The following is a 57,671-nucleotide window of genomic DNA, read 5'->3' on the forward strand; positions in this document are numbered from 1 at the left end:
AGAACTCGGGCGGGCGTTTCCCGGTGTGAAAGTTGTTCTGTCCGGGGGCAGTGATGTGGTCAAGGAACTGCCACACGGGCCCGCGTTGGTGGTCTCGACAGTGGGTGCGGAGCCGGTGATGACCGGCGGCTACGGCGCCGCGCTCTTGCTCGACGGCTGGGCACTGCTCGGCCGGCCCGATCTTCGCGCCGCCGAGGAAACACTCAGACGCTGGATGTCGGCTGCTGCCATGGTGATTCCGCTGTCCGAAGGCGGTGAAGTTGTGGTTGTCGCAGACTCGGGTATCCCGACGGTGCAGGCGTTGGTCCGATGGGATCCAGTGGGGCACGCACAGTCTCAATTCGAGGAGCGAGACGAGGTCGGCTTTCCTCCGGCCGTTCACATGGCTGCGATCGATGGTGGATCCGCGGCAATTGCGGAGTTGGTGGATTCAGCTGATCTGCCGGCAAGTGCTGTACTGCTCGGACCAGTGGAACTGCCTGCGGGGGAGAGGCTTCCGTATTCCGGTGAGGACGAGAGCGGTGTCGCGCCGGAGCGAATGCTGGTCCGCGTTCCACGCAAGGACGGTCGCGGCCTTGCGGACGCTCTGGCACATGCGAGGGCCGCGCGCAGTGCGCGGAAGTCTTCGGGTCCGGTCCGCATTCAGATCGACCCACGCCGCATCGGCTGAGTTTCGAGTTGTCGGAGGAATCCTTGCGCTACCCGATATGACGATATATCGTCGAACTATCAACGATAGTGATGGAGGTTCGACGATGGATGCAAGTTTCCCGAACGAGGGGATGTTCGGCCGGCGCGGTTTCTTCGGCGGTTTCGGCCGTGAGCAACGGCCACCATTTGTGATGTGGGTCCCGACGGACGACGGCGCGTCGGGCGATGGTCCCGGCGATCGAGACGGTGGACGACGCGGTCGACCGCACGAGCGGCCGGGCTTCGGTGACATGCCACGCAGAGGCCACCGGCGGGGGCGTTTCGGTCCAGACGGCGGACCCGGCCCCGGCTTCGGTCCGGGCGCTCAGTTCGGTCGCGGGCGAGGACGTGGCGGACGAGGTCGTCGAGGAGATGTGCGCGCTGCGATTCTGCTGTTGATCGCGGAAGAGCCGATGCACGGCTACGAATTGATTCAGCAGATCGTCGAGCGCAGCGGCGGCGTCTGGAAGCCGAGTCCGGGCTCCATTTATCCCGCGCTGTCCCAACTCGAGGACGAAGGACTGGTGATCATCGAAAAGGTTGCCGGCCGCAAGACCGCCAAGCTGACAGAAGAAGGCGTCGCGTACGTCGAGGAACATCGCGCCGATCTCGGGGCGCCGTGGGATGACGTTCGTCTCAGCGTAGGGGAGCCGGAGCAGGACCTTCGAGAACTGATCGGCCAGCTGATGGGCGCGGCCGGTCAAGTGGCTGCTGTAGGCACACCAGCGCAGGTCAAGGCCGCAGCCGACGTGCTTGTCGAGGCGCGCAAATCGCTCTACCGAGTGCTTGCCGGTGATGACGCCGATGAAGGCGGCAATTGAAACGTCGGATACCTACTGTTCGGTAGGGTATGCGCCTCGAAGTTTCTGGTGTTACGGTCAGCTCCCTCGTAGGATCAGAGCAGGAGCAGGAACAATGTCTGGCGTCAAACGGTCTGTGGGACTGACATTTTCGGTAGCAGTGGCGCTGCTGATCGGAGCACCGCCGGCTATATCGGGTGCCGCACCGACGCTTCCGTCTGCGAGTGCCGACGCGATGGACGTTCCTCTCGACGTCGGTCCGGGTCAGGCGACCCGTTCCGTTGCTACGGCATATGCGCATGCTCATCCAGCATCCGCACCTGCCGGATCGAACGATTTCGGCTGTGAGCCTTCCGCCACGCATCCCCGACCGGTTGTACTCGCCCACGGAACCGACACCGAGGCGTACGCGGATTGGGCGGCCCTGTCGCCGGCACTGGCAGCTGACGGCTACTGCGTCTTCGCCCTCAATTACGGCGGTGCGATCAAAGAAGTAGACGGGGACGTCGCACACGAGACCTACGGCGTCGGCGACATAGTCGGTAGTGCCACCGCGTTCGGTTCTTTCGTCGATCAGGTGCTGACCGCGACCGGAGCGGACAAGGTCGACGTGATCGGCTACTCCCAAGGCGCGACGGTGACGCGGTACTACGTCAACAAGATGGGCGGCGACGCCTACGTCGATCATTGGGTCGGTTTGGCTTCGCCGACCTACGGTGGGGTGATGTTCGGGTTGGTTCCCATTGTCCGTGCGATCCCCGGCGGAGAAGACTTTGTCGAAGACGTCTTTTCGCGAGCTGTCCGCGAGCAGATGCAAGGGTCGGATATGTTGAACGCCCTCAACGCCGGAGGCGACACCGTTCCCGGAGTGCGCTACACGACCATCGGGTCCACTGTCGACGAGATGATCCAGCCGTCCTCGAACATCGCGCTCCGCGATGCCGGTGCAGAAAACATCGTCCTCCAGGATCTGTGCCCGTCGAACCTGACCGGCCATTTCCGCATGCCGTACGACCCATACGTGATCGACGTCATCCGGACGGTCCTCGACCCCGATGCCGAGCGGCACGCTTCGTGCAGCGTGGTGCCGCTCGGCACGGATATTCCGCAAGTGGTCATCGACGCAAATTCGTGAGCTGCAACTTCGTGAGCTGCAACTTCGTGAGCTGCTAACTCGTGAGCACCGAGATCACGTGGGTCGGGATGTTTACTCGGCGAGCTTGGCAGTGGCCTGCGCCCACAGGAAGAACTTGTTCGTTCCGAGGTCGCGGACGGTCTTGATGTTGAACGCTGCCTTCAAATGTTCTGCGTCCGAATCGCTTACGCCGTTGAGTGCCGCGACCGGGGCGTCCGCCAATTCTTCGACGGACTTTCCTGCGTAGGCCTTGTCGAACTTACTGTCGATGCCTGCCATCTAAGTTCCTCCGTGTGATCGGTGTATCCCGTATCAGCCTCCGCCGAGTGGCGACGACAGAAACAGTCAATACCGAGGACCGGTGAATGTGCAGGGTTCTGATCAAAGAAATTGCTGAGAAAGTGGTTCGGTGTGGCGCGAGGTAGGTCGTAGCTCTCGCAGTCCTTAGACTGACAGTTCCACCCACCGACACATCCGGGAGCATTTTCGTGAGTTGCAGTCCACCGCGTTCGACAGGCCGATCGGCTGATCAGAGTCCGAAGAGCCCAACGAAACGGGAGAGCTGACATGCGCGTCGTGTTCGCCGGAACACCCGAACCCGCGGTTCCTTCACTGCGTCGGCTCATCGAATCCGCCAACCACGAAGTGGTAGCTGTCGTCACGCGTCCGGACGCTGTGGCGGGCCGCGGTCGAAAAGTCACCCGATCGCCGATCGGTCTGCTTGCCGACGAGCACGGCATCCCGGTGCTGACGCCGGCCAAGGCGTCCGATCCCGACTTCGCGGCCGAACTCGCCCGCCTCGAACCGGACTGTGCACCCGTCGTCGCCTACGGAAACCTGTTGCCACAGAACGTCCTCGACATTCCGAAATACGGTTGGGTCAATCTGCATTTCTCGTTGCTTCCCGCGTGGCGCGGCGCCGCGCCGGTGCAGGCCGCGATCAGTGCCGGTGACGAGGTGACGGGTGCGAGCGCGTTCCGTTTGGAAGCCGGCATGGATACCGGCCCCGTGTACGGAGTGATGACCGAGCGGATTCGCGACACCGATACGGCAGGCGACCTGCTCGGGCGTCTGGCGGAAAACGGCGCTGCCCTGCTCGAATCGGTACTCGACGGCCTGGAGGCCGGAGAGATCAACGCGGTTCCGCAGTCTGACGACGGCGTCTCGTACGCCCCCAAGGTGACGGTGGACGCGGCCCGCGTGCGATGGGAACTGCCCGCTCGCACGGTGGACCGGCACATCCGAGCCGTCACACCCGCACCCGGGGCCTGGACGATGATCGGTGATCTTCGAGTCAAGGTCGGCCCGGTCACCGTTACGGACGAGACCCTGGCAGTCGGTGAGATCTCGGTACGCAAGGATGGTCTGTACATCGGTACCGCGACCACCGCGGTGCGACTCGGGCAGATTCAGCCCCCGGGCAAGAAATTGATGTCGGCAGGGGACTGGGCACGCGGTGCCCGACTCGACGCGGAGGTACGAGCACAGTGACCGAATCACGACGACCGGCACGGCGGACACAGGGTCCCGGAGCCAAGAACGGCGGCGGCGCCAAGAACACCAAGCCGAAGCAGGCCAAGCGGCCTGATCCGGCAACCGCCGGGCTCGATCAACCGCGTCTGGCGGCGCGTGACGTCCTGCGCGCGGTCCGTGAGCGTGACGCGTACGCGAACCTGGTTCTGCCAGGGCTCCTGCGTGACCGCAAACTCGACGCACGCGACGCTGCGCTGGCAACCGAACTGGCGTACGGCGCGGCACGTGCTCAGGGACTGCTGGATGCGGTGATCGCCCATGCAGCGGGTCGGCCGATCGAAGAGATCGACGGAACGCTGCTCGATGTACTCCGACTCGGCTCGTACCAATTGCTGCGCACTCGTGTCGCACCGCACGCTGCCGTCGCAACCTCGGTCGATCTGGTCCGCGCCGAAAACGGCCAGGGCCGAGCAGGATTCGTCAATGCGGTCCTGCGCCGTGTTTCCGAACGCACCCAGGAGGAGTGGGTCGAGCTGCTGGCCCCGAAGGACCCGGTCGGCCGGCTCGCCTTCGAGCACGCTCACCCCCTGTGGATCGCGCAGGTATTTGCCGACTCGCTCGGCGCTGCTGCCGGTGAACTCGAAGACGTCCTGATCGCCGACGACGCCCGCCCTGCAGTACACCTCGTCGCCCGCCCCGGCGAGATCTCCGCCGAGGAGCTAGCACTGGTGACCGGCGGCGAGATCGGGCCGTACTCGCCGTACGCCGTGCATCTCGACGGCGGTGACCCCGGACAGCTCGAGGCGGTCCGCCAAGGCTTGGCGGGCGTGCAGGACGAGGGCAGTCAGCTGGTGGCCCGCGCCCTCAGCATTGCTCCTCTCGAAGGTGAAGACTCCGGACGCTGGCTCGATCTCTGCGCAGGTCCGGGCGGTAAGGCAGCGCTTCTCGGCGCTCTCGCCGGTATCGAAGGCGGGCGACTCGACGCCGTCGAGCCCGTCGAACATCGCGCCGAACTGATCCGCAAGACCACTCGCGAACTTCCCGTCGACGTACACGTGGCGGACGGCCGCGAATCCGGGCTCGAACCCGGATACGACCGCATCCTCGTCGACGCTCCCTGCACCGGGTTGGGTGCGCTGCGTCGGCGCCCGGAGGCACGTTGGCGTCGCCAGCCGTCCGATGTGGCTCCGCTCGTGAAGTTGCAGCGCGAATTGCTCGCTGCCGCAATCGAACTGGTTCGCCCCGGCGGAGTGGTGCTGTACTCCACGTGCTCGCCGCACTTGTCGGAAACGCTGGCAGTGGTCGCCGATGCAGTGCGACGTCACGGCGTCGTGGAACTCGACACCAAGGAATTGGTGCCAGGTGTCCCGGACGTCGGAGACGGATCGTCGGTTCAGTTGTGGCCGCATCGACACGGCACGGACGCTATGTTCATGGCCGCTTTGCGCAAGCCGCTGGCCTGATCGGATGACTTCTGGGCATCGGTAGTCGTATGGTGCCTACATGGTTACGTGGGAACAGGTTGTAGTACTGGGTTCGGCTCTTCCCTCCGTGGAAGAGTCGACCTCGTACAACACCCCGGCACTCAAGGTGGCAGGTAAGACTTTTGCACGGCTCCGCACCGAAGCGGAGGGCGCTTTGGTCGTGATGTGCGGTCTGGACGAGAAGGAGGCGCTACTCGCCAGTGGCGAGTCGGCTTTCTTCACCACCGATCACTATCACGGGCACGGCTCGATCCTGGTGCACCTCGAACTGATCGACGAGGTGCAGTTGGGTGAGATGCTCGAAGACGCGTGGCGGATCAAGGCACCGGCCAAGGTGCGAAAGCTCCACACCGTCGTCAAGAACTGATCTGATTGCACCGGCTCCGATGTGCATGCACGGTCGGCAATGAGACACAGCTAAACTCGGCGTCGTGGCTTCCCCGATGATTGCACCGTCCATTCTGTCCGCAGATTTTGCTCGACTCGCTGATGAAGCGACTGCCGTGTCCGGCTCCGACTGGCTTCACGTCGACGTGATGGACGCGCATTTCGTTCCCAATCTCACGCTGGGTCTGCCGGTGGTCGAGAGTCTGCTGAAGGCGACGGATATTCCGCTCGACTGCCATCTCATGATCGAGAATCCGGAGCGCTGGGCGCCGCCGTACGCCGAGGCCGGTGCGTACAACGTCACGTTTCACGCCGAGGCCACCGACGATCCGCGTTCGGTTGCCCGCGATATTCGTGCAGCTGGTGCCAAGGCGGGGCTGAGCATCAAGCCTGGAACCCCGATCGACGACTACCTGGAAATCCTCGAGGACTTCGACACCCTCTTGATCATGAGCGTCGAACCCGGATTCGGTGGTCAGTCCTTCATGCCTCAGGTGCTCGACAAGGCACGCGCAGTTCGAAAGCTCGTCGACTCGGGTGAGCTGACGCTCCTTGTCGAAATCGACGGCGGCATCAACGCTTCCACGATCGAGCAGGCCGCTGAAGCAGGGATCGACTGCTTCGTCGCCGGTTCGGCGGTGTACGGAGCGAGTGATCCCGGTGAGGCGGTGCGCAAGCTGCGCGCGCAGGCCGCCTCGGCGTCGCCGCACCTGACGCTGTCGGTCTGAGCCGCTCGATGGCAAAGGGTGGACAGGCGTCGACGGCTGATCTCGACGCCGCGATGCAGATCGCGCTGGCCGCAGCTGATTCCGCGCGCGGATTCACCAGCCCCAACCCACCGGTCGGCGCGGTCATCCTCGCTGCCGACGGAACCATCGCGGGCGTCGGTATGACGCAACCGCCCGGTGGACCGCACGCCGAGGTTGTAGCTCTCGACGAGGCCGGCGATGCGGCACGTGGCGGTACGGCCGTGGTGACACTGGAACCGTGCAATCACGGACTGCGAGCACCCGAGGTGGAAGCTGGTCCACTGCGGGCCTGGCTGCACAAACAGCGCACCGGTCGCCCGCACATCACGTGGAAGTACGCGGCCAGTCTGGACGGACGCAGCGCCGCCGAGGACGGAACGAGTCAGTGGATCACCGGTCCGCAGGCGAGGGCGCGCGTGCATGCGCAGCGAGCGCAGATCGATGCGATCGTGGTCGGTACCGGCACCGTGTTTGCCGACGATCCGTGGCTGACCGCACGTCAGCCCACCGGTGAGCTCGCGGCGCACCAGCCCGTTCGCGTCGTCGTCGGAAAGCGTGAAATACCCTCGACGGCAAGCATTCTCGACGACACCGCACCGACTCTGGTGCTCAACACCGACAACATCGACGAAGTAGTCGAGGCGTTGGGGGAGTACACGGACGTACTTCTCGAGGGTGGGCCCCGTCTGGCCGGAGCATTCCTTGCCGCCGGATATGTCGACGTCATAGAGGCATACATCGCTCCGATCCTGCTCGGCGCGGGCGCCTCCGCGCTCGTCGATGCCGGAGTGCACACCATCACCGACGCCCACCGATTCCGTTTGGAGTCCGCGGTAACGATCGGCCCCGATATTTTGTTGAGTCTGGTTCCGGAGAGTTCTGCTCCGGGGAACGAGGAGTAGGGCGCGTGTTCACAGGAATTGTGGAAGAACTCGGCGAAATTGTCGCCAAGGAAGAACTGGTCGATGCTGCACGTTTCACGGTGCGCGGGCCACTGGTCACCTCCGACGCCGGCCACGGTGATTCAATCGCGGTCAACGGAGTGTGCCTGACGGTGGTCGACGTGCTTGCCGACGGTTCGTTCACCGCAGATGTCATGCAGGAAACCCTGAACCGCTCGAGCCTGGCGAAATTGGATGTCGGCTCTCGCGTCAACCTCGAGCGTGCCGCGGCGCTGAACAGCCGACTCGGCGGCCACCTGGTTCAAGGGCATGTCGATGGAACAGGCCACGTCATTTCCCGCTCGCCGTCCGAGAACTGGGAGGTAGTGCGGATCGCACTGCCCGACTCCATTTCCCGTTACGTCGTGGAGAAGGGTTCGATCACCGTCGACGGAGTCTCGCTGACGGTCTCCGCGCTGGGCGGAGACCGCGGGTTCGAGTACTTCGAGATCTCGCTGATCCCGACAACGCTCGAGTTGACGACGCTCGGAACCGCTGTGGTCGGTACGCCGGTCAACCTCGAGGTGGACGTGATCGCGAAGTACGTCGAGCGGCTTCACTCTGCCGGTCGGTAGGACCAGGCTGATCGGACCCGTCCGATTGGTCGTAGGGTTGTCAGTGCATCCGTCGGATGCACTTGTTGTATTCGATGATGTGAAAAGTCAAGACTTTGGAGTGCGAGCACGTGACCAGGTTCGACAGTATCGAGCGCGCAGTAGCAGATATCGCTGCAGGTAAAGCTGTTGTCGTCGTGGACGACGAGGATCGCGAGAACGAGGGCGACCTCATCTTCGCCGCCGAGAAAGCCACCCCGGAACTGGTGGCGTTCATGGTCCGGTACACATCCGGCTACCTGTGCGTGCCGCTCGACGGTGACGATTGCGATCGGCTGGGCCTGCCCCCGATGTACGCCACCAACCAGGACAAGCACGGCACGGCGTACACCGTCACCGTCGACGCCCGTGAGGGAATCGGTACCGGCATCTCGGCGTCGGACCGCGCTGCGACGATGCGTCTGCTCGCCAACCCCGAATCCGGTGCCAACGATTTCACTCGCCCCGGTCACGTCGTTCCGCTCCGCGCGAAGGAAGGCGGAGTACTGCGTCGTCCTGGCCACACGGAAGCTGCAGTCGACCTCGCCCGCATGGCGGACCTGCGTCCTGCCGGCGTCATCTGCGAAATCGTCAGCCAGAAGGACGAAGGCGCGATGGCTCAGACCGACGAGTTGCGAGTCTTCGCCGACGAACACAACCTTGCTCTGATCTCGATCGCCGACCTCATCGCGTGGCGTCGCAAGCACGAGAAGCACGTGCTGCGTATCGCCGAGGCCCGCATCCCCACCCGCCACGGTGAGTTCACCGCTGTCGGCTACACGAGCATCTACGACGAGGTCGAGCACGTTGCGCTGGTGCGCGGCGACATCGCAGGCCCCGACGGCGACGGTAGCGACGTACTCGTCCGCGTTCACTCCGAGTGCCTCACCGGCGACGTCTTCGGTTCGCTGCGGTGCGATTGCGGCCCGCAGCTCGACGCCGCACTGGACATGGTCGCCCAGGAAGGCCGCGGCGTTGTTCTGTACATGCGCGGACACGAGGGTCGTGGCATCGGCCTCATGCACAAGCTGCAGGCCTACCAGCTCCAGGACGCCGGTTCCGACACCGTCGACGCCAATCTCGAACTCGGCCTACCGGCGGACGCCCGTGACTACGGCATCGGTGCCCAGATCCTCGTCGATCTGGGGATCTCGTCGATGCGTCTGCTGACCAACAACCCGGCCAAGCGTGTGGGTCTGGACGGCTACGGCCTGCAGATCACCGATCGTGTTCCGATGCCGCTGCGCGCGAATGCGGAGAACCTCACCTACCTGCGCACCAAGCGCGATCGGATGGGGCACGATCTGATCGGACTGGACGAGTACGAGGCGAACCAGAACACCGCACAGCCGGGAACCGCACTGTGAGCGGCGAAGGTCAGCCGCAGCTCGCGATCGCCGAGGCCAAGGATCTGAAGCTGGCGATCGTTGCCGGGCAGTGGCACGCGACGATCTCCGAGGCCCTGATCGCCGGCGCGCAGCGCGTCGCGCAGGAAGCACAGATCAAGGACGTGACACTGGTCCGTGTCGCCGGCGCGATCGAACTGCCGGTCGTTGCGCAGGCATTGGCGCGCACGCACGACGCCGTCGTCGCTCTCGGTGTTGTCATCCGCGGCGGCACGCCGCACTTCGAGTACGTGTGCGATGCGGTCACCGCGGGCCTCACACGCGTCTCGCTCGACGAAAGCACCCCCGTGGGGAACGGTGTCCTGACCACCGACACCGAGCAGCAGGCTCTTGACCGTTCGGGTCTGCCGGGTAGCGTCGAGGACAAGGGCGCACAGGCCTGCGCCGCCGCACTGGACACCGCAGTGACCCTGCGCCATCTCCGAGCACCATGGACCGAGGATTCGTTTCGATGAGTACACCCGGCGACAACGAGAACTGGGAACTGATTGCGTCACCGCGTAAGTCGACGCGATACGCGATCGGAGTTGCCGTCCTCCTGGTGATCGTTCACGTCACTCTGGCACTCCTGCTTCGCCAGGGGTCCACCGGCGTGTACTTCCGTGCCGCGGACCAGATCGCGATGGCAGGCATCGGCACCATTCTGGCTCTCGGTGTGCTGATGTTGACGCGGCCCCGGGTCAAGGTGGGCAAGCAGGGTATTGCCGTACGAAACATCCTGGGCGAGAAGATCGTCGACTGGGATCTGTTCGAGGGACTCTCGTTCCCCGACGGTGCCGCCTGGGCACGCATCGAATTGCCCGACGACGAGTACATGGCAGTGATGGCGATCCAGTCCAATGACCGCGAGTACGCCGTCGACACGGTCGGTAAGTTCCGCGAACTGGCCGACCGCTACGCACCGGTCGCGCACAAGAGCAACTGACGTCTTCCGACCGGTTCGGTGCCCGCATCCTGCGCGTTTCCGAGTCGGTCGGTGGCGGCGACTAACCTGAAACCGTGCCGGATCCCTCGACTTACCGCCCCGCTACCGGAACCATTCCGGCTGCGCCGGGCGTCTACAAATTTCGCGATCCGCATGGTCGGGTCATTTACGTCGGAAAGGCGAAAAGCCTCCGTTCACGTTTGAACTCGTACTTCGCGGACGTCACGACACTTCATCCCCGTACTCGGCAGATGGTGACCACCGCCGGCAGCGTCGAGTGGACCGTCGTCAGTACCGAAGTCGAAGCGCTTCAGCTCGAGTACAACTGGATCAAGGAATTCGATCCGCGGTTCAACGTCCGGTACCGCGACGACAAGACGTATCCGGTTCTCGCCGTGACGCTCAACGAAGAGTTCCCGCGCTTGTTCGTCTACCGCGGTCCGCGGCGCAAGGGTGTCCGGTACTTCGGTCCCTACTCCCATGCCTGGGCGATCCGCGAAACTCTCGATCTGCTGCTACGAGTCTTTCCCGCACGAACGTGCTCGTCCGGAGTCTTCAAACGGCACAACCAGATCGGTCGTCCGTGTCTGCTCGGCTACATCGACAAGTGCTCGGCGCCCTGCGTCGGGCGAGTCAGCGCCGAGGAGCATCGTCAGATCGTCGAAGATTTCTGCGACTTCCTCGCCGGCCGCACGGACAAGTTGGTCAAAGATCTCGAAAAGCGCATGCAGCAGGCTTCCGAGGATCTCGACTTCGAGACCGCAGCCCGTCTGCGTGACGATATCGGGGCTTTGCGCAAGGCGCTCGAGAAGCAGGCCGTCGTACTCGGTGACGGCACCGACGCCGATCTCGTCGCCTTTGCCACCGATGATCTCGAAGCCGCCGTTCAGGTGTTCCACGTGCGGGGCGGACGCGTGCGGGGTCAGCGTGGATGGGTCGTGGAGAAGGCAGGCGACGCCATCGACTGGGCCGCACTCGACGCCGAGTCCGACCTGCCGATCCTGGTCGAGCAGTTCCTCACCCAGTTCTACGGTGAGCAGGCGGCCCTCGACCCGGGAGCGGGTTCCGAGGCCGGGATCAGCGCAGTTCCCAAGGAAGTTCTGGTGCCGGTTCTGCCGGCAAACGCGACCGAGATCCAGGCGTGGCTGAGCAAGCTTCGGGGATCGCAAGTGCAACTGCGGGTTCCGCAACGCGGCGACAAGAAAGACCTCGCCGAAACAGTCCAGCGAAACGCGAAAGAGGCTCTGGCGCAGCACAAGCTCAAGCGCGCCGGCGATTTCACTTCGCGTTCCGCGGCGCTGCAGGGCATCCAGGAAGCACTGGACCTGGACTCGGCTCCGCTACGAATCGAATGCATCGACATCAGTCACGTCCAGGGAACCGACGTCGTGGCGTCACTGGTCGTGTTCGAGGACGGGCTCCCGCGTAAGTCGGACTACCGCCATTACGCGATCAAGGAAGCTGCCGGCGACGGTCATTCCGACGACGTCGCGAGTATCGCGGAGATCACGCGTCGGCGGTTCCTGCGCCACAACCGCGACCTGGGCGTCCTCGCGGCGTCGGCGTCGACCATGGACTCGGACGGTGGTGATCTGGCTCCCGAAGCGGCGATCGACCCGGCGACGGGCCGGCCTCGGCGGTTCGCGTATCCGCCCAATCTGTTTGTCGTGGACGGCGGCGCCCCTCAGGTCACGGCGGCAGCGGCGGTCCTCGACGAACTGGGGGTGACCGACGTCGCGGTAGTCGGGTTGGCCAAAAGACTCGAAGAGGTATGGGTACCGGGGGAAGAAGATCCGGTCATCCTCCCTCGGACGAGCGAGTCGTTGTACCTACTGCAGCGCATCCGAGACGAAGCCCACCGCTTCGCGATCACGTTCCATCGCAGCAAACGCTCGAGGCGGATGACGGCTTCGGCTCTGGATTCGGTCAAGGGGCTCGGTGAAACTCGTCGAACCGCTCTGGTGGCTCACTTCGGTTCCGTGGCGAAGCTGAAAACGGCAACGGTCGAGGAGATCATGCAGGTCCCCGGTATCGGTGAGACCACCGCCACAGCAGTTCTGGCCGCACTCGGCACGGATTCGGCTGCAGCCGACGCGGGTGCTGAAGCTCGAGCGCTGCCAGCCGCGGTAGGGGATGATGAGCTGGACACGGAATCCGAATCGTCTGTTACGTCTGCTGACGCGCCCAGCGCCGAATCCGGTAGCGGTGACGAAGGCTCCGAGTCGCGAGAATTGTCCATGCCGACGACGGGGCCGAGTGCACAGTGACTACCGACAGCGCCAAAGACAGTCGAACGATGGATTTCCTGCTGGTGACGGGATTGTCCGGAGCAGGTTTGAGTACCGCTGCCAAGGTGCTCGAAGACCTCGGCTGGTATGTCGCGGACAATTTGCCACCTGAGCTCATTTCCCGAATGGTCGGTCTGAGCCTGACCTCCGACCCGCCGGTCGATCGTCTCGCCGTCGTGATCGACGTGCGGAGTCGACTCTTCACCGGCGATCTCGGGTGGGTGCTCACCGAACTCGAGGCGGAACCGATCCATACTCGGGTGCTGTACCTCGAAGCGTCGGACGACGTGTTGATCCGACGGTTCGAACAGGTGCGCCGCAGTCATCCGTTGCAGAACGACGGCATCGACGGCACGTTGTCCGAAGGGATCGCAGCCGAGCGTCGGCAGTTGGCCGTGGTGAAGGCGGCCGCCGATCTGGTCATCGACACGTCGGCGCTGAAGGCGCATCAGCTGCGTCAGAAGATCGAAACGGCGTTCGGGAACGATGCCAACCGCACGATGAAGGTGACGGTCCAGTCGTTCGGATTCAAGTACGGCCTGCCGATGGACGCCGATCTCGTCTGTGACGTTCGTTTCCTGCCCAATCCCCACTGGATCCCTGAACTTCGCCCGCACACCGGTCAGGATGCCGACGTCCGCGACTACGTGTTGTCCCGCGAGGGCGCGGAAGACTATCTCGACACCTACCGACATCTGGTGGATTTGACGATCGCCGGATATCGACGAGAAGGAAAGCGCTACATGACAATTGCGGTCGGGTGCACCGGCGGTAAGCACCGAAGCGTGGCCATGTCCGAAGCTCTCGCGAGGCGTTTGGGTTCCGAGGACGACATCTCGGTCAGCATCGTGCACCGGGATCTGGGGCGCGAATGAGTGAACCGACACATCGCTCGCGGGAGACAACCGAGGGGCCGGCCATCGTCGCGCTCGGCGGCGGGCACGGATTGTTCGCCACGCTCCAGGCCGTCAGACGCTTGACGGTCGACGTCACCGCCGTGGTCACGGTCGCCGACGACGGTGGTTCGTCGGGCCGGCTGCGCGCCGAACTCGGCGTCATCCCGCCTGGAGACCTCCGGATGGCGCTGGCAGCTCTCGCGTCGGACGAACCCGAGATAGTCGACTGGACTCGGACCATTCAGCATCGCTTCGGCGGTGTCGGCGCACTTGCCGGGCACTCGGTGGGCAATCTCATCCTGGCCGGACTGACCGAGGTGCTCGGCGATCCGGTCGTCGCGCTCGACGAGATGGCGCGACTGCTGCGAATCCGTGGCCGTGTGCTGCCGATGTCGCCGATCGCGCTCGAGATCGAAGCCGACGTTCAGGGACTCGAAGAGGACCCCCGCGTCAGCCGCTGCATTCGTGGACAGGTTGCCGTCGCGACCACCCCGGGCAAGGTTCGGCGTGTGAGACTGCTCCCGTCCAATCCGCCCGCGTGCCCCGATGCCGTGACTGCGATCGATCGTGCCGATCTCGTGGTTCTCGGCCCGGGATCGTGGTTCTCGAGCGTGATCCCACACGTCCTGGTACCCGAACTCGTCGAATCACTGTCGTCGACGAACGCTCGAAAGGTGCTGGTGCTCAATCTCGCACCCGAGCCGGGGGAGACCGCCGGATTCTCCGCAGAGCGTCACCTGCACGTACTCTCCCAACACGTGCCCGATTTCCGGGTCGACTACGTGGTGGTCGACTCGGCGTCGGTACCGGCCGGGCGTGAACGTGAACATCTGCAGCGTGCGGCGGATCAATTTTCAGCCGAAGTCAGGTACGCGGATGTCGCGGACACCTCACCGGGCGCAGCGCATGTACACGATCCGGCAAAACTGGCCGATGTACTGGCTGAACTGTCGAGCAGTGCGGCAGTAGGGGATTCGACACAGTCTTCCCTGCAAGAACAGCAATCCGAAGAACAGAGGGAGAACGCTTCGTGGCAATGACAGCGGAGGTCAAGGACGAACTGAGCCGGTTAGTGGTGACTCAGGTCAGCTGCCGCAAGGCAGAGGTCTCCGCGTTGCTGCGCTTTGCCGGTGGGCTCCACATCGTCGGCGGCCGGGTGGTCGTCGAAGCAGAGGTGGATCTGGGCTCCACGGCGCGACGTCTGCGCCGGGAGATATTCGACCTGTTCACCTACAGTGCCGACGTGCACGTACTCAGCGCGGGCGGGCTTCGAAAATCCGCTCGTTACATCGTGCGTGTAGCGAAGGAGGGTGAGGCCCTCGCGCGCCAGACGGGACTGCTCGATCTTCGCGGGCGCCCGGTTCGCGGCTTGCCTGCGCAAGTCGTCGGCGGAAGTGTCGGCGACGCCGAAGCAGCGTGGCGCGGTGCGTTCCTCGCGCACGGTTCCCTGACCGAACCCGGCCGTTCGTCGGCGCTCGAAGTGAGCTGCCCGGGCCAGGACACACGTCTGGTGTGGGAGGAGAGGCGGATGCGACGCGAGGTCCGCGCCACCGCCAATCGTCTCGCCAATTTCGACGACGCAAACCTGCGACGCTCTGCTCGCGCTGCCGTTGCGGCTGCTGCGCGCGTCGAGCGTGCGTTGGAGATCCTCGGTGAGGACGTGCCCGATCACCTCGCGGCGGCGGGTGCACTGCGCGTCGAGCATCGGCAGGCGTCCCTCGAAGAACTCGGCCAGTTGGCCGACCCGCCGATGACCAAGGACGCCGTTGCCGGACGTATCCGTCGCCTGCTGTCCATGGCTGATCGCAAGGCCAAGGAAACGGGCATACCCGACACCGAATCCGCAGTGAATGTGGAGCTACTCGAAGAGGGGTGACCTGCCCTCCGTCAGGGTGGGCTGCGCACGTTCGGGCCACGCGCATTAGGGTATGAGTCACATCGACCGATGAACCCCACGTCCGCGTCGTGCACACACGGATTCGGAGTATGCGTGGGTCAAGTTGCACACCAGAATCATGGTCAAAGGAGCGAATTGTGACTGTCCGGGTTGGCGTAAACGGTTTCGGCCGTATCGGACGTAACTTCTTCAGGGCGGTGGATGCGCAGAAGGCGCTCGGAACCACCGATATCGAGATCGTGGCAGTCAACGACCTGACTGACAACGCGACGCTCGCTCACCTGCTGAAGTACGACTCCATCCTCGGCCGTTTGCCGTACGACGTGTCGCTCGACGGTGACGACACGATCGTCGTCGGCGATCAGCGCATCAAGGCCCTCGCACACCGTGGCCCGTTGAACGAACTTCCCTGGGGCGAGCTGGGCGTCGACGTCGTCGTCGAGTCCACCGGCATCTTCACCGACGCCGCAAAGGCCAAGGGACACCTCGAAGCCGGCGCCAAGAAGGTCATCATCTCGGCTCCGGCCAAGGGTGAAGACATCACCATCGTGATGGGCGTCAACGACGACAAGTACGACGGCAGCCAGAACATCATCTCCAACGCGTCGTGCACCACCAACTGCCTCGGCCCCATCGCCAAGGTTCTCGACGACGAGTTCGGCATCGTCAAGGGTCTGATGACCACGATCCACGCGTACACCCAGGATCAGAACCTGCAGGACGCTCCGCACGCAGACCTCCGTCGCGCCCGCGCAGCTGCCCTCAACATCGTTCCCACCGGTACCGGTGCAGCCAAGGCAATCGGCCTGGTTCTCCCGCAGCTGCTCGGCAAGCTCGACGGCTACGCACTGCGCGTGCCGATCCCCACGGGCTCGGTCACCGACCTCACCGCGAACCTGAAGAAGTCGGCCACCGCCGACGAGATCAACGCTGCGATGAAGGCTGCTGCCGAAGGACCCCTCAAGGGCATCCTGAAGTACACCGACGCACCGATCGTCTCCTCGGACATCGTCACCGACCCGCACTCGTCGATCTTCGACTCGGGTCTGACGAAGGTCATCGACGACCAGGTCAAGATCGTCTCCTGGTACGACAACGAGTGGGGCTACTCCAACCGCCTCGCCGACCTCATCGGCCTCGTCGCCAAGTCTCTCTGAGCGGAGTTTCGATAACAGTGGCAGTTCAGACGCTGAAGGATCTGCTGGACGCTGGGGTCGAAGGGCGCACCGTACTGGTGCGTTCCGACCTCAACGTCCCGTTGGATGGCGGAGAAATCACGGACCCGGGTCGCATCGTCGCGTCCGCTCCCACCCTGCGGGCACTTGCCGAGGGTGGAGCGAAGGTCATCGTGACCGCGCACCTCGGGCGCCCCGACGGTCAGCCCGATCCCAAGTTCTCCCTCGCACCGGTTGCCGCGAAGTTGGCCGAAATCCTCGGTCGCAACGTGCAACTCGCCGGTGACGTCGTGGGACAGGACGCGCTGGCTCGTTCCGAAGGACTCACCGACGGTGACGTCCTGATGCTCGAGAACATCCGTTTCGACCCTCGCGAGACCAGCAAGGACGAAGCCGAGCGGGTCAAGCTCGCCAAGGCTCTCGTCGAGCTGGTCGGTGACGACGGCGCATTCGTCTCCGACGGATTCGGTGTTGTTCACCGTAAGCAGGCGTCGGTCTTCGACGTCGCGAAGCTGCTCCCGCATTACGCCGGATACCTGGTCGGCGCCGAGGTCGAGGTGCTCGCCAAGCTCACTCAGGACGCAGCGCGTCCGTACGCGGTGGTGCTCGGTGGCTCCAAGGTCTCGGACAAGCTGGCCGTCATCGAGGCACTGGCGCCGAAGGTCGACACTCTGGTGATCGGCGGCGGAATGTTCTACACGTTCCTCGCGGCTCAGGGTGTGTCCGTGGGCAATTCGCTGTGTGAAGAGTCCATGATCGAGACCTGCAAGGATCTCCTCGACCGGTACGCCGACGTCATCCACATCCCTCAGGATGTTGTCGTCGCGGACTCCTTCTCGGCCGATGCCGAGTCGAAGATCGTTCCGTTCGACAAGATTCCCGACGGCTGGATGGGTCTGGACATCGGACCGGAGTCGGTCAAGCGCTTTGCCGCGATCCTGACCGGCGCCAAGACGGTGTTCTGGAACGGCCCGATGGGCGTGTTCGAGTTCCCGAAGTTCGAGGCAGGCACCCGCGGTGTCGCCGAGGCAATCGTGGAGGCAACCGAGAAGGGCGCCTTCAGCGTCGTCGGCGGCGGCGACTCCGCAGCAGCCGTTCGTCAGCTCGGTATCCCGGACGAGGGCTTCTCGCACATTTCCACCGGTGGTGGCGCTTCCCTCGAGTACCTCGAGGGCAAAGAGCTGCCTGGCATCGCAGTACTGGAAGGCTGATCCGACATGGCACGTAAGCCGTTGATCGCCGGCAACTGGAAGATGAATCTGAACCACCTCGAGGCTATCGCCCTGGTGCAGAAGATCGCTTTCTCCTTGCCTGCGAAGTACTTCGACAAAGTGGACGTCACGGTCATCCCGCCGTTCACAGACATCCGAAGCGTCCAGACGCTGATCGAGGGCGACAAGCTCCTCCTCACGTACGGCGCGCAAGATGTCTCGGCTCATGACTCGGGTGCGTTCACGGGCGAGATCAGCGGCTCCATGCTGGCCAAGCTCGGTTGCACCTTCGTCGTGGTCGGTCACTCCGAGCGTCGCACCCTTCACGGTGAGACCAACGAGACCGTCCTCGCGAAGACGAAGGCTGCTCTCAAGAACGGCCTCACGCCGATCGTGTGCATCGGCGAAGGCCTCGAGATCCGCGAAGCGGGCGAGCATGTCGCCTACAACGTCGACCAGCTCAAGGGTTCGTTGGCGGGCCTGAGCGCGGAGGAGATCTCCAAGATCGTCATTGCGTACGAACCTGTCTGGGCCATCGGCACCGGCCGTGTCGCTTCTGCCGCCGATGCACAGGAAGTGTGTGCTGCGGTACGAGCAACAGTGGCCGAACTTGCCGACGCCGAGGTCGCGGCCGGCGTTCGCGTTCTGTACGGCGGTAGCGTCAGCTCGAAGAACGTCGGAGAGATCGTCGGCCAGACCGACGTCGACGGCGCTCTTGTCGGCGGCGCGTCACTCAAGGCTGACGAGTTCGCGACACTGTCTGCGATCGCTGCAGGCGGTCCACTCCCGTGATGATCGGGTAGTGAGCTGAAACTGCTCGAGACTAAGACTGCGGGTGTGTGACCGAGTAGGTCACACACCCGCAGTTTTTTGTTCGCGAGTCAGCTCACCAGTTTGGTTTCCAGAGCGCCGACGAGTTCGGGAGCAAGCTCCAACCCGGCGGTCAGATAGTTCTCGACGGTCCGGTAGTGGTGCTCGACCTGCTCGAAGGCAGCGCCCAGGTAACTCGCGTCGACGGAAAGCAGCAACCGGATCACCTCGCCCTTGTCTGCATCTGTGGCAGCGGCGATCTTCGCGACTGTTGCATCGATGTACTCGGCCGAGTACGTGTTCGTGAGCAGGTAGTCCGCCGTGATCGTTTCGCGCGGTACACCAGCGAGTGTCTGCAGTAGTGCTGCCGCCCAACCTGTTCGGTCCTTGCCCGCCGTGCAGTGGAAGAGTTGCGGCCCCTCGGTGGTCGCCAGGGCGGCGAACAACTGCGAAAATCCGTTCCGAGTGACGGGGTCTGCGACAAAGCTGCGATTGATGTTCTGCATGAAAGCTGTTGCAGCGTCCGCTGTTCGGAGAGCCATCGCTTCGGCGTGGATGTTTCCGGACAGGATGGGAATGTGGGCGTACATCGCCGGCGCCGGCACGATGTCGGGAGTTTCGTTCGCCTCGGTTTCGGAGCGCACGTCATAGACGGCGGTCAGCCCCAGCGATTCCACGATTGCAAGATCCTCGGGCGAGGGCGTCAGTACGTTTGCACGGTAGAAGACTCCGCGGCTCATCGCCTGTCCGCTGGTCGTGACGTACCCGGGGCCGGCCACGTCGCGGAAGTTGTGAATCGAAGCCAGACGCGGTGTGTCAGGCAGGGGTGTGTCGGGCAGGGCAGTGTTGGGCAGGGCAGTGTCGGAAAGCATGGAGCCGGCCTTTCGGAGGTAGAGTCGCGTCAACTGAAAAACTACTGAATCGGTATCTCGACAGTGTGATCGATGCCACTGACCAAGAATCGTGCCTGGCCGGGTGCAAAGTCATGTGCGAGGCGGGTATGTGGTCAGGCTATCTGCGCGCGCCTGTATGGTGTTATCGGTTGTAGTTGTCCCTATTGGATTGGTGGACGTAGACAGACATGAAACTGTTCCTGGATATCCTGCTGGTCATCACCAGCTTGCTCCTCATCGCCTTGGTGCTCCTGCATCGCGGTAAGGGCGGCGGTTTGTCGAGTCTGTTCGGTGGCGGTGTCCAGTCCAGCCTGTCCGGATCGACTGTTGTCGAGAAGAACCTCGACCGGTTGACGGTCTTCACCGCGTTGATCTGGCTCATTTCGATCGTCGGCATCGGCCTGGAGATCAAGTTCGCCTGATTCTCGGCTCATGACTTACAGCCGGTAGTTTTTCACACACGAATTTCAGACACGGAACCCCGCCTATCGAGCGGGGTTCTTTGTTTCGGTCGATAATTGTGTGATGACTGAAACCGCGTCGCATCGAGAAACACCGCGAGAGGCCACCGAGCCGCTGCGCGAAGACATCCGGCTTCTCGGCGGAATACTCGGACAAATAGTGCGAGAGCAAGCCGGCGACAATGTGTTCGATCTGGTCGAGCGAGCCCGTGTCGAGTCGTTCCGAGTCCGTCGTTCGGAGATCGATCGCGCCGAACTGGTGTCGCTGTTCGCCGAAATCAGTACGGACGACGCCATTCCCGTCATCCGGGCGTTCAGTCACTTCGCACTGCTCGCCAACCTGGCCGAGGACATCCATCGCGAGCGTCGACGGGCCATCCACGTCAATGCGGGGGAACCGCCCCGCGACAGCACTCTCGCGGCCACGTACACCAAACTTGATGCAGCCGATATCGATTCGGCCACCGTCGAAGAAGCGCTGCGGGGCGCCCTGGTCTCACCCGTCATCACCGCTCACCCGACGGAGACTCGACGCCGTACGGTGTTCGAGACGCAGAGTCGGATCACCGAGTTGATGCGATACCGCGAGCGCACGGCGCTGAGCGTCGCAGAAACCGCTGATGTCGATCTGCAATTGCGCCGTCAGATCCTGACCCTGTGGCAGACGGCACTGATCCGGCTCAGCCGCCTCCGTATCCAGGATGAAATCGAGGTAGGCCTGCGCTACTACGACGCAGCGTTGTTCGAGGTGATTCCGAAGATCAACGCCGAGGTTCGCAAAGCTCTGCGCACGCGTTGGCCGGACGCCGGGCTTCTGCCGGAACCGATCCTGAGGCCGGGTTCGTGGATCGGCGGTGACCGAGACGGCAATCCGTACGTGACCGGCGAAATTGTCCAGCGCGCCACGTCGCGCGCTGCGGCGACTGCTCTCGAGCATCACCTTGAGGAACTCGAACATCTCGAGCGTGAACTTTCGATGTCGGCGCGGCTGGTGTCCGTCACGCCCGAACTCGATCTGCTGGCGTCTACCTCCGGCGACGATTCTGCCTTCAGGGCCGACGAGCCGTACCGTCGCGCGATTCGCGGTATCCGCGGGCGCTTGAGCGCCACAGCACTGACGGTACTGGGGGAGTTGCCCGCCCACGGCTCCGACGACGGACTCGTGGCGTACACCGACCCGGCACAGTTGCAGCGGGATCTCGGAATCATCGACACCTCGTTGCGTCGTTTCGGTGACGAGACCATCGCCGACGATCGACTCGATCGGCTCCGAGAAGCGGTGGAGGTGTTCGGCTTTCACCTGTCCGGTCTGGACATGCGGCAGAACTCCGAGGTACACGAAAGCGTCGTCGCAGAACTTCTGGCGTGGGCCGGAGTTCACCCGGACTACGCGTCCTTGCCGGAAGCCGATCGAGTCGAATTGCTGTCGGCCGAGTTGACGACGCGGCGACCACTGACTTCGCCGGACGCCGAGTTCAGCGAATTGACCACCAAGGAACTGGCCATCATGGCGGCCGGTGCCAAGGCAGTGCGGGTTCTCGGAGCGGGTGCGGTACCCAACTACATCATCAGCATGTGTACCTCGGTCAGTGACATGCTCGAGGCTGCAGTGCTGCTCAAAGAGGTCGGGGTGCTCGATCCGGGCGTCGGTAGCGAGCCCTCGTGCCCGATCGGCATCGTGCCGTTGTTCGAGACGATCGAGGATCTGCAGGGCGGCGCCGACACATTGCTGGCGACGCTCGACATCCCGATCTATCGTGCGATCGTCCGTTCCCGTGGTGACAGTCAAGAAGTGATGCTCGGGTACTCCGACTCGAACAAGGACGGCGGGTACCTGGCAGCCAACTGGGCGCTGTACCGTGCCGAACTCGACCTCGTCGATGCCGCGCGTAAGAGCGGAATCAGGTTGAGGCTCTTCCACGGCCGCGGCGGAACCGTCGGACGTGGCGGCGGACCGAGTTACGAAGCGATTCTGGCTCAGCCTCCCGGTGCAGTCGCGGGTTCTCTGCGAATCACCGAGCAGGGTGAGGTGATTGCGGCCAAGTACGCCGAACCGCGTCTGGCGCATCGCAACCTCGAAACACTCATCGCCGCGACCATCGAGTCGACGTTGCTCGACGTCGAAGGACTCGGCAGCGATGCCGACGCTGCCTACGCGGTACTGGACGAGCTCGCGGCCCTCGCCCGCACCGCGTACAGCGAATTGGTGCACGACACACCAGGATTCGTGCAGTACTTCGAAGCGTCGACACCGGTCGCCGAGATCGGGGCACTCAACATCGGCTCTCGTCCGGCCTCTCGCAAGCAGACCAAGGCGATCTCCGACCTGCGAGCGATTCCCTGGGTGCTCTCGTGGAGTCAGTCTCGCGTGATGCTTCCGGGTTGGTACGGAACCGGCGCCGCGTTCGAACGATGGATCGACGGAGACGACACTCGGCTTGCCACGTTGACGGCCCTGTACGAGAAGTGGCCGTTCTTCCGAACCGTGCTCTCGAACATGGCCATGGTGATGTCGAAGTCGGATCTCGGTTTGGCGGCCCGGTACGCGGACCTCGTGCCCGACGCCGAACTGCGCGATCGAGTCTTCGGAATGATCACCGACGAGCACGAACGCACAATTCGCATGTACAAGGCAATCACGGGCAACGAGAACCTCTTTGCCGACAACTCGGGCCTCGAGCGTTCGGTCCACAACCGGTTCCCGTACCTCGAACCTCTCAACCATCTACAGGTCGAGCTGATCCGTCGGTACCGTTCCGGCGACGAGAGCGATCAGGTGCGTCGGGGTATCCAGCTGACGATGAACGGCCTGGCCACTGCGCTTCGTAACAGTGGCTAGGTAACAGCGGCTGGTTCTGCAGGTTTACCAGGGTGTGCGTGCGGCGACTCTAGAGCTGTCGCACGCACACCCAACGCTGCGCACCGGACCGAACGGGGACCGCAGTGGATCTGCAATTGGACGGACGAACTGCCGTCGTTACCGGCGCGGGAAAAGGTATCGGACTGGCTGTCACGCGGGCGTTGGTGGCCGAGGGAGTCCACGTCGTCGCGGGCTCGCGGACGCTCTCGCCGGAACTCGAATCGCTGCAGTCCGGCGGCGCCGTCACCTTTGTCGGCGTCGACCTCGCGAGTGTCGAAGGATCAACCCGACTGCTCGAGGTTGCAGCAGTGAGGGGCGGCGTCGACATCCTGGTCAACAACGTCGGGGCCGTCACCCCGAGAACGAGCGGTTTCGCGGCCATCACAGACGAAGAGTGGGCGGCGTCGTTCAATCTGACGTTCTTGTCGGCTGTACGCACTGTTCGCGCTGCGCTGCCGGAGTTGATCCGCCGAGGAGGCGGGAGCATCGTGACGATCAGTTCGGTCAACGCATTCTTACCTGACCCCACGGTGATCGACTACAGCGCCGCCAAAGCGGCGTTGACCAACTTCTCGAAGTCGTTGTCGAAAGAACTGGGCGGGCAGGGGATCCGCGTCAATACCGTCAGCCCCGGCCCGGTACAAACGGAGTTGTGGCTCGGCAAGCACGGAGTGGCCTCGACGCTGGCGAAGGCGAGTGGATCAGCCGCCGACGACATCGTCGAAAGCGCCGCGGCCGGAGCCGAGACTGGGCGGTTCACCTTCCCCGAAGAGGTTGCCGACCTGGTGTTGTTTCTCGCCAGCGATCGTGCGGGGAACGTGACAGGCGCGGATTTCGTGATCGATGGCGGTCTGATCAAGACCTTGTGATCATTGCTGCCTGAAACCTGATCATGTGCGCGACGGTCGACGACGTGATGCACAGGATCACTGCGGACACGATGACCACCCACAGTCCCCACCCGATGGACGGTCCGGCAGTGTGCCCTGCGAACTCGGTACTACGTCGCACGATGGACGCGGCGTTTCCGACGGCAACGATCAAGACCGCGATTCCGACCAAAGGGCCGGTGCAGTGATTCTTGATCTCGGGCGTGACGTCTCGAACCATGAGGGTGATCAGCGCGGTCACCGCGCAGAGAGCGAGGACGAGAGTGATCACTCCGCATTCGTCGATACCACTGTGGTCCAGCGCGGAGGATGACGTCCACGGGCCGAGGCTTCCGGCGACGATCCCGGCGCACGCCCAGAGCGATCCGATGAGGCTAGGTCCGAAACGGTCGGGCATGAGGGAGGGAATTGCGCGGGTCGACGGCAGCTGAAACCCGAAGGCGCGTTGGTGATCCGGCTGATTGGGTGTGAACGTCACGGGACGGACCACCTTTCCTCCGCGGCGTCGAGCCGCCCAATCCAATGCTTTTCCGGAGTCTAAGGGCCGCCCAGTTCACTTTTGCCGAATCGAGCGAAATAGATCGAACCGGCGCTAGGGCTCGAGCAACTCGGCGTGAGAATATTCGTTGCAGCCCGCACCGACGAGGCGCTTACTGTTCAAACGGCGTCGTGAACGACACTGGTTTGCCGGCGGCGCGCGCGTACGCGATCTCTCGGCGCGTGGACTCACCGATGTATCCGCGAGGGTTGACGACCAGAACCCGATCGGCGAGGTCGATCTTGCGCAGGTGGAGCGCGTCGAGCAGGATCTTCTGCTCGACAGAGACCGCCTCGTCTGCTTCAACCGGCGCGACGACGATCACGCCCGCGAACGTCAGGTCGCGGTTCGCCTCCCGCATCTCTTCAGCGAATCGCGCAGAGCCGCAGAGCCGCAGATACAGACAATCTCAGGTCGATCGGGCACGGTTTAGTCTCTCACCGACGCGAGAGCCCGCGGCCACACCAGTCTCGTCAGATATCTTCGGCAACGCACCCCAGCTGTCAGTGAACGAAGTCCAGAGCTTCCTTGATCCACGCGTTGAATTCGACGTTCGAACTCGTCCCGGTTCGGTCGACGACGATCCATCCCTTGCTCATCGGCTTACCCCGCATCTCGGGCCAGCTTGCACCCTTGTGCGTCAGAAGCTCGTCGACTCGATCGGGGTCACACCGAACCATGATGTTGCCGTGTGAGTTCGCACTGGCGGCCAGCTTCCCGTTCACCATGAAGCTCAGCCCACCGAACATCTTTACTTCCTCGACGTCGTCCTCGCCCGAGAGCGCATCGCGGATACGCTCAGCCAGCGCTTTGTCGTATGCCATGGAGGCCTCCTGGGGTGGAGTTCCAGGTTAGATCAGATGGCGCAGGTACGTGTGCGGGTCGTGAAGGAACCGCTGCCAGTTCGACACCAGATCGAGGTCCTCCCAGCTCGAGGCTCGGATTCCCCATTCTCCGATCTCGAGCAGGTTGGCGTTCGGCAGCGCCGCGATGATCGGCGAGTGCGTCGCGATCACCGCCTGCGCGCCGGATTCCACCAGCTCGCCGAGCAGCGCCGCCAGTGTCAGGGTCCCCTGGAAGGAGAGTGCGGCATCGGGTTCGTCGATGAGATAGAAGCCGCCGTCGGAGGTCCTCGACGACAGGATCTCGAGCAGCGCCTCACCGTGGGAGAGGTGATGGTAAAGCGGTTCAGGTCGCTTGGGATTGGGGTTGTCCTCCAAGTACGTGTACAAACCGTGCAGGGTTTCGTCTCGGAGGTAGTACGCCCACTTCGATGCGCCGGGACTCCGCTCGACCACAAGGTCGAGGCCGCCCGGTTCACTCGATCGAGTCTGATGCCGCGTATTGGTCGACCCGCCTTCGGCATTGAGACCGAGAACGGCGGCAAGAATTTCGATGACGGTCGACTTTCCCGCTCCGTTTTCGCCGACCAGAATGGTGACACCCGGTGGAAGTTCGAGACCGTCCTGAACGATCTGCGCAACAGCGGGTACCGTCATCGGCCAGCTGCCTACGTCGGCGCCCGACGATGGCCCAGCCTTGATGCGGCGGATGGGTTGTCTCTGCACGGCCATACGTTCTCACAAGGCTCCGACGAGAACGGATGTTAGTGGCGCTGCGCGAGCAATTCGACGATCCGAGCCACGAGATCGAGAGGGATCGGTTTGTTCAGCGGGAACTTCACCGTTGATTTCGCAGCCCGGTAAGGGTCGACGGACTTCTCGAACTCGGCGTCACCCGCCGGGAGCGGGTACATCGAGATGTGGTTTTTCCAGCCTGCGAAGTGAATCAGGTTCTTTCCGTTCACCGTCATGGTCGGCATCTGATAGCTGATGGTTTCATCGAGGCCGGGGACGGTGTTGTGGATCGTCTCGCGGATGCTCTCGAGGACTCGTTGCTCGTCGGCGGGAAACGACGCAATGTATTGGTCGATCGTCGCGAATTCGGCCATGAACGGATCTTAATCACAGTCGGATTCAGTTGGCTCGCCAAAAGTCCGGTCGGCTGCCGTCGGTGTCGGTGAACCCGTATTCCGTTCCGAGATCGCCTGAACTGACCGATCGCTGATTCCATCGCTTCCGATTCGGATCGGCGGCGATGGCCGCGATCGCACGTCCGATGAATCTTGGTGACTCGGAGCGTGCGAAATCCGCGGGCGCAGTCGGACCATCCCGCTCCGGCAACAAAGCGTCACGCCAACTCGATTCGCCGACACCAAAATTCTCGAGCATCATCTCCGATCGCAGGAACCCGGGAGTGATGGCGACGGCAGTACAGCCGAACGGGGCAAGTTCGTGGCCTTGCGAAAATGCGAGCCTGTTCACGGACACCTTGGCCAAGTCGTAGAACACCGAGATGCGATAGTTCGATGCGTTGTATTCGGTAGTGCCATCGGTTATTTCGGCGACCAGTCCGCCTGGCCGATCAGTCATGAGCGGCAGGAGGTGGTGCGACGTGGTGATGTGGGTGTCGATCGCCAGACGCAAGATGTGAAACCCCTTGTCCAGATCGTGTTCCCATACCGGCGTGTTCCACTCCGCCGGCCCACCCTTGAGTAATTCCGCGCCCCAGATGTCGTTGACCAAGATGTCGATGTGGTGATAGTCGATTCGCAAGCGTTCGGCGAGATCAGCCACTTGTTTGCTCTTGAGATGATCGACGGCAATCGGCACGCCGACGCCGCCCAGTTCGGTGACCAACTCTGCCGTCTCTTCGATGGTCTCTCCGCGCGGATAGTCCGACTGAAGAATTCCGGCAGATGTGCTCCGGCCAGTGCAGATGACGGTTGCACCGGCCTCGCCCAAGGCCGCGGCGATTCCGCGTCCGGCGCCCCTCGTCGCCCCGGCAACTACAGCCACTCGCCCGCGAAGTGCGTCCGGATTCGGTGTCCACGACATTGTTCGATTGTTCTCGCCTGGATTGCTTCGTTCAAGAGTGAACGCGATCTGCGGAACCGAACCTTACTTCGCGGCGTCCAAGGTAGTAATCACTCGGATGAAGGAGGTAGGGGAGAGATGGATCGTTGTGTGGGGCGCAGTGCTGGTTGGAGAAACGGGATCTCGGGATTGAGTTCCGTTCCGTCAAAAGGAAATTCGCATCGGATCCGGACTCGGCGGGTAGTCGAAAGTCGCCACGGTGAGGAAGTCGTCGACGTACCACCAAGCCGGGAATCGCCCGAAGACGATTCCCGACCGGTGTGAAATCAGATCTGTGAAATCAGATCAGGGAAGCTGCGAGGCAGCGTCCGAATCGAGGAACCAACGTGTCGCAACCAAACCGGTGGCGCCGGCGGACGGCCAGTCGTCGGCCGAAGCACCTCCGACGGCTTTGGCAACGGCCTCGGCCTTTGCAGCACCCGAGACGAGCAGCCAGACCTCTTTGGCTCGCCGAACAGCAGGCAACGTGAGGGTGATCCGCACCGGTGGCGGCTTGGGGGAGTCCGTCACCGCGACTACGAAACGCGCTTCTTCGCGAACAGCGTCGGTATGCGGGAACAACGAGTTGACGTGTCCTTCGCCGCCCATACCGAGCAGGTGCACGTCGAACGTCGGAACCTGATTCCCGTGTGCCTGAGCGCCCAGCAGTTGTTCGTACGCCGTCGCCGCCCCGTGTGGATCACCGTCGTAGATACCGTCGGATGCGGCCATCGCATGTACCCTGTCGGGATCGACCGGCACATGATCGAGAAGCGCCTCACGTGCTTGCACTTCGTTCCGCTCGGGATCGCCGGACGGCAGGAACCGTTCGTCGCCCCAGTACAGATCGATCTGCGACCAGTCGATGTCGCCGGGAGCTTCACGCAACTTCTCGAGAAGTGCGATGCCGGTTCCACCGCCAGTCAGCACGATGGACGCAAACCCGCGAGCCTTCTGGGCATCGACGATGGTCGTGACCAGGCGTGCGGCGGCAGCGTCGACAAGTTGGCCGGCGTCGGAAAACTTCTCCACGACAACATCACTCATAGGTCACCTTCTCCAATCCGGCCAGAGCTTCTTCGTAGATCTCGTCCGGATCGAGCCGACGCAATTCCTCGGCGAGGCAATCGCGTGTCTCTCGACGACCCAGAGAAACCAGCGCGTCAGGCTGACCGGTGCGGATCAACGTAGCGGTCGTGCCCTCCTGCGGACGACTGATGGAGATACTGCGGGTCTCGAGCTTCAACTCGACCGTCAGCTCACCCGTACGTCGAATGACCGGACCGTCGATCTTGGCCGCCAACCAACCGGCGAGAATATCCAGTGCCGGTTCGGTTTTGAGACCGGAGACCACCGCTGAGGTGATCTTCTCGTGCGGCGGCTGATCGAGAGCCGACGCGAGGAGCGCGCGCCAGTAGGTGACGCGACTCCAGGCGAGATCGGTATCGCCGGCGGTGTACGACGCGAGTCGCCCCTTGATGGTGGCGGTCGGATCGGGGGCGCCGGTGGCATCGGTGATGCGCCGTATCGCGAGCTTCCCGACGGGATCCTTGGCCGGAATCTCGGGTGCCTCGAGGGGCCACCACGCGACTACCGGTGTATCGGGGAGCAGGAACGGGATGACGACGCTGCTCTCGTGATCCGCAAGCGGACCGTAGAGACGCAACACGACAACCTCCGAGGCGCCGGCGTCCCCGCCGACACGGATCTGAGCATCGAGCCTGGGCTCACTCTGCTCGTCGCCACGCAGAAGCACGATGACGCGGCATGGGTGCTCGCGGCTTGCTTCGTTGGCGGCCTCGATGGCTTCCTCGGCATTCCCGGTGTCCCTGGTGCAGACGACGAGCGTCAACACTCGTCCCAAGGTGACAGCGCCGCCGGTCTTACGTACCTCGACCAGTTTCTTGCTGACCTGGACCGTGGTGGTGGACGGCAAATCGAGAATCACTAGGGTCGCCTCCATTCGCGTCCGGTGCGTTGCATCATTTCGTCCGCAGACGGTGGTCCCCACGTTCCGGCCTCGTAGGGTTCCGGCTTACCGCCGGCAGCCCAGTGCTCGAGGACGGGATCGAGGATCTCCCAAGACAATTCGACTTCGGCATTCACCGGGAACAGAGACGGCTCGCCGAGCAACACGTCGAGAATGAGCCGCTCGTACGCCTCCGGAGACGACTCGGTGAAAGCCTGGCCGTACGAGAAGTCCATGTTGACGTCACGGACTTCCATGCTCGATCCGGGAACCTTCGAGCCGAACCGCATGGTGACGCCCTCGTCGGGCTGCACGCGGATGACCAGAGCGTTCTGGCCGAGGTCTTCGGTCATCGTCTTGTCGAACGGTAGGTGCGGTGCACGTTTGAACACCACCGCGATCTCGGTGACACGGCGTCCGAGTCGTTTGCCCGTGCGCAGGTAGAACGGCACACCCGCCCAGCGGCGGGTGTCGACCTCGAGGGTGATGGCGGCAAAGGTCTCCGTGATGGAGTCCGCTGCGAAGCCGTCTTCTTCGAGGAGCCCGACCACCGGCAGCCCACCCTGCCAGCCGCCCGCGTACTGGCCGCGGGCGGTGGTCTCGTCGAGGGGCTCGGCAAGGCGAGTAGCCGAGAGGACCTTGATCTTCTCCGCCTGCAGATTGAGCGGCTCGAAGCTGATGGGTTCTTCCATCGCCGTGAACGCGAGCAACTGCAGCAGGTGGTTCTGGATCACGTCACGGGCCGCGCCGATGCCGTCGTAGTACCCCGCGCGTCCACCGAGGCCGATGTCCTCGGCCATCGTGATCTGAACGTGGTCGACGTAGTGCGCGTTCCAGATCGGATCGAACAACTGGTTCGCGAAGCGCAGAGCCAGAATGTTCTGGACGGTTTCCTTACCGAGGTAGTGGTCGATACGGAAGACCGTGTCCTCGGGGAACACCTTGTTGACGACGGCGTTCAGTTCGCGAGCGCTCTCGAGGTCGTGGCCGAACGGCTTCTCGATGACGACTCGTCGCCACTGACCGTCCTCGGCCTGCGCGAGGCCCGACGCCGACAGTTGCTCGAGCACCTGAGGAAACGCGTTGGGCGGAATCGCAAGGTAGAAACCGTGATTGCCGCCGATACCACGTTCGTTGTCGAGCGTGGCCAACGTGTCGGACAGGTTCTGGAAGGCCTCGGCCTCGTCGAAACTGCCCTCCACGAACCGGATACCTTCGGCGAGCCTCTCCCAGACGTCCTGACGGAACTTGGTGCGAGCGCCGTCCTTGACTGCTTCGAGGACGACGTTCGTGAAGTCCTCGTCCGTCCAGTCACGCCGGGCGAACCCGACCAGAGCGAATCCGGGCGGCAACAGTCCACGGTTGGCGAGGTCGTAGATGGCGGGCATGAGCTTGCGCCTGGCAAGGTCGCCGGTAACACCGAAAATCACCAGGGCGCAGGGCCCCGCAATGTGCGGAAGCCGTTTGTCGGTGCTGTCCCGAAGGGGATTCACCCAATCTGATGCCGCCGCGGAATCGCTCACAGGCTCAGCTCTTCTGGGTTGCTGCGCGGAGCTGCTCGGCGGTTGCGTCGAGCAACTCGTTCCAGGACACCTCGAACTTGTCGACGCCCTCTGTCTCGAGGACCTTGAACACGTCCGCAAGATCGATGCCGACTGCAGCGAGCTGATCGAAGACCGCCTGTGACTCCTGAGCGGTGCCCGAGATCGTGTCGCCGGTGATCTCGCCGTGGTCGGCGAGAGCGTCGAGCGTCTTCTCCGGCATGGTGTTGACCGTGTTCGGCGCAACCAACTCGGTGACGTAGAGAGTGTCGGGGTAATCCGGGTTCTTCACGCCGGTCGACGCCCACAGCGGGCGCTGAGCCTTGGCGCCGTCGGACAGAAGAGCCTGGAAGCGCGGCTGCACCTCGAAGATCTGCTGGTACGCGTTGTACGCCAGACGCGCGTTTGCGAGTGCAGCCTTGCCACGAAGCTCGAGGGCTTCCGGCGTGCCGATTGCCGTGAGGCGGTTGTCGATCTCGGAATCCACGCGGGAGACGAAGAACGAGGCGACCGACTCGATGGACGAGATGTCGCGGCCGGCAGCCTTGGCGGTGTCCAGACCTTCCAGGTATGCGCCCATGACTGCCTCGTAGCGCTCGACCGAGAAGATCAAGGTGACGTTGACGCTGATGCCCTCACCGATCACCTTGGCGATGGCGGGAATGCCTGCCAGCGTCGCGGGGATCTTGATCAGGACGTTCGGACGATCGACGATCTTGTGCAGCTCGATCGCCTGCGCGACGGTGGCGTCGGTGTCGTGTGCCAGGCGAGGATCGACTTCGATGGACACGCGGCCGTCGACGCCGTTCGACGCCTCGAACTGCGGAGCCAGGATGTCGCACGCAGCACGCACGTCGTCGGTGGTCACCGCGGTGATGGTGGCGTCGACATCGGCGCCGCGCTGTGCGAGCTCACGGACCTGAGCGTCGTACGCCGATCCCTTGGACAGTGCCGCCTGGAAGATCGACGGGTTGGTCGTGACACCCACGATCGACTTCGTGTCGATGAGGTTCTGCAGGTTGCCGGACTGGATGCGATCCCGCGAGAGGTCGTCGAGCCAGATGGAAACGCCTGCAGCGGAGAGCTTTTCGGTATTCACGTTCTGTGTCATCGAGATCATCCCTTCACAGCTGCGAGGGAGCGCTGCGCGGCTTCGACAGTCGCGTCGGCAGTGATGCCGAACTCCCGGAACAAGGTCTTGTAATCGGCGGAAGCGCCGTAGTGCTCGAGCGAGACGGCCTGACCGGCGTCGCCGAGGATGCGCCACCACGGCATCGCGATGCCGGCTTCGACGGACACACGCGCGCGCACGGCGGGCGGAATGACCTCGTCGCGGTACGCCTGATCCTGCTCGAGGAACCAATCGAGGCACGGCACGGAAACGACGCGGGTTGCGACGCCCTGAGCTTCGAGGGTTTCGCGAGCCTCGGTGGCCAGATGCAGTTCGGAACCGGTCGCCAGCAAGATGACCTCGGGCGAACCGTTGGCTGCGTCGACGAGGACGTAAGCGCCGCGCTTGACACCCTCGGCAGCCTTCTCCTTGGTGCCTTCGAGAACCGGGATGTCCTGGCGAGTGAGTGCCAGAGCCGTCGGGCCCGTCTTGTTCTCGAGTGCTGCCTGCCATGCGAACGAGGTCTCGTTGGCGTCACCCGGGCGGACGACGGCGAGGTTCGGGATCGCACGAAGAGCAGCGAGGTGCTCGACCGGCTGGTGGGTCGGGCCGTCTTCGCCGAGACCGATGGAGTCGTGGGTCCAGACGTAGGTGACGGCAGTCTTCATCAGTGCGGCCAGGCGAACCGCCGGACGCATGTAGTCGGAGAAGACCATGAAGGTTCCGCCGTACGGGCGGGTGGGTCCGTGAAGCGCGATGCCGTTGAGGATCGAGCCCATCGCGTGCTCGCGGATGCCGAAGTGGAGCGTGCGGCCGTAAGGCTGCGCATTCCAGTCGTTGGTGGAGATGGAGAACGGGCCGAACGAATCTGCGCCCTTGATGGTGGTGTTGTTGCTGCCGGCGAGGTCGGCGGAGCCGCCCCACAGCTCGGGCAGGATCGGTCCGAGCGCGTTGAGTGCCGAACCGGAGGCCTTGCGAGTCGCAACGCCCTTGGCGTCGGCCTCGTAGGTCGGGAGAGCGTCGGCCCAGCCGGCGGGGAACTCACCGGCGAACAGGCGGTCGAAGAGTTCCTTGCGCTCGGTCTCACGTGCAGCCCACGCGTCGAACTCGACCTGCCATGCCTTGCGTGCGTCGGCGCCGCGGGAGACGACCTCACGGGCGTGAGCCAGAGCGTCGGCGTCGACGTCGAAGGACTTGGCCGGATCGAAGCCGAGGGCTTCCTTGACCGCTGCAACTTCGTCGGCACCGAGAGCGGAGCCGTGGACGTCGCCGGTGTTCATCTTCTTCGGAGCCGGAAAACCGATGATGGTGCGGAGCAAGATGATGGACGGACGATCGACGACGGCCTTGGCCGCGGCAACCGCGTCGAGGATGCCGGAGACGTTCTCGCCACCTTCGACGTGCTGAACGTGCCAGCCGTATGCCTCGTATCGCTTTCCGACGTCTTCGCCGAGAGCGATGGTGGTGTCGTGCTCGATGGAGATCTTGTTGTCGTCGTAGAAGACGATGAGGTTGCCCAGTTCCTGGACACCGGCGAGAGACGAGGCCTCGGACGTAACGCCTTCTTCGATGTCACCGTCGGACGCGATCACGTAGATGTGATGGTCGAAGGGGGAGGAGCCGACCGGGGTCTCCGGATCGAACAACCCACGCTCACGACGCGCAGCCATCGCCATACCGACTGCGGACGCAAGGCCCTGGCCCAGCGGACCGGTGGTCATCTCGACGCCGACGGTGTGGCCGACCTCGGGGTGGCCGGGGGTCAGTGCGCCCCACGTGCGGAGAGCTTCGAGGTCAGCGAGCTCGAGACCGTAGCCCGACAGGTAGAGCTGGGTGTACAGCGTCAAGGATGAATGGCCACAGGAGAGAACGAAGCGGTCACGGCCGACCCATTCTGCATCCGAAGGATCGTGGCGCATGACGCGCTGGAAGAGGGTGTATGCCAACGGCGCCAAGCTCATTGCAGTTCCGGGATGGCCGTTGCCGACCTTCTGAACCGCGTCGGCGGCGAGCACGCGGGCGGTATCGACAGCCTTGGTGTCCAGGTCGGTCCAGTCCGAGGGGTGGACGGGTTGCGTGAGGACGTGGATCTCGTCTGTGATCGACACTGGCAGATGTCTCCTGACATGGTGTACGTGGATTGTGAGGGTGGGGTGTCCCTCCACTGCGTAACCCAGCCTAATGGTCCTGGCTGTCCGGGTCGATTCGGTTCCTCAATGGCTGCGGTCTACCATCGTTCGTAGTAGAGAACAGTGTCAGCAGTGTGTCGTGAAGAGTTAGTGCGGTAACGCGTGGTGCAAGGAGAGAACGTGCGGACAGGGCAACAGCCGAGCGGACATGGCTTCGGCAGCCCAGGTGCCGCCCCGCGGGCGACCAATACCGATACGGTGTGGGGTCGCGCAACGGGCAAGGTTCTGGCTTATATCGCGCTCACGAAGCCGCGAGTGATCGAATTGCTGTTGGTGGCAACCATTCCGGCAATGCTGCTGGCCGATCGCGGAACAGTCGACATCGTTCTGATCCTCAGCACCCTCTTCGGTGGCTGGATGGGCGCGGCGAGTGCGAACTCGCTCAACTGCGTCGTCGACGCCGACATCGACAAGGTCATGAAGCGCACGGCGAAGCGTCCGCTGGCCCGCGAGGCGGTGCCGACGCGCAACGCGCTCGTCTTCGGGCTCCTTCTCGGACTCGCGTCGTTCCTGTGGCTGTGGTGGCGAGCCAACCTCTTGGCCGGCATCCTCGTCGTGATCACGATCGCGTTTTACGTCCTCATCTACACGATGGTTCTCAAGCGTCGTACCTGGCAGAACGTCATCTGGGGTGGCGCAGCCGGATGTATGCCCGTCCTCGTGGGCTGGGCCGCTGTCACCGGTTCGTTGAGCTGGCAGCCCGTCGTGCTGTTCCTGATCATCTTCTTCTGGACGCCGCCGCACACCTGGGCGCTGGCGATGCGATACAAAGAGGACTACAAAGCTGCCGGTGTTCCCATGCTTCCGGTGATCGCCACCGAAGAGCACGTCACCAAGCAGATTCTGTTCTACAGCTGGGCAATGGTCGTCACGACGCTTGTCCTCGTCCCCGCGTCGGGCGTCATCTACGCCGCCATCACCATCGTCGCCGGTGCGTGGTTCCTGCTCATGGCTCATCAGCTGTACCGCAGCGTTCGCGGTGGTGCTCAGGTCAAACCGCTACGCTTGTTCCTGCAGTCCAACAACTATCTTGCGATCGTGTTCGTCGGCCTCGCTGTCGACTCGGTTCTCGGACTCCAGACGATCAGCGACATGCTCAGCTGATTCTGCTGTGCGCCTTTATTAACCGCGGGCGGTTAATAAAGGCGCACAGCACTTCGCTAGGGGATCAGAACGATCGACCCGGTCGTTGCTCTACCTTCCAGATCCCGATGGGCTGTTGCCGCGTCGGCGAGGGGATAATCGGCGCCGACACGAATATCGAGCTTCCCGGCCGCAATGGCGTCGAAGACATCGCCGGCACGCCAGGTCAGTTCCTCTCGAGTGCGAATGTGATGCGCGAGCGTCGGACGCGTCAGGAACAGCGAACCCGACGAATTGAGCCGCTGCGGATCGACAGGCGGAACCGGTCCACTGGCCGCACCGAACAAAGCGACCGTGCCGCGGATGCGCACGGAAGCCAAGCTCGAATCAAAAGTTGTCGCGCCGACGCCGTCGTATGCCGCCGCTACTCCTTCGCCGCCGGTCAACTCCCGGACTCGCGCTGCGATGTCCTCGTCGTACCGCAGAACCTCCGAGGCACCGGCGCCGCGCGAGAGTCCTTCCTTTGCATCCGATGACACAGTCGTGATGACCTTCGCCCCGAGGCTGACGGCCATCTGCGTCAGGATCAACCCGACGCCGCCCGCGCCTGCGTGCACGAGCACGGTGTCGCCGCTCTGGATCGGATACGTCGACTTCGCGAGGTAGTGCGCCGTCATCCCCTGCAGGAGCGCCGACGCTGCGGCCGATGCAGGGACACCGTCAGGCACTTTCACGGCGACTGCGGCGGGAACAGCCACCTTCTCGGCATAGCTGCCAGTGGCAGCGGCCCACGCGACCCGGTCGCCCACGGCGAATTCGTTGACCTCGGAACCGACAGCTTCGACGACACCGCTGCCCTCGTCGCCGGGAATGTAGGGGAGCGGACGCTTGTACTGGCCCATTCGGAAGTACGTGTCGATGAAATTGATGCCGATCGCTTCGGTCTTGACGAGTAGATCGCCTGGGCCCGGTGTCGGTTCGGGTTGTTCGGTCAGAGTCAGAACCTCTGGTCCGCCGGTCTCGGTCACGTAGATGGCTCGCATGGTTTCTGTTCTACACCCGAGGCGGCCGACGCTCAGTCCATGCCTGGTGTCGCTTCCGGGCTACCGACCAGTATTGTCGAGTCATGAGCACCGATACCGAGAAGTCGGACGCCACCCCGTCCGCGCCGGAACTGCCGAAGTCCACGGTGAACGCCATCACCAAGTTCGTCGCCGAGCACGGCGGCTCCGCCAGCGCCGTCATCCAGCCGGTCGGCCTGGCCGGCGTTCGCATCACCCTCGTAGGTGCCGACGGCATCCTCGGTGATCAGGTCGTCGAGGACCTCGCCACGGCAAACGCGGTCGTCGCGTCCTTCGACAACGTCACCGTCGCCGAGTGGGAGCGCGAACTGACGAGCATCGTCACCCCGCAGGAAGGCCATTTCAAGAAGATGGCCGGTTGGGTCGCCAACCAGACTCGGTTCCCGAAAGCTCGCAACGAATCCTGAAATGACGTGTGGGGCGTAGGAACACCTTTTGGTGTTCCTACGCCCCACACGTGTCTTGAAGCGTCAGACAGCTGGTATCGGCGAATTGGTCGGCGTGTACTGGCGGGTCTTACCCGCAGCCCAAACTGCTGCGGTCGCAGCCGTGCACAGTCCCGCACCGGCGACGTGCATGATCACCAGAACTTCCGGCACATCGGTGAAGTACTGCACGACACCGATGAGCGACTGCGCGAGGATCAGTCCCAGCAGGACCTTCAGACGGATCTTCACGGCTGCGGATGTCCCGACCGCATACAGGCCGAAGGTCAGACCCACGACCAGCGCGAGATATCCGACCAGAAGCTGTGAGTGCAGATGGACGAGCGTCACGATCTCGATCTCCAGGCGAGGCACCGTCCGGTCCAGTCCCTTGTCGCCGGCGTGCGGGCCTGCGCCCGTTACGAGAGTTCCAGCGACCAAAACGCCGGCGAGCGCGACACCTGACAGCGCGGTAAGCCAGCGCAGCGGCTTCGGCATCACGACCAGAGTTGTTGCTTCGTCGGGTTCCGCGATCTTCGCGTACATCACCGTGGCAACCCAGACCATCAGCATCGACGCAACCAGGTGAATGGCGACCGTCCACCACAGCAAGCCTGTGAGGACGGTGATACCGCCGATCACTGCCTGAACGACAGTGCCGAGCGGCATCATCCAGGCGTAGACAAGCACCTCTTTGCGTCGGCGAGCGCGAGTCACCGCAAGCACGATCGCAGCGGCGACGATGACGACCAGGAAGGTCAGCAGGCGGTTGCCGAACTCGACGGCTTGGTGAATCACCGCGACCTGTCCGTGGCCGACCGGGACGAAGCTACCGGGGAAGCACTGCGGCCACGTCGGGCAACCGAGTCCCGAGTCCGTCACGCGCACCACCGCGCCGGTGACAGCGATGCCGCCCTGCGTCAGGATCACGATGAACGCGATGATCTTCTGCGTTTTCAGCGAGGGGAGAGGTAGTCGATCCACCAAGCGTAAAAATCCGGCATACACACGATTCACCACGCCAACGATCGTAGTTCCCCATCAACTACACAGTGTCGTTGGGGCCAGCTCGCTCCGCGCCTGCCCCGACTCGTCGAGACCAGAACTGCGCAGCCGTGGGGGCAGCTCGCGTCAGTTCGCGCGAACTCGCACGATTCCCGAGATCGTTCCCTGGAAGTACTCGCCCGACTCGGTGATGAGTGCAGACATCTGAAGGGTGTCGTTGAGGATCGTCGACGGCAGCGGAGTCGAACCGATCTGCGACCCGTCCTTCGAGTCGATCACCGCGAAGGAGTAACCGTCCAGCGGAGAGGTGTTCGGAGCACCGTCTCGTGTCACGGTGTAGATCGAGCCGTCAGCCGTCGAGAGGTGGGGTACCGCGGAGCTGCGAATCGTGTTGTCCCACACGACATGGCAACCGACCGGATCGATGTCGACGCGGGTCATTCCGCCGTTGAAGGGTGCCGTGGCGGGGACCGCTGGACCGGCACCTTCAGGAGTCGTGGGGTACGGGTATCCGTAAGTGCCGGCGACGTAGACGGAATGACCGATGCCGACGGGGGAGTTCTCGCTGCCGCTCGGTGAGCCGTCCTGGCTGGCAGCGGACAACACCGGCTGCGTGCACACCTCGGCGCCCGTGTCAGCGCGATAGACATGCAAGCTCACTGTCGGGTGGGCGTTGTCGACGATGGTCAAGAAATCGCTGCCCGTCGACGGGCCGAAGTATGTCGGCGTCGATCCGGTTCCCCAGCTGAGCTGACCCGGATTACGGGCCGGCCCGCGGTCGTACGGCTGACGCCAGTCGATGACGACCTCGTCGCCATTTCGCTTCAGTTGGTAGAGCGCGTGGGTCGTTGCGACGGCAGTGCCCGTCGGGGAGGTGGAGATGCTGTTCTGCACCTGTTCACCTTCGGGGAGCGCAATGCTGTGCGCGATTCGATCCGCGCCGACATACCCGACGGTGCCGTGCCCGGTGGCGAACCAGACATTGCCTTCCCAGTCCGGAGCGAGGCCGGTGACGTTGTCGTCGGCGGCAACCGCACCACTGAGATCGATGACATCCGCGAGTTCCAGCCGCCAACTGCCGTCCGGATTCTGCGCATGGGAAATGCGGACCAGTTGACGGTTTCCGTCGACGGCTACGAGACGGTTCTCGTTGTCGAGGTAGGCGTAGACGCCGCCGAGCAGACTGCCCTTCGCGAGCGGCAGTTGTGCTACGGATCTACCCAACGGCGTGGCGTCGGCCTTCGGATCGATCAAATGGATGGTCGGGATCTGGCCGATCATCGTCGTGCAGAGCGAGACGACCATGCCGTCGGAACCCTGGAGGACCGTCGGGCAGGCGGCCATCATCGGGAAAGCGGTCACCTCGTGGGGGCCGGTTCCTGGACCGGGCAGCGGAGTGACGTCGGACGAGCCCGCGTCACCGTGCATGGTGGAAGTACCGACGGGACCGAGGTACGGATTTGCAGGTGCGAGTGGACCGGACACCGAAGGGGTCGCCGTTGCGGGTCCGGCACACAACATGACTGTTGCGGCCACACAGCCGACGATCTGAGCTGTCCGTCGTGTACTCACGTGAACTTGAACCACCTTGCTGCGCAGACTCCGGCCACTGCGGCCCAGATGAGTAGTACGAGAATCGAAAACCAGTCCATCGAGGTGTCGAGGGCCGCTTCGAGTGCGTGTGCGAGAGCGCCGGACGGAACAATGCGGACCAGCGTGTGGACGGCGGTCGGAAGTTCGCCGCTGGCGAAGACCACACTGCCGATGCCCACCATGATGAACCACAGGATGTTGGCGAGCGCGAGAACGATCTCTGCTCGCAAAGTACCGCCGAGCAGTAGGCCAAGCGCTGCAAATGTGACAGTACCGATGGCAATGACCACTGCACCGAGTACAAGTTCGACGAACGACGGACGCCATCCCAACGCCAAACCGATAGCGCCGAGCAAGAGTGACTGCAGAGCCACGACGATGATGACGGCAGCGCTCTTGCCTGCGATGATTCCCCACCGCGGTAGCGGCGTTGCACCGAGTCGCTTGAGCGCGCCGTATCGGCGGTCGAATCCGACGGCGATGGCCTGTCCGGTGAACGCCGTCGACATCACGGCAACCATCATGACACCAGGGAGCACGGTATCGACCCGAGAATCGCCCAAATCGCCGATCGGGAGTAGACACAGTCCGATGAGCAGGGTGATCGGGATGAACATGGTGAGCAGCAATTGCTCACCGTTGCGGAGCAGAAGAGTCAGCTCCAGTTTGGTCTGCGCCGCCAGCATCTTGGCCGCCGAATTGGGGCGGGGATCCGGCGAGAAGGTGCGTGGCTCGAAGCGGTTCTCGGCGAGCCGTCGGTCTCTGGCAACGCTGATGGGACTGCTCTGGCCGTTCGACGCTGTTTCGTTCATGACCTTGATCTCCGTCATCCCCTCAGTTCCCGGCCCGTCAATTCGAGGAAGACGTCTTCCAGACTCCGTTGATCGACGCGAATGTCGTTGATCAGCACGTCCTGATCGGCACACCACGTTGCGACAGTCGCCACGGTTGCCGGATCGATTGCACCTTCGACGACATAGGTGCCGGGGTTGGATTCCTCGATGCGGAACCCGGCGAGTGAACCGGCCAGCGAATCGAGGCTCAAACCGGGAACCGTCGTCAGACGGAGTTGTCCTTCGGCGCCCTTGCTGGTGACCTCCGCCGGCGTTCCCGACGCGACGATCTTGCCGTGGTCGATGATGACCAGTTCGTCGGCGAGCGCTTCGGCCTCGTCCATGAGGTGTGTGGTGAGCAGGACGCTCACGCCGTCGCGTCGCAGAGCGTCGATGAGTTCCCACACGAGTAGACGTGCCTGAGCGTCGAGGCCGGCGGTGGGTTCGTCCAGAAATACCAATTCGGGACGGCCGACCAGCGCGCACGCCAGTGACAGTCGTTGCTGCTGGCCTCCGGAGAGGCGGCGGTACGGGGTCTTGCGCGCATCGGTGAGGCCGAGTTTGGAAAGGAGCCAGGCAGGATCGAGCGGGTCGGCCGAGTATGCGGCCACGAGGTCGAGCATTTCCCCGGCCTTGGACCCGGGGTACGCGCCGCCGCCCTGCAGCATGACGCCGATTCGCGAGCGGACTTCACCGGAGTCGGCGATGGGGTCGAGACCGAGCACTCGAACCGTGCCGGCATCGGGGGTGACAAAACCTTCGCACATTTCGACGGTGGTCGTCTTACCGGCTCCGTTGGGGCCGAGCAGGGCAACGACCTGGGCCGTCTCGACAGTGAGATCGATACCGTCGACGGCTCGAACACCGTCGAAGGACTTGACGACACCCTGGATCTGTACCGCCGGCGTCGACGATCTGGAGGCTCTCGAGGTCACGGGGAATCAGCGTAAGCCCCCGCCGAGTTGTCTTCGTCTACCGGTCCGCCTTTCGTGATCTCCGCTACTGGCTTGTCGCTACGCCAGGGGAGTGAATTGCGGGTGAAGACGATGAGCGTTCCGGCGGTGAGGATGGTCGCGATGACGGCCTGCACGATCATGAACGGAAGGTATTCGGCGCCGTTGGACATCAACATGACGCTGACGATCGAGGTGAAGACGACGGCAGGGATGCGGAAAATCGGCGCGGTGGCCCACGCCGCCAACGGAAGGATCGCCCACAGCAGGTACCACGGCTGAACGACGGGGAACAGGAGAACGATCGCGCCGAGCGCGATGCCGAGTCCGCCGACCGGATGGATGCGGCCCATGTAGACCGAGATCATCATCCGTGCGGTGACGAGCATGGCGACGAGAGTTGCGATGGGCCGCGTGATCGTGAGGATCGCCGTCGTGTGATCGCCGAGTCCGAGCAGTACGCCTGCCAATCCCGTGCCGACGCCCAGGAGCGTCGGGATGGACATCCAACTCCGGACTGCCGTGGCGGTGTCGAGGGTGTTGATCCAACCCATACCGAGCCCACTGGCCACGCTGATGACAAACGTGACGACAGCGGCAACGATGCCCAGGAGAATCGCGGCTCCCGCCAGGGCTTTCCAGGTTCCACCCCAACGCCGAGCCAAGGCCATGCCGACAAATCCCAGCGCAAGCAAGGACGGAATTTTGACGGTCGACGACAACGCGATCAAACCTGATCCCGCAACGAGATAGAACAGCGCTCGCCCACGGATGGGCCCGGACCCTTCGACTGCGCGGAGGGCGATCTCGATTCCGGCGAGCATCAACCCGAGCATGAGCGCTTCGTTGTGGATGCCGGCCACCAAGTGGAAGAGCAACAGCGGGTTCGCGGCACCGAGCCAGAGCGAACTGACGGCAGAGACACCGCATCGCTTGGCCAGTCGCGGTATCGCCCACACGATGAGCGCGACGCCGGCCAATGCGAGCAAGCGGTGCAAGAAGATTCCGGCCACGATGTTGTCGCCGGTCAGTGAGCTGATCCCGCGTCCCAGCCACAGGAAGAACGGACCGTACGGAGCCGGGGTGTCGCGCCAGATCGTCGGAACCGTGCGGGTGAGAACGTGGTCGACGCCCAGTGCCGCCTTGGGGCCGATGGCGTACGGATCGAGTCCACGGGCCGCGATTTCGCTTTGAGCCAGATACGAGTAGACGTCGCGGCTGAACATCGGCGGTGCGACCGAGAGCGGCAGGATCCACAGCAGGAGTGTGCGGTCCAACTGGGAACGGGTCATGCGCCGCGGTGCGCCGGAACGGCTGCGTATGTCCCCGACTGCAAATCGGCCCATCATCAGCCAGGCCAGAACGACGAGCACGGTTCCGGTCATCGTCATGGTGAGTGAGACCGTCGGCATACGTCCGGGAAGGCTGAGGACTCGAAGTCCTGCGGTCGGATTCTGCAGGACGGGTTGTGCGCCGGCGCCGAGCGCTCCGACTGCCATCAAGACCGCGCCGGTTGCGCCGAATCGGCGAATCCCTCGCAGTTGTGCGGTTTCCTTCGCGTTCAGGCCAGGGCGCTCGTCCTCGTCGCCGTGCAGCACCGCGGCCATACTCTGCCGGGGAGCGGATCCGAAAGGTCGAACGCCGATTGTGGAAAGCGCGAGTGCCTTGGGTTTTTCCAGCAGGATCGCGCGCGCCGATCGCGCGGCCGTCGTCTTCTCGGGGGTCTGCGGCACACCAGGCAGCGTAGCGGCTCCATCCAGCCGGACAGACAAGCACAAACAACGTACGTTGTCCGGATATTCCCGAATGTAATGCAGGTTGCCCTTAGTAGACCTGCGAAAAGAATTCCGTCACACTTGTGTTGTGAAAAGAAATGCGTCAGACCCACGAAGCAAGGAAGTTGCAGGTCAGCCCACTGTAGCGGCCTCGCCGAGTGCTGCCGCAAATCCGGTGACAGTGAGCGTCGAAGGTCAGACGCGGGCGGCAGTGGTCAAGCTGCTACTCGAAGAAGGCCCCATTACCGCCTCCGAAATCGGCACGCGCCTCGGTTTGAGTGCCGCAGGTGTCCGACGTCACTTGGATGCGTTGATCGAGTCCGGCGAAGCCCGAACTGCTTCGGCGTCGTCGCTGCGTCAGCGTGGACGAGGTCGTCCCGCCAAGCAGTTCCAGATCACCGCGACCGGTCGCGGCCGCCTCGGCCACACCTACGACGATCTGGCGGGAGCCGCGATGCGGCAACTCCGTGAAATCGGCGGAGACGCGGCAATCGAGGAGTTCGCCAAGCGTCGGGTCCAGGCGATCGTCGGAGACGTCGAACCGGCTGATCCGACAGATGTCGACAACGTCGAGGCGACAGCGGACGCAATCGCCGAAGCCTTCAATGCGGTGGGGTTCGCAGCGTCGACCCGGCCGGTCGGCAACGGCGTGCAGATCTGCCAACACCATTGCCCGGTTTCCCATGTGGCAGAAGAGTTTCCGGAACTGTGCGAGGCAGAGCAGCAAGCATTCCGGCAATTGCTCGGGACTCATGTTCAGCGTCTGGCGACCATCGCAAACGGTGACTGCGCCTGCACGACGCACGTGCCCCTCGTGTCCACCGGGAGTAGATGACCGGACCAGATTGTTCTACAGAGCGTTGCCACCGTGCAGCGTTCGAATAGAGATTTTTCAGCTAGTTCTTCAAAGTCAGAACTGCTCGACCACAGCGACCAGCCCTCGCTGAACCCGAGCAGCCGTCAAGAAACAAGACTCCGGAAGGAGCTCGCATGACCGTCACATCAGACCAGGCGACTACCACTGCGGCAGCAGGCACCGAGCCGCTCACGCAGGAAGAGACCATCGCGTCCCTCGGTCATTACGGCTACGGCTGGTCCGATTCCGACGAAGCCGGAGCCAGCGCGCAGCGCGGGTTGTCCGAGGCTGTCGTGCGGGACATCTCCGCCAAGAAGAGCGAGCCCGAGTGGATGCTCGACATCCGCCTCAAGGCGCTGCGCACCTTCGACAAGAAGCCGATGCCGAACTGGGGCAGCGACCTCGAAGGTATTCACTTCGACAACATCAAGTACTTCGTCCGGTCCAGCGAGAAGCAGGCCGAGTCGTGGGAAGACCTGCCCGAGGACATCAAGAACACGTACGACAAGCTCGGCATCCCCGAGGCGGAGAAGCAGCGCCTCGTTGCCGGCGTCGCAGCTCAGTACGAGTCCGAGGTCGTCTACCACTCGATCCGTGAGGACCTCGAGGAGCAGGGCGTCATCTTCCTCGACACGGACACCGGTCTCAAGCAGCACCCGGAGCTGTTCAAGGAGTACTTCGGATCGGTCATCCCGGCCGGCGACAACAAGTTCTCCGCGCTGAACACCGCCGTGTGGTCCGGTGGCTCGTTCATCTACGTTCCGCCGGGAGTCCACGTGGACATCCCGTTGCAGGCGTACTTCCGCATCAACACCGAGAACATGGGTCAGTTCGAGCGCACCCTGATCATCGTCGACGAAGATGCCTCCGTGCACTATGTCGAGGGTTGCACCGCGCCGATCTACAAGTCCGATTCACTGCACTCGGCCGTCGTCGAGATCATCGTGAAGAAGGGCGGCCACTGCCGCTACACGACCATCCAGAACTGGTCCAACAACGTCTACAACCTGGTGACCAAGCGCACCAAGGTCGAGGCCGGCGGATCCATGGAGTGGGTCGACGGCAACATCGGCTCCAAGGTCACCATGAAGTACCCGGCCGTGTGGCTGATGGGCGAGTACGCCCGCGGTGAGGTTCTCTCCGTTGCGTTCTCCGGCGAGGGCCAGCACCAGGACACCGGCGCCAAGATGCTCCACCTCGCGCCGCACACGTCCTCGACCATCATCAGCAAGTCTGTCGCCCGCGGCGGTGGACGTGCGTCGTACCGCGGTCTGGTGCAGGTCAACAAGGGTGCCCACGGCTCCAAGTCGACCGTCAAGTGTGACGCTCTGCTCGTCGACCAGATCAGCCGAAGCGACACCTACCCATACGTCGACATCCGCGAGGACGACGTCACCATGGGTCACGAGGCCACCGTTTCGAAGGTCAGTGACGATCAGCTCTTCTACCTGATGAGCCGCGGACTGACCGAGGACGAGGCGATGGCCACCATCGTGCGTGGATTCGTCGAGCCCATCGCGAAGGAACTCCCGATGGAGTACGCGCTCGAGCTCAACCGCCTTATCGAACTTCAGATGGAAGGGGCTGTGGGTTAGTGACCACGCCAGAGACCGGAGTCATCGGAGCTGTTGCCGGGGAGAACCCGACCGCTCCTGTAAAGGGTGCAGCCACCGGCTCACCCATCACGAACAAGGGTGAGCAGTTCTCCTCGTTCGACGTCAATGCTTTCGAGGTTCCCGGCGGACGTGACGAGATCTGGCGGTTCACCCCGCTGCGTCGCCTCCGGGGATTGCACGACGGCAGCGCCGTCGCCAACGGACAGGTCACCGTCGAGGTCGACGGCGGAAGCGACATCACCGTCGAGACCGTCGGGCGTGACGACGCACGTCTGGGCAAAGCCGGCGTCCCCGCTGATCGCATTGCAGCGCAGGCGTATTCGAGCTTCGAGACGGCAACGGTCATCTCGGTTGGTGCCGAGGTCGAGGTCGAGAAGCCCGTTGTGGTCACCATGACCGGCCCCGGAGTCGACAACGTCGCCTACGGACACACCCAGATTCGTCTGGCGCAGTTCGCCAAGGCGACGTTCGTGATCGACCAGCGCGGCAGCGGAACCTTCGCGGAGAACATCGAATTCGTTCTCGGTGACAGTTCGCAGCTGACCGTGGTGGCCATCCAGGACTGGGCGGACGACGCAGTTCACGTGACGTCACACCACGCTCGCCTGAACCGCGACGCAGTGCTTCGATACACCTCGATCAGCCTGGGCGGCGATCTGGTTCGCCTGTCCGCCACCGTCAAGTACGACGGACCGGGCGGCGACGCCGAACTGCTCGGCCTGTACTTCGCCGACGCCGGCCAGCATCTGGAACAGCGTCTGCTGGTGGACCATTCGCAGCCCAACTGCAAGTCCAACGTGGTCTACAAGGGTGCGCTTCAGGGAGATCCCGGATCCGGCAAGCCCGACGCGCACACCGTGTGGATCGGCGACGTTCTCATCCGCGCCGCAGCGGAGGGCACCGACACGTTCGAGCTCAACCGCAACCTGGTGCTGACCGACGGCGCCCGCGCCGACTCGGTTCCGAACCTCGAAATCGAAACCGGTGAGATCGTCGGGGCCGGCCACGCAAGTGCAACGGGACGTTTCGACGACGAGCAGCTGTTCTACCTGCGTGCTCGTGGTATCCCGGAGGATCAGGCTCGTCGTCTGGTCGTACGTGGGTTCTTCCACGAAATCATCAACAAGATCGCTGTTCCCGAGGTGCGCGATCGCCTCGAAGCCGCAGTCGAAGCCGAACTCGCAGCCGTCGGCTCCTGACCGCCCCGCCTGCGACACCACCCCGTCGCTACGCTCGCCCGCCTCATCTTGAAGGAATTTCATGTCTACCAGTGACAACACCACCACCTCGGTCCTCGAGGTTCGTGACCTGCACGTCGAGGTCGCCAACTCCGATGCCAACGCCGAGCCCATCCAGATCCTCAAGGGCGTCGACCTGACGGTCCGCTCCGGGGAGACCCACGCGATCATGGGCCCCAACGGCTCCGGCAAGTCGACTCTGTCGTACGCCATCGCCGGTCACCCCAAGTACCAGGTCACGTCCGGCTCCATCACCCTCAACGGTGAAGACGTCCTCGCAATGAGCGTCGACGAGCGTGCACGTGCCGGTCTCTTCCTGGCCATGCAGTACCCCGTCGAGGTTCCCGGCGTTTCCATGTCCAACTTCCTGCGCACCGCCGCTACGGCCGTGCGAGGCGAGGCTCCCAAGCTGCGCCACTGGGTCAAGGAAGTCAAGGAAGCCCTCAGCGAGCTCGAGATCGATCCCTCGTTCATCGAGCGCTCGGTCAACGAAGGCTTCTCCGGTGGCGAGAAGAAGCGCCACGAGATCCTGCAGTTGGGCATGCTCAAGCCGAAGATCGCGATCCTCGACGAGACCGACTCCGGCCTCGACGTCGACGCTCTGCGCACCGTCTCCGAAGGCGTCAACCGCTACAAGGAGCGCGAGAACGGCGGCGTTCTGCTGATCACGCACTACACGCGCATTCTGCGCTACATCAACCCCGACTTCGTTCACGTGTTCGTCGGTGGCCGCATCGTCGAGTCCGGTGGACCGGAGCTGGCCGACGAGCTCGAGACCAACGGCTACGTTCGTTTCACCGCGGACACCGCAGCTACCCAGGGAGCGTAATCACGATGACCACCTCGGTGCGCGAGCTCGACGTCACAGCGGTTCGGGCCGACTTCCCGATCCTGGCGCGAACCGTGCGCGACGGAAAACCTTTGGTGTACTTGGATTCCGGCGCTACCTCACAGCGTCCGGTCCAGGTTCTCGATGCCGAACGGGACTTCCTGACCACGTGTAACGCGGCAGTACACCGGGGTGCTCATCAGCTCGCAGAAGAGGCGACTGACGCGTACGAGAATGCTCGCGCCACCATCGCTTCCTTCGTGGGTGCGGATTCGGACGAGTTGGTGTTCACCAAGAACGCCACCGAGGCTCTCAATCTGGTGACCTACGTTCTCGGTGACGATCGCTTCGACCGCCATGTCGGTCCTGGCGACGAAATCGTCATCACCGAACTCGAACACCACGCCAACCTCGTTCCCTGGCAGGAACTTGCGCGCCGAACCGGTGCGACGCTCAAGTGGTACGGCGTCACCGACGACGGCCGGATCGATCTTGATTCGCTGGAGCTGACGGACGCGGTGAAGGTCGTTTCGTTCACCCACCAGTCCAACGTGACCGGCGCGATCGCACCGGTCGAGGAATTGGTGCGACGAGCACGCGCCGTCGGTGCACTCGTCGTGCTCGACGCGTGCCAGTCGGTGCCTCACATGGCGGTCGACTTCCACGAACTGGGAGTGGACTACGCGGCGTTCTCCGGTCACAAGATGCTCGGCCCTTCGGGGGTCGGAGTTCTCTACGGCCGTCGTGAACTGCTGGCAGCGATGCCTCCGTTCATCACCGGTGGCTCGATGATCGAGACGGTCACCATGGAGGTCAGCACCTACGCGCCACCGCCTCAGCGTTTCGAAGCCGGCGTACCGATGACCTCACAGGTGGTCGGGTTGGGCGCTGCCGTGGATTACCTGAACACCTTCGGGATGGACGCAGTCGCCGCGCACGAGCACGTGTTGGTGGAGGCTGCTCTCGAAAAGTTGTCGGCGATCGAAGGTCTGCGCATCATCGGACCGCAGACGTCCGAGAACCGCGGCGGAGCGATTTCCTTTGTCGTGGACGGTATTCACGCCCACGACCTCGGACAGATCCTCGACGACGAGGGCGTCGCGATTCGCGTCGGACACCATTGTGCGTGGCCGCTGCATCGTAAGTTCGGTGTCGCTGCGACGGCCCGTGCGTCGTTTGCGCTCTACAACACCACCGCGGAAATTGATGTTCTCGTTGCCGCGATCAAGCGTGCGCAGGAATTTTTCGGTGTCGCAGGGGAGTTGAACTGAATCATGCGCATGGAGCAGATGTATCAGGAAGTGATCCTCGATCACTACAAACATCCGCACGGCCGCGGACTCCGTGAGCCGTTCGGCGCCGAGGTGCACCACGTCAACCCGACGTGTGGCGACGAGGTGACGTTGCGCGTCCAGATATCCGAGGACGGAACGGTCTCCGACGTCTCGTACGACGGTCAGGGTTGTTCGATCAGCCAGGCGTCGACGTCGGTGCTCAACGACCTCGTCATCGGGATGCAGGTCACCGACGCACTGAAGACGGTGACGGCGTTCAACGAGATGGTGAGCAGTCGGGGCACCGTCGAGGGGGACGAGGACGTTCTCGGCGACGGTATCGCGTTCGTCGGAGTCTCGAAGTATCCGGCACGCGTGAAGTGCGCCTTGCTCGGATGGATGGCATTCAAGGATGCTGTAGTCCAGATTGTCGACGGCAGTGCTGTGACGACGGCGGACAGCAGCAGTGAATTGGTCGACACGACTGAAGGACAGGGATCATGACCGAGACACAACCAGTGCAGGACGCCGAGGTCGGCGCTCCGGTGAATCCGAATCCCGATTCCACTGCGGAATTCGGTGGCGCACAGGGCAGTGGCACTGTCCCGTCGCCTGAGCGACTCGACGAACTCGAAGAAGCGATGCGCGACGTCGTCGATCCCGAACTGGGAATCAACGTCGTCGATCTCGGCTTGGTCTACGGACTCTTCGAAGACGACGGTGTCGTCACTATCGACATGACTTTGACGTCGGCGGCGTGCCCGTTGACCGACGTGATCGAGGACCAGGCGCGCGGCGCACTTGTGCGTAGCGATCTGTGTACCGACATGAAGATCAACTGGGTGTGGTTGCCGCCGTGGGGACCGGACAAGATCACCGAAGACGGACGCGAGCAACTGCGCGCACTCGGCTTCACGGTCTGACAAGCAACCTCGGCACGATCAACTGAATACATTTCACCGGAGCGTCGGTGCCCGTTCGTCGGGTACCGGCGCTTCGGTTTGTTATATAGGGCCGTTTTAGCCATGATATTCAGGACAATAGTCCCAAATGGTTGTTTGATGAATATTTGCTGGAAGCTGACTGATCGGTAACATCGCAGCTGATTGTCACGATGTGATCTCCGGCGGGCGATTTGCCAGTTTCCACCCGAGCTTTCCAAAGTATTCGTCTCATTTTCGAAGTGCCCCGATCAGTTCGAAGCGTCCAGCGGACGCATAAACCTGTTTGCATCATGATCAAGTTGTAAGAGGGAGATTCGTGTGGATGGCAGTCCCGACCGAGGAATCGTTTCCGCAGCTCGTCCGGACGACGAACTCACCTTCCCTCTTTCTGCCGCGCAACTTTCCCTGCTTGTCGCACAACAGCTTCGACCCGAGATTCCCGTCAGCATCGCTCAGTACGTGGACGTGGACGGCCCACTCGACATCGAGCTGCTGACCGCTGCCAGCAAACAGACCGGTCGTGAGATCGGCTCCGGATATCTGCGCCTGGTCGAGGTGGACGGGGTTGCGCGTCAGTGGCTCGATCTCGACATGGACGACTCCCTCGACGTGGTCGATCTTCGCGCCGAATCGGATCCGGAATCTGCAGCGCAGGAATGGATGCGCAGAGAGCACACTGCTGCCATCGATCCGTTCACCGATCGCCTGGTCAGGCTGGCAGTCCTGGTGCTTCGCGACGACCATTACTACTGGTACAGCCGTATTCATCATGTGGCGCTCGACGGTTTCGGCGCGATGTCGATGATGAACCGCACAGCCGAGATCTACACCGCTGTGGTGCGCGATCTGCCAGTTCCCCCAGCGGTAACTGCCCCCCTCCAATCGTTGGTGAAGGCAGAGGCCGACTATCTGGGCTCCACGCGGTGGGAGCGCGATCGCGACTACTGGAACACCAAGATGGCCGACAAACCGGGCGGAACCTCGCTCGCGTCCTCGACTGCTCCGTCGCAGGCATGGTCTCGCCTACGGTCGGCGACGGTACCTACGGAACTGCGGAGCTCCCTCGAACGGCTGGCCGCCGCCCACGATGTGACGACGTCGTCAGTGGTGATCGGTGCTCTGGCGGCTTACCTCGCCCGGGCCACCGGGACCCGCGACGTGGTCCTCAGCCTGCCGGTCTCGGGGCGGACGACAAAAGCTGCTCGCAGGTCCGGCGGAATGATGTCGAACGTCGTCCCGATACGTGCGAGCGTCGATCCGCATTTCGCGGTCGGGGACTTGCTGCACGAGGTGAAGATCGAACTCACCGGCGCACTGCGTCATCAGAAATACCGCCACGAGGACCTACGACGCGACCTCAACGCCGGTGATCACAGCATCGCCGACGGACGAGGCTTCCACGGGCCGTTGATCAACCTCATGCTGTTCCATTCCGGAATCACTCTCGGGGACGCGCACGGCGAACTGAACGTGATCTCGACCGGGCCGATCGAAGACCTCTCCGTCAACGTCTATCAGACTTCCGCAGCCGAAGAGATCCAGATCGACTTCGCCGCGAATCCAGACCTGTACACCAACGAGGACATCTCGCGTCACCACCGGCGTTTCCTCGAGTTCCTCGACTTGTTCTGCGCTGCGGAATCGGGAACTCGATTGATGGATATCGACCCCGACGCCGCGGGCAAATGGATCGCCGAAGTTCAACACGCCCGCAACGTCGAGTACTGGTCTGCGACCTTGTCGAACCCCGCCGAGGAACTGGGTTTGCCGGTCGTCGCCGGATCCGGTCGAACGTCCACGCCCCTCGAGATCGAGGCAGGCCTCTGCCGGAGCCTCGAGACGATGGCGACGACGATGAACACGAGTCTGTTCGTGCTGTTCCAGTCTGCGATGGCCGGACTGCTGCGCCGCGTCGGTTCGGCCGACGAGGTGTCGATCGGCGTCTCGGTCCGAGGGTACGGCGCCTCCAATCCGGACGATTTCGTCTCGATGTTCGCCAACCAGTTGGTGCTTCGCTCGACGGTGTCGAACACCATGACGCTCACCGACCTGGTCGGTGCGGTGGACACCGTCGCAATCGAAGCTCTCGAACACGCAGACATTCTTCTGTCTTCGGTGACCGCCGCACTCGGTGACGGCCGCTGGGTCGAGACGGGCCCGTTGTTCCGGGCGATGGTCTGTTTCGAGGAGCCGCTGGATGCTCACCCGAGATTTCCGGGGCTCATGGTCGGTGCGCCTATCGGATCGGATCTGGCCACCGTGCCGGAACTGTTTGTCTCCCTGGCGATTCCGACTGGTGAGCATGCCGATTTCGATCAGCCGATCTCCGGTGTTCTGGATTGGCTCGGCACGAAAGAGCAAGCCGAGGACCTCGCCGACCGTTATCTACGAATCTTGACCGCGATGGTCGGTACTCCGCACTCGGCGCTCGGCTCAGTGGATCTACTGCGCCCGGAGGCGCGCCAGGCGCTGGTGCCGCCCGTTCTGCCGATTACCCCGGTCCGAACGCTCTCCGAGATCCTTTCCGACCGCATTCGGGCGACCCCGGAAGCGATCGCCGTGGTCGCGGGCAGCGAGCGCGTGTCGTACCGCGAACTCGATCGACGATCGAATCAGTTGGCGCGCAAGCTCGTCGATCATGGCGTGCAATCCGAGTCGTTGGTCGGAATCATGCTGCCGAAATCCGTGGACATGATCGTTGCCGCTGTCGCGGTAGTGAAGGCCGGCGGCGGATACCTCCCACTCGATCGTGCACACCCCGCCGAGCGTTTGGCATACGTGGTCGAGGATGCGCAACCGGTGTGCGTCATCTCCGATTCCACTTTCCCGAACTCCGCCTTCCCGAACTCTGACGTGGTGGTCGTCGGCGTCGAATCCGACGAATACTCCGGTGAGAGTCTGGAAACCGATGAGCGCTCGCGCGGACACGGAGCCGACAATCTGGCGTACGTGATCTACACCTCGGGGTCGACGGGCCGACCCAAAGGTGTCTCCGTCACCCACGCCACTGTGGTGCGATTGTTCGAGAACACGCACGTCGAATTCGGATTCGACGGCAACGACGTGTGGACGATGTTCCACTCGTTCGCCTTCGACTTCTCGGTGTGGGAACTGTGGGGCGCGCTGCTCCACGGCGGAACGCTGGTCCTGGTCGATCACGAGGTATCACGCGACCCTGACGCCTTCCGGGCGCTGGTCGCCGCAGAAGGCGTCACCGTGCTCAATCAGACGCCCTCGGCCTTCTACCAGTACATCGAAGCCGACCTTCGGGCCGATTCGGAGACCCGGCTCCGGTACGTGATCTTCGGTGGCGAAGCCTTGGACCTGCGTCGACTCGGGCGCTGGTACGACAATCACCCGGGGTACGAAAGTCACACGGAATCCGCGCCTGCACTCGTCAACATGTACGGCATCACCGAGACGACGGTGCACGTCACCCATCTCGAACTCGACCGGGCGAGCGCGAGTGCGCTGACCGGCAGCCGGATCGGTGACGCGATCGACGGACTTCGTGTGTACCTGCTCGACGAGCATCTCTCCCCGGTCCCGGTGGGGATCGCGGGGGAGATCTATGTCGCGGGCGGTCAACTCGCCCGTGGCTATCTGGGCCGTCCAGACCTCACCGCGGGCCGGTTCGTCGCCGATCCGTTCAATGCCGGCGGACGACGGTTGTACCGGTCCGGCGACCGCGCACGATGGATTGCGCCCGGACAACTCGAGTACCTCGGACGCGGCGACGCGCAGGTCAAGATCCGCGGATTCCGGATCGAACTCGGCGAAATCGACTCCGTCATCCTCAGCGCGCCGGGAATCGACGACGCCGTGACGGTTGTGGCTCCGACGCCGGCGGGCGGCGCTCTCGTGACCTATGTGACCGCTTCCGACGTCGTGGACGCCGAAGCCCTCCGAGCTCACGCCGCCGAAACCCTCCCGACCTACATGGTTCCCGATGCCTTCATGGTCCTCGATTCGATTCCGTTGACCACCAACGGAAAACTGGACCGGCGTGCGCTGCCTTCGCCTATCCTGGCCTCCACCAAGGTCTTCCGACCCCCGACGACCCCGACCGAGGGCAAGGTTGCGGCGGTTCTGGCTGACATCCTGAGTAGTGGACCGCTCGGACTCGACGATAATTTCTTCCATCTGGGCGGAAACTCGCTGGTAGCGACGACGGCGGTAGCGCGCTTGACCGAAGCCACCGGGGTTAAAATGCCGCTGCGTGCACTCTTCGACCATCCCACGGTGTCCGGGATCGCGGCGACGATCGAGCGTGCGGCACAGACCCCGGACGCCGACGGTATTCAGGTCGTGGCCCGGCCGCCTGAACTGCCTCTCGCTCCCGCGCAGCAGCGACTGTGGTTCCTGAACCGCGTGGCACCGGAATCAGGTGCGTACAACATTCCACTGGCGGTGTCGTTGCGCGGCGCCGTCGATCCCGACGCACTCAGTGCCGCGATCGTGGACGTCGTGACACGTCACGAGTCACTACGCACCGTGTTTCCTCAGATCGGGGACAACGCGACGCAGAAGGTTCTGGGCCTGGGCGAGGGGATCGCAGGGCTCGAGTCGATCGACGTGGAACGCGGAAGCCTCGAGAGAGTGATCTTCGAATTCTCTTCGGCCGGTTTCGATCTGGTCCGCGAACGTCCGGTGCGCTACCTGATGATCACTGTCGCCGCCGAGAAGGAAGGCGATGACGAGGAAGCTGTCCTCGTAGTGGTTCTGCACCACATGGTGGCCGACGGTTGGTCGCTCGCGCCGTTGGCTGCTGATCTCACCGGCGCCTACGCCGCCCGCGTCGGCGGCAACAGCCCGCAGTGGGCACCCCTTCCGGTGCAGTACGCCGACTACACGCTCTGGCACCGAGAACACCTCGGCGACGCGTCATCCACCGATTCACTTGCCCACTCACAGATCGCGTTCTGGAAGCAGCAGCTGGCGGGAGCGCCCGAGCAGCTCCACCTGCCGACGGACCGTCCGCGCGCACTCGACCCGACCATGCGCGGAGCCGGAGTCGATATCAGAATCGGCGCTTCCACGCATCAGAAGCTCGTTGTACTTGCCGCCGATCACGACGCCACGCCGTTCATCGCCCTGCACGCGTGCTTCGCCCTGCTTCTGGCCAGGTACAGCGGCACGGACGACATCGTCATCGGAACACCGGTGGCCGGACGAGGGGACAGATCTCTCGATCTGCTCGTCGGCATGTTCGTCAACACTCTGGCCTTGCGGACCGTCGTCGATCGGGACGCAACGTTCGCCGCACACCTGTCGCAGGTCAGGGCCGTCGACGTGGATGCCTTCGACAATGCGGACGTGCCTTTCGACGTCGTCGTGGACGCGCTCGAACTGGACCGCTCGCATGCGCACCATCCGGTCTTTCAAGCTGCCATCACCTCGCGGATAACCACCGCTCACACAGCCGAACTGGCCGGGGTGTCGATGACGGCGCGGGCAGTCGAGACGGGGCTGACCAAGTTCGACCTCGAGCTCACCGTTACCGAACGTCACGAGTCCGGGGCCGCAGCAGGAATCGATGCCACGTTCACCTATTCCACCGACCTGTTCGACAACGCGACCGTCGAAGCCTTGGCGCGAAACTTCGTAACCCTCGTGGAATCGGCAGTGTCGGAACCGACTGCATCGGTTGGTGACCTTCGTGTACTCGGATCGCGGGAGAGTGCCGCGACGTTGCCGCGACGCGGTGTGGCTTCGGTGGGCGAATCGACGCTGGCGCAGATCCTCGGAGACACCGCGAGGAAGTATCCCGACGCGATCGCCCTCGAAGACTCCGAGCGCTCACTCTCGTACGGGGAGCTGGAGCGTCGATCGAATCGGATCGCTCGATACCTCATGGATCTGGGCGTCGGCCCCGAGACACCGGTCGCACTGGCAGTTGCCCGATCGGCCGACTCCGTGCTCGCAGTCTGGTCGGTCACCAAAGCCGGTGGCGTTTTCGTCCCGGTCGATCCCCGTTATCCCGCAGATCGAGTTGCGCACATGCTCGCGGATTCGGGTGTGCGGATCGGAATTCGGTCCGCCGAGGTTGCGGCCGGTCCGGCAGCCGGTGGGAACGTCGCAGTCTGGATCGACCTCGGCGACGCGGACACGGTTGCAGAATGTGCCGCCTACTCCGACGCTGCCATCGACGACGCTGACAGAACAGCGTCGATCACTGCGGCGTCGGCCGCGTACGTCATCTACACGTCCGGCTCGACCGGAGTGCCGAAGGGCACCGTCGTCACTCACGCGGGTTTGGCCAATCTTGCTCGCGAACAACAGGATCGGTACCGGATCACCGCTGGGTCGCGAACTCTGCATTTTGCGTCACCGAGCTTCGACGGCGCCGTACTCGAGCTACTGCTCGCCGGTTCGACCGGCGCGACGATGGTGATCGCCCCTCCCGACATCTACGGAGGGGAGGCGTTGAGCGAGTTCCTCCGAAGCCACGAGGTCACTCATGCCTTCATCACTCCGGCTGCGCTGGCGACCGTCGATCCGGCGGGCGTGACGGCACTGGAATGCGTAGTCGTCGGCGGCGACGTGTGCACGCCGGAATTGGTCTCGAGCTGGGGCAACGGGCGCAGACTGCACAATGGATACGGTCCGACCGAAACCACTGTCATGGTTGCCATCAGTGACCCACTCTCACCGGGGGAGCCGATCACCATCGGCGGTCCCATCCGCGGAATCGACGCCGTGGTGCTCGACTCTCGGCTGCAACCGGTCCCGATCGGCGGCGTCGGCGAGCTGTACATCGGTGGGCCGGGCCTTGCACGTGGTTACCACCTTCGTCCCGCGCTGACGTCGGATCGGTTTGTCGCGCATCCGTACTCGACGCCCGGTGCCCGGATGTACCGAACCGGTGACCTGGTCCGCTGGACCAAGGACCTGACCCTTCGCTACGTGGGCCGCAGCGATCATCAGCTCAAGATCCGCGGGTTCCGCATCGAACTCGGCGAGATCGACGCTGCTCTGATGGATTCCCCTCTCGTCCAGTTCGCCACGACGATTCCCGTCGAATCCGCCGCGGGTACCACTCTGGCGTCGTACGTGTTGCTGAGCGGCGACGCTGATATCGAGTCGCTGTTCGTGGGACTCGCCGACACGCTGCCGCGGTACATGATTCCGTCGTCGATCACCCCGATCGACGCCATTCCGTTGACTCCGGTCGGCAAACTCGATCGCAGAGCGTTGCCGACGCCGATACCGCGCGAAATCCTCGGAACGGGCCGTGAACCCGAGGCCGGACTCGAACGAACCGTTGCCGACGTTTTTGCTTCACTGCTCGACGTACCCGAGGTCCGAGCTGGAGACAGCTTCTTCGATCTCGGGGGCAACTCGCTCGTCGCGACGCAGGTGTCCGCGCGGTTGAGCGCAGCGACGGGACTCACCGTGGACGTGCGCTCGATCTTCGAAGCACCGACCGTCGAAGCGCTCGCTGCACGTCTGGCGGCGAGCGCCGAAGCATCAGACGATCGACCTGCCCTGAGCGCCGGTGCTCGGCCGGACCGCCTACCGCTCTCCGCCGCGCAACAGCGCCTGTGGTTCGTCAATCGCTTCGACCCCCAGTCCGCGGTCTACAACATTCCGTTCGCGATCCGCATCACCGGAGACATCCACGGCGATGCACTCGAGGAGGCGCTTGCGGACGTCATTGCACGCCATGAGGTGCTTCGAACGATCTACGTCGACAGCGCCGACGGCCCGAGCCAGGTCATCCGAGCGCTCTCCGACGTGCAGTTCTCCGTCGAGCGCTACTGCGGATCCGAAGGTGTCGACGCGGCGACGACGGAGTTCGCGGCGCGTGGGTTCGATCTCGGTTCGGATCTGCCGATTCGGGCCATGCTGGTGCGCGAGGACGCCGGCGCTCACGTACTGGTCGTCGTCATCCATCACATCGCCTTCGACGGCTGGTCCCTGACTCCCTTTGCGGCA

General features: G+C 63.5%; 50 protein-coding genes and 1 pseudogene (1 of these 51 only partly in view). 32 read left to right on the plus strand and 19 right to left on the minus strand.

All coding sequences use genetic code 11. The features are described from left to right. The 3 genes and pseudogenes from YH3_RS36925 to YH3_RS29420 form a co-directional block, all read left to right on the plus strand. Positions 1–670: pseudogene (locus tag YH3_RS36925) on the plus strand (primosome assembly protein PriA); the annotation flags it as partial. A 172-nt stretch (positions 671–842) separates the two neighbouring features. Beyond that, on the plus strand, positions 843–1,511 hold the full coding sequence (locus YH3_RS29415) for a PadR family transcriptional regulator (protein WP_370852745.1): 669 nt from the start codon (positions 843–845) through the stop codon (positions 1,509–1,511). Positions 1,512–1,605: 94 nt separating this feature from the next. Continuing rightward, complete coding sequence (locus YH3_RS29420) at positions 1,606–2,625, plus strand: triacylglycerol lipase (protein WP_030536419.1); 1,020 nt, start codon at positions 1,606–1,608, stop codon at positions 2,623–2,625. A gap of 72 nt (positions 2,626–2,697) precedes the next feature. Here YH3_RS29420 and YH3_RS29425 read toward each other — a convergent pair whose 3' ends face one another. Continuing rightward, on the minus strand, positions 2,698–2,904 hold the full coding sequence (locus YH3_RS29425) for a hypothetical protein (RefSeq protein ID WP_003944900.1): 207 nt from the start codon (positions 2,902–2,904) through the stop codon (positions 2,698–2,700). Positions 2,905–3,192: 288 nt separating this feature from the next. Between YH3_RS29425 and fmt the strand changes: the two genes are divergently transcribed. The 16 genes from fmt to tpiA all read left to right on the plus strand — a co-directional run bounded on the left by fmt (position 3,193) and on the right by tpiA (position 18,842). Next, positions 3,193–4,116: a methionyl-tRNA formyltransferase gene (gene fmt, locus YH3_RS29430; RefSeq protein ID WP_030536418.1), complete on the plus strand. Its 924-nt coding sequence runs from the start codon at positions 3,193–3,195 to the stop codon at positions 4,114–4,116. After that, a complete protein-coding gene (locus YH3_RS29435; RefSeq protein WP_003944903.1) occupies positions 4,113–5,561 on the plus strand; it encodes an RsmB/NOP family class I SAM-dependent RNA methyltransferase in 1,449 nt (482 codons plus the stop codon). Before fmt ends, YH3_RS29435 begins: the two co-directional genes overlap by 4 nt. A 40-nt stretch (positions 5,562–5,601) precedes the next feature. Next, a complete protein-coding gene (locus YH3_RS29440; protein ID WP_064075326.1) occupies positions 5,602–5,949 on the plus strand; it encodes an MmcQ/YjbR family DNA-binding protein in 348 nt (115 codons plus the stop codon). 64 nt (positions 5,950–6,013) lie between these two features. Next, positions 6,014–6,697: a ribulose-phosphate 3-epimerase gene (gene rpe, locus YH3_RS29445; protein WP_030536417.1), complete on the plus strand. Its 684-nt coding sequence runs from the start codon at positions 6,014–6,016 to the stop codon at positions 6,695–6,697. 8 nt (positions 6,698–6,705) lie between these two features. Beyond that, complete coding sequence (locus tag YH3_RS29450) at positions 6,706–7,620, plus strand: dihydrofolate reductase family protein (protein ID WP_154100374.1); 915 nt, start codon at positions 6,706–6,708, stop codon at positions 7,618–7,620. A 5-nt stretch (positions 7,621–7,625) separates the two neighbouring features. After that, positions 7,626–8,234, plus strand: a complete 609-nt coding sequence (locus YH3_RS29455) for a riboflavin synthase (RefSeq protein ID WP_003944892.1) — start codon at positions 7,626–7,628, stop codon at positions 8,232–8,234. Between the two features lie 110 nt (positions 8,235–8,344). Beyond that, positions 8,345–9,619, plus strand: coding sequence for a bifunctional 3,4-dihydroxy-2-butanone-4-phosphate synthase/GTP cyclohydrolase II (locus YH3_RS29460; RefSeq protein WP_003944833.1), 1,275 nt, complete (start codon positions 8,345–8,347; stop codon positions 9,617–9,619). Continuing rightward, entirely contained in the window at positions 9,616–10,113 is a 498-nt protein-coding gene (ribH, locus tag YH3_RS29465) for a 6,7-dimethyl-8-ribityllumazine synthase (protein WP_003944999.1), read from the plus strand. The genes YH3_RS29460 and ribH overlap by 4 nt, the downstream gene beginning before the upstream one ends. Then, positions 10,110–10,583 carry a PH domain-containing protein gene (locus YH3_RS29470; RefSeq protein WP_003944987.1) on the plus strand — a complete coding sequence of 158 codons (474 nt, stop codon included), beginning with the start codon at positions 10,110–10,112 and terminating at the stop codon, positions 10,581–10,583. Before ribH ends, YH3_RS29470 begins: the two co-directional genes overlap by 4 nt. Before the next feature lie 74 nt (positions 10,584–10,657). Beyond that, the gene (gene uvrC, locus YH3_RS29475) at positions 10,658–12,850 is read left to right on the plus strand and encodes an excinuclease ABC subunit UvrC (RefSeq protein WP_003944805.1); all 2,193 of its coding nucleotides are present in this window, start codon (positions 10,658–10,660) and stop codon (positions 12,848–12,850) included. After that, a complete protein-coding gene (gene rapZ, locus YH3_RS29480; RefSeq protein ID WP_003944872.1) occupies positions 12,847–13,746 on the plus strand; it encodes an RNase adapter RapZ in 900 nt (299 codons plus the stop codon). The genes uvrC and rapZ overlap by 4 nt, the downstream gene beginning before the upstream one ends. After that, positions 13,743–14,807, plus strand: coding sequence for a uridine diphosphate-N-acetylglucosamine-binding protein YvcK (yvcK, locus tag YH3_RS29485; protein WP_047270386.1), 1,065 nt, complete (start codon positions 13,743–13,745; stop codon positions 14,805–14,807). The genes rapZ and yvcK overlap by 4 nt, the downstream gene beginning before the upstream one ends. Beyond that, entirely contained in the window at positions 14,798–15,643 is an 846-nt protein-coding gene (gene whiA, locus YH3_RS29490) for a DNA-binding protein WhiA (RefSeq protein WP_064444583.1), read from the plus strand. Before yvcK ends, whiA begins: the two co-directional genes overlap by 10 nt. A 158-nt stretch (positions 15,644–15,801) precedes the next feature. Further along, a complete protein-coding gene (gene gap, locus YH3_RS29495; RefSeq protein ID WP_003944851.1) occupies positions 15,802–16,821 on the plus strand; it encodes a type I glyceraldehyde-3-phosphate dehydrogenase in 1,020 nt (339 codons plus the stop codon). Between the two features lie 17 nt (positions 16,822–16,838). After that, positions 16,839–18,050, plus strand: a complete 1,212-nt coding sequence (pgk, locus tag YH3_RS29500; protein ID WP_003944901.1) for a phosphoglycerate kinase — start codon at positions 16,839–16,841, stop codon at positions 18,048–18,050. A 6-nt stretch (positions 18,051–18,056) separates the two neighbouring features. After that, positions 18,057–18,842 (plus strand): triose-phosphate isomerase, encoded by a 786-nt coding sequence (gene tpiA, locus YH3_RS29505; RefSeq protein ID WP_042445664.1) that lies wholly within the window; start codon positions 18,057–18,059, stop codon positions 18,840–18,842. Positions 18,843–18,931: 89 nt separating this feature from the next. On the opposite strand, the gene YH3_RS29510 is transcribed toward tpiA, so the two are convergent. Then, positions 18,932–19,732 (minus strand): tyrosine-protein phosphatase, encoded by an 801-nt coding sequence (locus YH3_RS29510; RefSeq protein ID WP_064444584.1) that lies wholly within the window; start codon positions 19,730–19,732, stop codon positions 18,932–18,934. 209 nt (positions 19,733–19,941) lie between these two features. Between YH3_RS29510 and secG the strand changes: the two genes are divergently transcribed. From secG to YH3_RS29525, 3 genes are all read left to right on the plus strand, one after another. Beyond that, positions 19,942–20,175, plus strand: a complete 234-nt coding sequence (gene secG / locus YH3_RS29515) for a preprotein translocase subunit SecG (protein ID WP_003944946.1) — start codon at positions 19,942–19,944, stop codon at positions 20,173–20,175. Between the two features lie 103 nt (positions 20,176–20,278). Beyond that, on the plus strand, positions 20,279–23,053 hold the full coding sequence (gene ppc, locus YH3_RS29520; RefSeq protein WP_064444585.1) for a phosphoenolpyruvate carboxylase: 2,775 nt from the start codon (positions 20,279–20,281) through the stop codon (positions 23,051–23,053). Positions 23,054–23,157: 104 nt separating this feature from the next. Beyond that, positions 23,158–23,943: an oxidoreductase gene (locus YH3_RS29525; protein WP_054828125.1), complete on the plus strand. Its 786-nt coding sequence runs from the start codon at positions 23,158–23,160 to the stop codon at positions 23,941–23,943. Here the strand turns inward: YH3_RS29525 and YH3_RS29530 are convergent. The 11 genes from YH3_RS29530 to tkt form a co-directional block, all read right to left on the minus strand. After that, positions 23,930–24,442 carry a hypothetical protein gene (locus tag YH3_RS29530; RefSeq protein WP_231915028.1) on the minus strand — a complete coding sequence of 171 codons (513 nt, stop codon included), beginning with the start codon at positions 24,440–24,442 and terminating at the stop codon, positions 23,930–23,932. The genes YH3_RS29525 and YH3_RS29530 overlap by 14 nt on opposite strands. A 172-nt stretch (positions 24,443–24,614) precedes the next feature. Beyond that, positions 24,615–24,863, minus strand: a complete 249-nt coding sequence (locus YH3_RS29535; protein ID WP_218960106.1) for a hypothetical protein — start codon at positions 24,861–24,863, stop codon at positions 24,615–24,617. Positions 24,864–25,005: 142 nt separating this feature from the next. Further along, positions 25,006–25,326 (minus strand): TfoX/Sxy family protein, encoded by a 321-nt coding sequence (locus YH3_RS29540; protein WP_003944891.1) that lies wholly within the window; start codon positions 25,324–25,326, stop codon positions 25,006–25,008. 27 nt (positions 25,327–25,353) lie between these two features. Next, positions 25,354–26,076 carry an AAA family ATPase gene (locus YH3_RS29545; RefSeq protein WP_064444586.1) on the minus strand — a complete coding sequence of 241 codons (723 nt, stop codon included), beginning with the start codon at positions 26,074–26,076 and terminating at the stop codon, positions 25,354–25,356. 32 nt (positions 26,077–26,108) lie between these two features. Continuing rightward, positions 26,109–26,453, minus strand: coding sequence for an iron chaperone (locus tag YH3_RS29550; RefSeq protein WP_064444587.1), 345 nt, complete (start codon positions 26,451–26,453; stop codon positions 26,109–26,111). Positions 26,454–26,478: 25 nt separating this feature from the next. Further along, entirely contained in the window at positions 26,479–27,399 is a 921-nt protein-coding gene (locus tag YH3_RS29555) for an SDR family oxidoreductase (protein WP_064444588.1), read from the minus strand. Between the two features lie 324 nt (positions 27,400–27,723). Continuing rightward, on the minus strand, positions 27,724–28,464 hold the full coding sequence (gene pgl / locus YH3_RS29560) for a 6-phosphogluconolactonase (protein ID WP_030536405.1): 741 nt from the start codon (positions 28,462–28,464) through the stop codon (positions 27,724–27,726). Then, entirely contained in the window at positions 28,457–29,365 is a 909-nt protein-coding gene (gene opcA, locus YH3_RS29565; RefSeq protein ID WP_003944921.1) for a glucose-6-phosphate dehydrogenase assembly protein OpcA, read from the minus strand. The genes pgl and opcA overlap by 8 nt, the downstream gene beginning before the upstream one ends. Then, entirely contained in the window at positions 29,365–30,909 is a 1,545-nt protein-coding gene (zwf, locus tag YH3_RS29570; protein ID WP_030536404.1) for a glucose-6-phosphate dehydrogenase, read from the minus strand. Before zwf ends, opcA begins: the two co-directional genes overlap by 1 nt. Positions 30,910–30,913: 4 nt before the next feature. Next, the gene (gene tal, locus YH3_RS29575; RefSeq protein ID WP_064114350.1) at positions 30,914–32,038 is read right to left on the minus strand and encodes a transaldolase; all 1,125 of its coding nucleotides are present in this window, start codon (positions 32,036–32,038) and stop codon (positions 30,914–30,916) included. Positions 32,039–32,043: 5 nt separating this feature from the next. Next, entirely contained in the window at positions 32,044–34,146 is a 2,103-nt protein-coding gene (gene tkt / locus YH3_RS29580; RefSeq protein ID WP_003944976.1) for a transketolase, read from the minus strand. Between the two features lie 201 nt (positions 34,147–34,347). Here tkt and YH3_RS29585 point away from each other — a divergent pair, with 201 nt between their 5' ends. Then, a complete protein-coding gene (locus tag YH3_RS29585; RefSeq protein WP_003944994.1) occupies positions 34,348–35,331 on the plus strand; it encodes a heme o synthase in 984 nt (327 codons plus the stop codon). A gap of 56 nt (positions 35,332–35,387) precedes the next feature. Here YH3_RS29585 and YH3_RS29590 read toward each other — a convergent pair whose 3' ends face one another. Continuing rightward, positions 35,388–36,353: a quinone oxidoreductase gene (locus tag YH3_RS29590; protein ID WP_064444589.1), complete on the minus strand. Its 966-nt coding sequence runs from the start codon at positions 36,351–36,353 to the stop codon at positions 35,388–35,390. Between the two features lie 83 nt (positions 36,354–36,436). Between YH3_RS29590 and YH3_RS29595 the strand changes: the two genes are divergently transcribed. After that, positions 36,437–36,799 (plus strand): hypothetical protein, encoded by a 363-nt coding sequence (locus YH3_RS29595; RefSeq protein ID WP_003945032.1) that lies wholly within the window; start codon positions 36,437–36,439, stop codon positions 36,797–36,799. A gap of 63 nt (positions 36,800–36,862) precedes the next feature. Here the strand turns inward: YH3_RS29595 and YH3_RS29600 are convergent, their stop codons facing one another. The 5 genes from YH3_RS29600 to mptB all read right to left on the minus strand — a co-directional run bounded on the left by YH3_RS29600 (position 36,863) and on the right by mptB (position 42,934). Further along, complete coding sequence (locus YH3_RS29600; RefSeq protein ID WP_021332987.1) at positions 36,863–37,837, minus strand: heme A synthase; 975 nt, start codon at positions 37,835–37,837, stop codon at positions 36,863–36,865. A 111-nt stretch (positions 37,838–37,948) separates the two neighbouring features. After that, positions 37,949–39,343, minus strand: a complete 1,395-nt coding sequence (locus YH3_RS29605) for a hypothetical protein (RefSeq protein ID WP_230793247.1) — start codon at positions 39,341–39,343, stop codon at positions 37,949–37,951. A gap of 47 nt (positions 39,344–39,390) precedes the next feature. Then, positions 39,391–40,227 (minus strand): ABC transporter permease, encoded by an 837-nt coding sequence (locus tag YH3_RS29610; RefSeq protein WP_370852751.1) that lies wholly within the window; start codon positions 40,225–40,227, stop codon positions 39,391–39,393. A 14-nt stretch (positions 40,228–40,241) separates the two neighbouring features. Continuing rightward, positions 40,242–41,183: an ABC transporter ATP-binding protein gene (locus YH3_RS29615; protein WP_007727917.1), complete on the minus strand. Its 942-nt coding sequence runs from the start codon at positions 41,181–41,183 to the stop codon at positions 40,242–40,244. Next, complete coding sequence (mptB, locus tag YH3_RS29620; protein ID WP_082920698.1) at positions 41,180–42,934, minus strand: polyprenol phosphomannose-dependent alpha 1,6 mannosyltransferase MptB; 1,755 nt, start codon at positions 42,932–42,934, stop codon at positions 41,180–41,182. Before mptB ends, YH3_RS29615 begins: the two co-directional genes overlap by 4 nt. A 130-nt stretch (positions 42,935–43,064) precedes the next feature. Here mptB and YH3_RS29625 point away from each other — a divergent pair, with 130 nt between their 5' ends. From YH3_RS29625 to YH3_RS29660, 8 genes are all read left to right on the plus strand, one after another. Then, positions 43,065–43,811: a metalloregulator ArsR/SmtB family transcription factor gene (locus tag YH3_RS29625; RefSeq protein WP_269455348.1), complete on the plus strand. Its 747-nt coding sequence runs from the start codon at positions 43,065–43,067 to the stop codon at positions 43,809–43,811. A 155-nt stretch (positions 43,812–43,966) separates the two neighbouring features. Next, positions 43,967–45,427 (plus strand): Fe-S cluster assembly protein SufB, encoded by a 1,461-nt coding sequence (gene sufB / locus YH3_RS29630; RefSeq protein ID WP_003944799.1) that lies wholly within the window; start codon positions 43,967–43,969, stop codon positions 45,425–45,427. Beyond that, on the plus strand, positions 45,427–46,647 hold the full coding sequence (gene sufD, locus YH3_RS29635) for a Fe-S cluster assembly protein SufD (RefSeq protein ID WP_003945011.1): 1,221 nt from the start codon (positions 45,427–45,429) through the stop codon (positions 46,645–46,647). Before sufB ends, sufD begins: the two co-directional genes overlap by 1 nt. 61 nt (positions 46,648–46,708) lie before the next feature. After that, positions 46,709–47,515 (plus strand): Fe-S cluster assembly ATPase SufC, encoded by an 807-nt coding sequence (sufC, locus tag YH3_RS29640; RefSeq protein WP_003944795.1) that lies wholly within the window; start codon positions 46,709–46,711, stop codon positions 47,513–47,515. Between the two features lie 5 nt (positions 47,516–47,520). Then, positions 47,521–48,786 (plus strand): cysteine desulfurase, encoded by a 1,266-nt coding sequence (locus YH3_RS29645; protein ID WP_003944865.1) that lies wholly within the window; start codon positions 47,521–47,523, stop codon positions 48,784–48,786. A gap of 3 nt (positions 48,787–48,789) precedes the next feature. Beyond that, positions 48,790–49,293, plus strand: a complete 504-nt coding sequence (gene sufU / locus YH3_RS29650) for a Fe-S cluster assembly sulfur transfer protein SufU (RefSeq protein WP_003944894.1) — start codon at positions 48,790–48,792, stop codon at positions 49,291–49,293. Continuing rightward, complete coding sequence (locus YH3_RS29655) at positions 49,290–49,712, plus strand: metal-sulfur cluster assembly factor (protein ID WP_003944963.1); 423 nt, start codon at positions 49,290–49,292, stop codon at positions 49,710–49,712. The genes sufU and YH3_RS29655 overlap by 4 nt, the downstream gene beginning before the upstream one ends. Positions 49,713–50,051: 339 nt before the next feature. Then, positions 50,052–57,671: the 5' portion of a non-ribosomal peptide synthetase gene (locus YH3_RS29660; RefSeq protein ID WP_064444590.1), read on the plus strand. The gene runs 6,666 nt beyond the window's last position; 7,620 of the gene's 14,286 nt are visible here — the first part of the coding sequence; the start codon lies at positions 50,052–50,054; its stop codon lies beyond the right edge, outside the window.

Origin of the sequence: Rhodococcus sp. YH3-3, from assembly GCF_001653035.1 — a bacterium.
GTDB lineage: Bacteria > Actinomycetota > Actinomycetes > Mycobacteriales > Mycobacteriaceae > Rhodococcus_F > Rhodococcus_F qingshengii.

Excerpts from the sequence above, each read along its gene's own strand:
- YH3_RS29470 (WP_003944987.1), top strand. The coding sequence starts at position 10,110 with ATGAGTACACCCGGCGACAACGAGAACTGGGAACTGATTGCGTCACCG.
- tpiA (WP_042445664.1), top strand. The coding sequence starts at position 18,057 with ATGGCACGTAAGCCGTTGATCGCCGGCAACTGGAAGATGAATCTGAAC.
- sufC (WP_003944795.1), top strand. The coding sequence starts at position 46,709 with ATGTCTACCAGTGACAACACCACCACCTCGGTCCTCGAGGTTCGTGAC.
- YH3_RS29595 (WP_003945032.1), top strand. The coding sequence starts at position 36,437 with ATGAGCACCGATACCGAGAAGTCGGACGCCACCCCGTCCGCGCCGGAA.
- YH3_RS29590 (WP_064444589.1), bottom strand. The coding sequence starts at position 36,353 with ATGCGAGCCATCTACGTGACCGAGACCGGCGGACCAGAGGTTCTGACT.
- YH3_RS29535 (WP_218960106.1), bottom strand. The coding sequence starts at position 24,863 with ATGCGGGAGGCGAACCGCGACCTGACGTTCGCGGGCGTGATCGTCGTC.
- yvcK (WP_047270386.1), top strand. The coding sequence starts at position 13,743 with ATGAGTGAACCGACACATCGCTCGCGGGAGACAACCGAGGGGCCGGCC.
- YH3_RS29450 (WP_154100374.1), top strand. The coding sequence starts at position 6,706 with ATGGCAAAGGGTGGACAGGCGTCGACGGCTGATCTCGACGCCGCGATG.
- YH3_RS29605 (WP_230793247.1), bottom strand. The coding sequence starts at position 39,343 with ATGTTGTGTGCCGGACCCGCAACGGCGACCCCTTCGGTGTCCGGTCCA.
- YH3_RS29610 (WP_370852751.1), bottom strand. The coding sequence starts at position 40,227 with ATGAACGAAACAGCGTCGAACGGCCAGAGCAGTCCCATCAGCGTTGCC.
- fmt (WP_030536418.1), top strand. The coding sequence starts at position 3,193 with ATGCGCGTCGTGTTCGCCGGAACACCCGAACCCGCGGTTCCTTCACTG.
- ppc (WP_064444585.1), top strand. The coding sequence starts at position 20,279 with ATGACTGAAACCGCGTCGCATCGAGAAACACCGCGAGAGGCCACCGAG.
- YH3_RS29440 (WP_064075326.1), top strand. The coding sequence starts at position 5,602 with ATGGTTACGTGGGAACAGGTTGTAGTACTGGGTTCGGCTCTTCCCTCC.
- YH3_RS29555 (WP_064444588.1), bottom strand. The coding sequence starts at position 27,399 with ATGTCGTGGACACCGAATCCGGACGCACTTCGCGGGCGAGTGGCTGTA.
- YH3_RS29645 (WP_003944865.1), top strand. The coding sequence starts at position 47,521 with ATGACCACCTCGGTGCGCGAGCTCGACGTCACAGCGGTTCGGGCCGAC.
- YH3_RS29420 (WP_030536419.1), top strand. The coding sequence starts at position 1,606 with ATGTCTGGCGTCAAACGGTCTGTGGGACTGACATTTTCGGTAGCAGTG.
- YH3_RS29510 (WP_064444584.1), bottom strand. The coding sequence starts at position 19,732 with ATGCTTTCCGACACTGCCCTGCCCAACACTGCCCTGCCCGACACACCC.
- sufU (WP_003944894.1), top strand. The coding sequence starts at position 48,790 with ATGCGCATGGAGCAGATGTATCAGGAAGTGATCCTCGATCACTACAAA.
- pgl (WP_030536405.1), bottom strand. The coding sequence starts at position 28,464 with ATGAGTGATGTTGTCGTGGAGAAGTTTTCCGACGCCGGCCAACTTGTC.
- sufB (WP_003944799.1), top strand. The coding sequence starts at position 43,967 with ATGACCGTCACATCAGACCAGGCGACTACCACTGCGGCAGCAGGCACC.
- secG (WP_003944946.1), top strand. The coding sequence starts at position 19,942 with ATGAAACTGTTCCTGGATATCCTGCTGGTCATCACCAGCTTGCTCCTC.
- YH3_RS29425 (WP_003944900.1), bottom strand. The coding sequence starts at position 2,904 with ATGGCAGGCATCGACAGTAAGTTCGACAAGGCCTACGCAGGAAAGTCC.
- tal (WP_064114350.1), bottom strand. The coding sequence starts at position 32,038 with ATGACACAGAACGTGAATACCGAAAAGCTCTCCGCTGCAGGCGTTTCC.
- YH3_RS29655 (WP_003944963.1), top strand. The coding sequence starts at position 49,290 with ATGACCGAGACACAACCAGTGCAGGACGCCGAGGTCGGCGCTCCGGTG.
- YH3_RS29415 (WP_370852745.1), top strand. The coding sequence starts at position 843 with ATGTGGGTCCCGACGGACGACGGCGCGTCGGGCGATGGTCCCGGCGAT.
- YH3_RS29540 (WP_003944891.1), bottom strand. The coding sequence starts at position 25,326 with ATGGCATACGACAAAGCGCTGGCTGAGCGTATCCGCGATGCGCTCTCG.
- YH3_RS29550 (WP_064444587.1), bottom strand. The coding sequence starts at position 26,453 with ATGGCCGAATTCGCGACGATCGACCAATACATTGCGTCGTTTCCCGCC.
- YH3_RS29545 (WP_064444586.1), bottom strand. The coding sequence starts at position 26,076 with ATGGCCGTGCAGAGACAACCCATCCGCCGCATCAAGGCTGGGCCATCG.